We start from the raw sequence: 57,671 nt of genomic DNA, 5'->3' as shown, positions 1-57,671 counted from the left end.
TCACGCGACCGGCGTGGTGGCAGCGGAGATCGCCATCCGCCTGATGGGTCGTCGCTACCCGCCCGGAGTGCATCACATCGACCAGATCGTCGATGCGGGTGAGTTCCTGAGGACGATTCAGCGGCACGATCTGACCGTGCACGAGCAACCCGTCGCCGTTGCCGACCGAGCTGACGACGGGCCGGATCCCGGCCACGTCCAAAGGATGTGAGCAGTGCTGCGAGGAGTGTCAGCCGGCCGGGGCGCCTGCCGGTTGTCCGGGCGGTCGGTCGTCACGCGTCGGCGACCATTGCCTGGCTGAACCACTACTCCGGTGCATGGTGGGTAGGTTCCGATCCCGGTGCCTCGGGCGAGGGACTGAGTCAGGGTGTCGGCCCGGGTACGGTTAGCGGCGGTCGGATGTGCGGGCGTCGACCCGGGCGGCAGCGGTGGCCGGGTGCGGCGGACCGGGGAGGAGTGGGTGTGACGCGGCGCAAAGCCCTTGTGGTCCGAGGGGGGTGGGAGGGACACCGGCCGGTCGAGGCGACGGAGTTGTTCATCCCGTTCCTCGAACGCAGCGGATACGCGGTACGGGTGGAGGGGTCGACGGAGATCTACGCCGACGCCGCCGAACTGGCCGACACCGACCTCATCGTGCAGTGCATGACGATGTCGCAGATCACCGCGGAGCAGGTGGCGGGGCTGGCCGCGGCGGTCGTCGCGGGTACGGGTTTCACCGGCTGGCACGGCGGTGTCGTCGACTCGTTCCGCGCCTGTTCGGACTACCTGCACCTGGTGGGCGGGCAGTTCGCCACCCATCCGGGCGTCGAGCCGTGCGACCGTGGCGGCGGCGAGGCGGACAACTTCCTGCCGCACTCGATCACGGTCACCGAGCTGGGCCGGGAGCATCCGATCACCGCCGGGATCGAGGACTTCGATCTGGTCACCGAGCAGTACTGGGTACTGCACGACGACCTGATCGACGTCCTGGCCACCACCACCCACCCGACCCGGGAGTGGCACCCGTGGCACCGGCCGGTCACCTCACCGGCGATCTGGACCCGACACTGGGGCGCCGGGCGGATCGTGGTGACGACTCCAGGACACAGCCTCGACGTGCTGGAGCACGCGAGCGTCCGTACCGTCATCGAGAGGGGGATGGTGTGGGCGACCCGCACGGCGTCGGCGTCGTAGGTCTCGGGTTCATCTCCCGCGCGTACCTGCACACGCTCGCCAACCATCCCACCGTGCGCGTCGTCGCGGTGGCCGACCTGGACCCGGCCCGAGCCGACGCCGCCGCCGCCACGATTCCCGGCGCCGAGGCGGTCGCTGTCGAGCGCCTGCTCCACCACCCCGACGTGGCGACGGTGCTGAACCTCACCATCCCGGCCGCGCACGCCGAGATCTCCGGCGCGGCGATCGACGCCGGCCGCAACGTCTACGTCGAGAAGCCGCTCACCGTCGCGTTCCCGCAGGCCCGGTCGCTCATCGACCGGGCGACGGCGGCCGGCGTCCGGGTCGGCTGCGCGCCGGACACCGTCCTTGGCACCGGTACGCAGACCGCCCGAGCGGCGATCGACGGTGGCCTGATCGGCCGACCGTTCTCCGCGTCGGCCGTCATGGTCACCCCGGGACACGAGCGCTGGCACCCCAACCCCGACTTCTACTACGTCCCGGGCGGCGGCCCGCTCATGGACATGGGGCCGTACTACATCTCCGCCCTGGTCCACCTGCTCGGGCCGGTCCGTGCGGTGGTCGGGGCGGCCAGTCGGCTGCGGGACTCCCGGGTCATCGGCTCGGGCCCCCGCTCCGGGCAGCGGATCCCGGTCGAGGTGCCGACCCACGTGAGCGGTGTACTGGAACACGCGGGAGGTGCCCTGAGCACCCTCACGACCACCTTCGACGGTGTCGCGACGACGGCCGCGCCGATCGAGGTACAGGGGGAGGAGGGCACCCTCGCCGTACCCGATCCGAACACCTTCGACGGGGAGGTCCGCCACCTGGCGCTCGACGGCCCCGGGTGGCGCACCCTGCAACCGCGGGCCGGCTACGTCGCCGCGTCCCGAGGGGTCGGCCTGATCGACCTGGTCCACGCCGACGAGCTGCGTCCGCCACGGGCCAGCGGTGCGGTCGCGCTGCACGTGCTCGACATCATGACCGCCCTGCTCCGGTCGGCCGAGGAGGGCCGGCGGGTCGAGCTGACCACCACGGTCGACCGCCCCGCACCCGTCCCGCTCACCCCGACCGAGGACTGGCTCTCGCTCCCGCGCCCGAGCACTGACGGCGCCGGCACCCTGGTGGGCGCTGCCGCGGCCCGCTCGGCGCCTGCCCGCCGGTGCCCGGGGCGGCACCGGATGGGCGCCCCGGCGGACCAGGGCGCCCTGACGGCTCGGTGGAGGGTCAGAGTGGGGGAAGGACCTGGGCCACCCGGGTCGCCATCGCCTGGTAGCCCGAGGCATTGGGGTGGAACGAGTCGCTCAGCGGCGAGGTGAGGCCGTTGGCCCATACGCCGTTGGTGCTGCAGAGCCGGTGACCGCGGAACAGGTCCAGTCCGTTGACGTAGACGACGCGGGAGTCGCCGGTGGCCAACACGGCGTCCCGGATCATTCTGTCGGTCTGTACGGTCGCCTCGTAGATCGCTCTCCGCTCGCTCTCGACGAGGTTGCTTCCCAGATCGGGGCAACGGTCCTGGGTCGGCTGCGGGTCCGCGGGGTCGTCCGGGTTGGGTACGACGGCCGGGTAGCTCAGCACCATGAGCTTCCCGCCGGGGTGCATCTCTGCTCGGATCTGCCGGTACAGAGTCGTGAGTTGGGCCTGTACCTGGTACAGCTCCTGCGGGGTGACCAACGGTCCGGACGCGGAGCAGTCGGCGCCCAGGTAGCAGCCGGTGAGTTTGGCCGAGAAGCCGAGGTCGTTGCCGCCGATGGTCAGCGTGACGAGCCGGGTGTGCGGTTGTATCGCGTCCAGTTGGGGCGGTAGGCCGGACTGCTGGCTCGCGTACAGGTCGGGAATCCTCGCGCCGTGACACGCCGCCAGAGTCGGCCGGTCCACCGGAAGTCCTGACAGGACTGTCCCCGTGATGAGGTTGGCGTAGGTCGCGGGCGACCGCCGGCAGGACGCGTCGGAGTACGGTGGCGCGCCGGTGCCCGAGGAGTAGGAGTCACCGAGGGCGACGTGGCGGATCACCGGGGACTGCAGCCCGGTCCCGAACGGCCCGGTGCCCAGCACGATGTGCAGCAGGTTGGTGCCGAGGCCCTCACACAGCAGGTAGCGCAGCCCCGGTATGGGGAAGCAGCCGCCCCAGTAGACCCCGGCCGGAGCCAACAGGTAGAGCTCGAAGGCGATCTCCACGGTGCGACCACCGTCGAAGAGTTCGCCCGGAATGCTGACGCCGCCCGAGGTCGCGCCGTAGTAGGTCTGCCCGTAGGTCAGGGGTGCCGTGGTGTAGAGGAACTGGCCGTCGAAGCGGCCGCGGTCGATCACGCCCGTGGCGATGTAGGCCGCGTTGAGCCAGAAGTTGCAGCCGAACTCCGCCAGGTAGGAGATGTTCGCCGCGTAGTTGGTCTGGTTGGGCGTACCGCTGACGGAGCTGTTCCGTGTGATCGCCTCGGTGCAGTACAGCCCGGTCGGCGGGTCGTCGGGGTCGGCCTGCGGCGACGTCCCCCGGAACGTCGGCATGTCGACCGTACGGATCGCCGCACGGGCCGAGCTGTCCGCCTTGAGTGTGGCGCCGGGACCCTTCGAGGCGCCCGGCAGCGCCTTGGGCTGTTGCGGGGTCAGCGGCGTCGCGAACGGCGTTACCTTCTTGGTGGTGCCGGGAAGGGTCACCGGGTCGGGTGCCTGGATATCGGGCTGCCAACCTGCGCCCCGCGCTGCCGGTAGGGCCGCAGCGCCGTCATCGACAGGTGGCGTCGCGGCCAGCGCGGGTTGTGCGCTGACGAGCAGCCCACCGATGACCGCAACCATGGCGAGTAGTCGCCGCTGCCGTCCCGGTGACACGGCTCCGCGTGATGTCACGGCCTACCTCCCAGCGTCATGTGATCGACTTGTGACGATCAGTTACATGGATGCTAGGCAATGCACAGGGTGGCGCGGATCCGTGAAACTACGCAAAGTAGCGCGTGAGAAGGCATCCTCGCCGCCGTGCGGTGTGGGCCGCGAGACACTTGTCGCGGAGCTGATGGAAGCGGAGGGAGCGTCATGACTGTCGCTGGGGTTCTCGGCGTGCTGCTGGCGCTGTTCGTCGCGGCGGCAGCGTTCGCCCGTCTGGGCCGTCGGCGCGCCACGCCGGACGCGCTGGGTCGGTCGTTGCGACTGCTCGCGCTCGGGGTGACGCTGGGGATCGCCGTCGCCGTACTGCCCGACACGGTGTCGGATAGTGGCGTCGCAGCCAGCTATCTGCTGGGCGTGCCGACGATCGCGGCTCTGCTGCCCCTCGCCGCGGACCTGGTGGGCCGCGCGGTCGGTGTCACGACGACGCTGGCAGCGATTGTCGTCCTGGCCTGGGGGCTGCTCCTCGGCCTCGGCGACGGTGTCTACTTCGTGATTCCGGCACTGGTGCTCGGCGCGGCCGCCGTCGTGTCGGTCACGCCACGGCGCGGGACGTCCGTCCCCGAGCGTCAGGACCGGGCCGCGGACGCGTGAGGCGTTCCCGGTGGGCCTGCGGACCGGCCAGGAAACTGGCGCGACGGATTCGCACCAGCCAGGCAGATCCGGGCCTTCGTGATCGGCGGGATAGGTTTGGAGTCATGCCTCAGCTGACCGTGAGGTTCTGGTTCGACCCGAGTTGCCCGTACACCTGGCTCGTCTCTCGGTGGATGCGCGAGGTCGAGCAGGTCCGTCCGGTACGCGTCGTATGGCAGATCATGAGCCTGTCCATACTCAACGAGGACCGCGACGACGACCCGGAGGACGACCCGGACGGCTTCCTGTGGGGACCTGCTCGTCTGTTCGCCGCTGTCCAGCACCAGTACGGCGCTGAGGCCGTCGGTCGGCTGTACGACCGGTACGGCGCGATGGCCCATGGCGGTGCCTGGGGTCCGGTCGAGACGGTGCTGACTGCGGCCGGACTGCCCACCGACCTCGCGACCGCCTGGCACTCGTCCGAGCACGACGAGGTGCTGCGGGCGTCACACACGGCCGGGGTCAGTTGGATAGGAGATCACGTCGGAACCCCGATCACCCTGGTGGAGCCCGAGGCCGGTCGACCGATCGTCTGGTTCGGGCCGGTGCTGTCCCGAGTGCCACAGGGTGAGGCGGCGGGCCGACTGTGGGACGGCACGCTCCTGGTCGCTGAGGCCGATGGATTTCACGAACTCAAGGGTCGCCACCACGAGCCGCCGGTGTGGTGACTCGCTGACGTCAGCTGCCGAGGCGGTCCAACTCGGCGAGGTACATCGCCTGCATGCGCTCGTTGTGCCGGACCAGCAGCTCGATCTCCTCGACGGTGTAGCCCTCGACGAGTCGTGCCGCCCGCGCGGCGAACCGCTCGTACGGTCGCGCCAACTCGGCGGTCCGCTCCGGCCGCAGGGTGACGACCACCCGCCGCCGGTCGGCCGGATCGCGTTCGGCCGTGACGTAGCCGGCCTGCTGGAGCCGCCGGAGCATGCTGGTCACGGCTCCGGTGGTGAGGTTGGTCCGCTCGGCGACCTGCCCGGCGGTGGCGGATCCGACGTCGGCCAGGTAGTCCAGGCACTCCAGGTCGCTCACGGTGAGGCCGAGCCGCTCCGCGATGGCGTACCGGAACACCATGGACAAACGCGCGGTCTCCCGTCCTGCGCGCATGAGGTCGGCGATCGCGCAGGCGCGGGCCGGCTCGGTGGACATGCCCGCCATCATGCCTCCGGTACGGTGACCGGGTGCAGCCGAGGTAGCAGGCGGGTCAGCACCCAGTGAGGTGCGGCCGCGCCGCCGGTGAGGCGGCGCATCAGCCGGGCGGCGGTGTCGACGGCGCGGAAGGCGTAGGGCACCATCTCGTTCTGGTAGCTGGCGATCGCCTTCTCCACCGGGGTGCCGCTCGTCCGGGCCTCGACCAGCCTGCGGCCGAGCAGGGCGGCGTCGCGCAGCGCGGTGTTGCCGCCGTGGGCGCCGAACGGCGGCATGGCGTGCACGGCGTCGCCCATCATCGTCGCCCGGGGCACCGCCCATCGGCGTGGGCGCTGGCCGGTGGCGAAATGGTTGAGCACCGTGGCGTCGACCTCGGCCGTGTCGACCAGCCGCCGGACGAGCGGGTGGAAGTCCCTGCTCCGCTGGGCGGCCAGTTTCCACTGCGCCAGCAGGTGCCCCCGTACGTCGACGGGCACCTCCTCCTGCGGGAGCAGCAGCGCCCACATGACGTAGTCGTCCCCGGTGGGCGCGTAGCTGCCCGGAGCCAGGCGGGCGAACGCCTCCTGCGGGCGCTCGCCGAAGCGCATCGACGTGAAGAAGAAGGCGCGGCCCGGCCGGTCGGCGATGGCCAGGACGCCGCTGCTACGCAGCGCGTCCGGTAGGACGTTCTCGCCGTGGCGCCACAGGGGCGACCGGCCGTAGATGCCCACCATCCCGGTGTTGGCCGGGTCCGCCTCTGGCATGAGCTGCGTGCGCAGCGCCGAACCGACGCCGTCCGCGCCCACGACGACGGCCGCTGGGACGGATCCGCCCTCGGCGAACCGCAGTCGCGGCCGGGCCGGGTCGCCGCTGTCCACCGCGACGGCGGTCCTTCCGTAGTGGATACGCCCGTCCAGCCCGGACTGCAGGATCGACCGCAGGGTCAGCCGGTCGACCTGACGGGTGGCGTGCGGTTCGTCCTTGAAGGTGATGGTGAACGCGTCGCGCAGCCGGCTGTCGGTGAAGCGCAGGTGGCCGCCGGGCTCGTCACCGGTACTCAGTGCCAGTCGGTACAGCGGTCGGGGCAGGCTCTCGCGCAGCGCCTCCAGTCCGTACCGGTTGAGAATGATCCGGTAGCCCTGACGCCGGACGAAGGGGCCGGGATCCCGCTCGTAGACGTGCGCGTCGATGCCGGCGCGGGTCAGGTACTGGGCGAGGCAGAGGCCGGAGAGACCGGCACCGGCGATCGCCACCGAGAAGTCAGTCGATACGCTCATGGAATTATCTTAATGACTAAGGTAATTTGGGCAAGGCCGCCGGCATGCGGAGCGGTTCGAGCGTCAGGTAGGCCCGAGCCATCGGGTCACCTGTTCGGTGAGGACCACCTCGTACGGGAGACGTCGCAGCCCTGCCGCCGTCACGTTCAGGCCGCGGGCCCGAGCCAGGTCGGCCAGCCACGACCACGGGTGCTCCTCCGTGGCTGTCCCGTCGTCGGTAAGCACGACATTCATCACGTTCCGGGTGATCTCGTCGCGAGTGAGGTGGACCGGGGCGGCGCCCGAAGGCGGGCCAGCGGCTGTCCGGCCGATGGTGAAGCCGCGATCCTCGTGCAGGATCACGCGCCGGCTGTCTTCCAGCCTGACGAACTCGGCCACCGAGAAGCTCTGGGAGCCCGCGTCGTCGGGGCGCCGCGGCCGGAGGTCGCAGATGGCGCCGACCCCCACGACGCGGCCGGGCGCGACAGGCGGCAGACCCGGGCGAGCGTCCACGGCCTCGGGGTGCGCCCGCCAGCCGTCAGCCACACCGCTCACCGTCCCGCTCCCCAATCAGGCTGCGTCACGTCGGTCTGCCTCCCTCCGAGCAGGTGAGATACCCGTACCGGTCTGATACCGTCTGCGGCCCGGCTGACCGCCGTTTCGGTGGGCCCTCCGCGTCGACGATCAAAAGGCTTTATCCGATGAACAACTCGTCGTATCGCGACCAGGTTGCGATGGTCAGGAGGATCAGGTCCTACCGGTTGCTGGTGGTGTCCTGGCGTCTGATGTTCCTCAGCGCGGCTGCGGGCGCGTTGGCAGTGCTCCTGCGCGAGAACGATGTGATCAGCCAGGCGGTACTCGCCGTGCTCATCGCGCCGATCATAGTGGTGTACTGCCTTTCCTTCTTCGTGGTGATCGGCGCCGGCGCGATTCACTCCGTGCAGTCCTCGGCGATTCCGTTGGGCAGGGGCATCCTTGAGCGTCAGATGCGATTCTCCCGCATGTTTCTCGCGGACCTGTTCACCCTGCCGTGGAACCTGTCGAAGAATCCTGAGAAGTGATCCGGGCCCGAGCCGCTAGAACGAGCCGCCGGTGTTTCGGATCAGCTGCCGGAGTACCTTGAGGGCCGTGACGTAGTCCGCGTCATCGATGCCCTTGTGGATCTGGGCTCGGATGGTCGGTGCGTGTCGGGCCACGGTGACGCGAGCCTCTTCACCAGCGTCGGTGATCCGTAGCCGCCCGTCCCCGTCGCTGGTCAGCCACCCGCGTTCCCGCAGCACCCGTGCTTCGGCGTCGAGGTCGTCTTCCGCCCTCAGGTACGAGCTCATCGATGAGTGACTCGTAGGCGACGCCGGTCCAGTAGGCGGCAGGCTGCCCTGCGAGTTCGGCGTCGGACAGATGCGTCATCACGTGATCTACCTCCGGCGGTCAGTGGTTGAGCCCGACGGTAGAACCTCAAGCTCGGTTCAGATCAAGAGCGGGCGGTCGGGTTGACGCGCGACGCGGTCCGTCTCGGCGCGGCTCGTTCGGCGGCCTTTCGCGGAAAGTGCTGCAATGCATCCACAGCACAGCGACGCGCTCGCGGTGACGTTGGTCCCCACGCAGCGCCGTGAGGAGCGGTGATGACAAGTGGACAGCTGCTGACCTTCAGTGGTGTCGTCGTTCTCGGTGCCATGTCACCCGGGCCGGACTTCGCCGTCGTCGTACGCCGCTCGGCTCTTGCCGGCCGGGTGCACGGCATGGCGACGGCGGTCGGAGTCGCCGCCGGGGTCCTCGCCTGGGTGGTCGCCGCCGCCACCGGCGTTGCCGCAGCGGTCGCCGTGACGCCCGTCGCCTTCACCATCATCAAACTCGTGGGCGCTGGCTACCTGGTGTACCTGGGCGTCAACGCGCTGCGCTCGGCGTGGCGCCACGGCTCGTCCGTCCCATCCGATCCCGACAACGGGTCAACCGTCGAGTCAGGATTGTGGGCGGCGTTCCGCGACGGTCTGCTGTGCAACGCGCTCAACCCGAAGGCGGCCGTCTTCTTCGTCGCGCTGCTGCCACAGTTCCTCCCGGCCGACGCCGGCCTCGTGTCCATGCTGGCGCTGTCGGCGATCGCCGTGGCCATCACGGTCGGGTGGTTCCTCACCGTGGCGAACCTGGTCGCCGCGGCTCGCCGGGCCTTCTCCCGGCCGGCCACCCGTCGCCTCGTCGACGGGGTGAGCGGCGCGCTGCTGATCGGCCTCGGTGTCCGCCTCGTGTTCACCAGCGCAAGGTAAGCCCACTCCCGATCGCCGCGGCCGCCGGAGGGCCCGGCGGGGCAGGGTCGCCGCCGGTCAGCCGGCGGCGTCGTGCGCGTCGAGCGAGCCGGCCAGGCGTCGCTTGTCGGGCTTGCCGGCGGCCGTGACCGGCACCTCGGCGATGAAGGTGATCGTCCGGGGAGTGCTGGGCTCGCCGAGCTGCTGTCGGACCAGCTCGCGCAGCACGTCCGGATCCGGTTGCCGGCCCGCGGCGGGGACCACGAAGGCGTGCACCGCCTCGCCGGTGTCCTCGTCGGGTGCGGCCACCACGTACGCCTCGGCGACATCGGCGCAGCTGGCCAGGACACGTTCGATCGGGCCGGCGTACCGGAGGTCGGCGTTGACGATGACGACGTCCCGGGACCGCCCCAGCAGGTGCAGGTAGCCGTCGTCGTCCAGCCGACCACGGTCGCGGGTGCGTACCCAGCCGCCGGTGAAGACCTCGGTGGTCTCCGTCGGGTCGTCCCAGTAACCGCTGGCCTGCGACGGGGTGCGGACGAAGATCTCCCCCTCGACGCCGGGAACGACCTGCCGCCCGTCGGCGTCGCGGACCTGTACGTCGACCACGGCCGGCGGGCGGCCCACCGAGGCGAGCAGAGCCGGGGCGGCGAGCATCTCCGCCGGGGTCAGCATGGCGATCATGCCGGTCTCGGTCTGGCCGTAGCCGTGGTAGACGACCGGCCCGAGCACATCGAGCGCCTCGGCGAGCCGGGCCGGGTGCAGCGGGGAGCCGGAGACCAACAGGGCGCGCAGCGCGCCAAGGTCGGTCGGCGCGGCGCGCTGGGCGGCGACCAGCTTCGCCAGTCGGCCCACGGTGATCACGCTGGCGCTCGCCCGGTGCCGGACCAGCGCGTCGGGAAAGAACGGCACACCGGCGCGGGGTGGCTCGGCGATCACCATGGTGCCGCCGGCGGCCAGGGTGAGAATGCCGTACTCCAGCATCACCTGGCTGGCCAGCGAGCCGAAGACCAGGTAGCGGTCGAGGTGGCCGGCGAGGTCGCGGACCGCCGGCGGCCATCGGTCCGGGTGCGCCGCCCAGGCAGCGTCGAGGGACGCGTACGTCTGGAGGCAGCCCTTCGGGTTGCCGGTGCTGCCGCTGGTGTAGACGACCCGGGCGATGTCGTCCGGACGCCCGGCGGGGACCGGCGGTGTGCCGTCGGCCGGGGTGACGGTCAGGTCGGGTGTCCCGTCGACCGGGCCGACGCCGAGCAGCGGGAGGCCGGCGGTGACCGCCCGCAGCTGCGGGGTCACGGTCGAACGGTCGACGAGCACCGCCGCGATCCGGTGACCGAGCAGGTGCCGCAGGTGGTCGTGGGGGAGTCCGGGGCGTACCCCGGCGACCCGGGCGCCGACCACGTGTGCCGCGACGACGGCGGCGAACGCCTCCGGGGACACACCGAGCAGCACCGCCACCCCCGTACCGCGACCGATTCCCGCCGCTTGCAAACCGGCGGCGATCCGGGCGACCAGTTCGGCCACCTCGTCGGCGTGGACGATGCGCGAGCCGTGCTCGAAGACCGGCCGGTCCCGCCCGCCGGCCAACAGGTCGAGGATCGCCTGCGGGTAGCCCGGCAACGGGTGCGTGGTCACCCGGACGCTCCCGCGGCAGCGGCGACGCCGGCCAGGGACTCCTTGACGAAGACCGTCAGCGGCTGCTGGTGCACGGTGGGCAGGTTCCACTCGTTCTCCAGGTTCTCCGCCAGGTGGTGCACCGCCACCACCTGACCGTCCCGGTACTGCCGCACGACCGGGTGCAGGTACGTGGCCTGGTGCGCGGCGTACGCGTCGTTCTCCGCCACCCGGGGCACCGCGACGTCGAACGGGTCGACGCAGTCGTGGTCCGGCCCGTACTCGAGGGTCACGGTGAGCGCCCAGCCGCCGCCGCCCAGTCCGCCGTCGGCGAGATACGCCATCGGCACCTCCTCGTGGTAGTAGGCGGTGTCGTCGCGTACCGTCACCACGTCGCCGAGCACCCCGAACTGTTGCCAGAGCGCCGAGGAGCGGTTGATCCGGGCGATGATCGCGTCGGTGATCGCCTCGGCGGTCGCCGCCAGTCGGGTGGTCGGCCAGTCCGCGTCGTGGTAGCGGGCGGCGAGGATGCGGTGCAGCGCCCGGACCCCGTACCGGAAGCCGTGGATGAAGCCACTCGTCGACCGTTTGAAGTCCCGCTGCTGGGTGAGGGTGCCGGCGAAGTAGAGGTCGGGGACCGTGGTCGACTCGTACGCCGAGGTCTGCTCCGGGAACCGGTCGTCGATGACCAGCCGGGGCCGGCAGCTGTCGTCGAAGATGCTCGCGTCGAACCGGAATCCGGTGCACACGATGACCCGGTCGTAGCGGATCTCCCGGATCGCCTCGACGGTGCGGGCGTACCGCAAGCGGACCAGGTAGCCGCCCTCGGGCCGGCGGTGGATGCTCTCCACCGTGCCGTCGAGGACGGCGTTCTGCGACTTCAACTGGTAGCTGTCGAGGAAGTTGTTGTTCACCGCCCGCAGGTGCCCGACGTAGTGTGACTGCCAGGCGAAGCGGACCGAGCGGGGACCGGCCAGGTGCACCACGGCGGCGGTCTCCATCAGCGCGTCGGCGGTCTCGAAGCCGGAGTTCCCCTTGCCGATGATCATGACGCGTTGGTCGACGAAGTCGGCCGGGTCGACGCTGACCGTGTCGTACCGCTCGGCGTTGTCGATCCCGTCGATGGCCGGCACGTACAACCGCGAGACGCCGGTCGCGACGACCAGCCGGCGTCCCCGCCAGGTGTGACCGTGGGCGTCGAGGGCGTGGAAGCCGTCGTCGTCGCGGCCGATCCGGACCACCGGGGTCTGGTAGCGCACCCGCACTCCGGTCGCCTCGGCGAAGTCGGCGAGGTAGCGCAGCAGGTCGTCGGCGGCCGGGAAGTAGCGCTTGCTGTACCGGCCGAACAGCAGCTCCGGGTCGTCGCTGAGCAGGGAGTTCCAGTCCATCCGCAGGTTGAACTCCGGATCGTCGGAACCGGTGTGGACCTTGTTGATGGAGATCAGCTTGCGGTGCCGCGGATAGCTGCGGAAGAAGGTGCCGGGCGCGGCGCCGGCCTCCAGGACGACGTAGTCATGACCGTCGCGTTCGAGCAGCGCGCCGAGTTGCAGTCCCGCCGGCCCGGCGCCGATGATCAGATAGGCGTGCGTCATGTGCCGGACGGTAGCCACCGGTCATCAGAGATAACTCAGACCGCTCTGAGAATCCACGGCTACGGTCGGCCCGATGACGACCCACACCGTGTCCGCCGTGGCCGCTCCGATCGACCTGGCCCGCCCGCTGCGGGTGTCGGACCTGCGTCGGGCCGCGACCGAAGTCACCGTCGAACTCACCGCCGAGGTACGCGACCGGGTGCGACGCTCCCGCGAGCACCTGCGCGAGGTGCTCGGCGACGACCGTCAGGTCTACGGCGCCACCACCGGGTTCGGCGCGCTCGTCGGGTTCGCCGGCCGCGACGACGACGCGGACCAGTGCGACAACACCCTCGCCCACCTCGGTGCCGGGCAGGGCCCGGACATCGACCCGGCGGTGGTCCGGGCGGCGCTGCTGGTCCGGGTCTGGTCGCTGGGCCAGGGTGCCTCCGGCGTCTCGCCGCGGGTGGTCGAGGGGCTCGCCGCGATGTTCGGTACGACGTTCGTGCCAGCGATGCCGCGCCTCGGTTCCGTCGGGGCCAGCGGTGACCTCATTCCGCTCGCCTACGCCACCCAGTCGCTGCGCGGTCGGGGCTGGGCCTATCTGGACGGTGACCGGATGTCGGCCGCCGAGGCGCTGGCCGGGGCCGGGCTGACACCGTTGCTGCTCGACGGACGCGACGCGCTGGCGTTGGTGAACGGTACCTCGCTGACCACCGCCGCCACCGCGCTCGCCCTGGACGACGTCCGCCGCGCGCACCGGGCCGCCCAGCTGCTGAGCTGCCTGCTCGTCGACGTGCTCGGCTGCGATCCAGGCCAGTTCCTGCATCCCCGGCTGCTGGCCGCGTACGGGCACCCCGGCGCGGTCGACGTCGGCGCCCGGATGCGGCGGTGCCTGACCGGAGCGGTGCCGTCGAGCGGGCGCCCGCTCCAGGAGGCGTACAGCATCCGCTGCACCCCGCAGTTGCTCGGGGCGGCCGAGGACGCGCTGCGCTACGTCGACGGCGTGGTGGAGTCGGATCTGCGTAGCGTCAGCGACAACCCGGTGTTCGTCCCCGACGAGGACCTGGTGCTGCACGGCGGCAACTTCTTCGGTCAGCCGGCGGCCTTCGCCGCCGACCTGCTGGCGACGGTGGCCGCCCAGCTCGGCAACCTCGTCGAGCGTCAGCTCGACCTCCTGGTCGACCCGGCCCGCAACGGTGGGCTGCCGCCGATGCTCGCGGCCGGTCCGGGACGGCAGCACGGGCTGCAGGGCGCCCAGCTCGCCTCGACCGCGATGGTCGCGGAGATCCGTCGGCAGGCCACCCCGGCCGGGATGCAGAGTCTGCCCACGAATCTGCACAACCAGGACGTCGTGCCGTTCGGCACCCAGGCCGCGCTGCGCGCCGTGGACCAGGCACGGTTGCTGCGGCTGATCTGCGGAACCCTCGCGGTGGGGCTGCGTCAGGCGATCCACGTCGGTGCGCGTACCCCGACCGCGCCGGCCTGCGTCGCGGCGCTGCAGCGGCTCGCGGAGACCGTACCGGCGATCGATCCGGACCGGCCGCTCGACGACGACGTCCGTCGCGCCGCCGACCTGCTCGACCTGCTGACCGGGGCACCGCACTGGCCGGCGCCGACGGCGGCGGCCGGGATCGACGGCTGATTTTTCTCTGAGTTCGCCTTCGTACGGTCGCCTGGTGACCGGAGAGATGCTCGACTATCTGATCATCGGGGCGGGACCGGCCGGGCTTCAGCTCGGTGCGCTGCTCGAACGGGACGGCCGCCGGGACTACCTGGTACTGGAGTCCGCCGACGTCCCCGGCGCCTTCTTCACCCGGTTTCCCCGGCACCGCCAACTCATCTCGATCAACAAGCCGCACACCGGAACCGACGATCCGGAGCTGAACCTGCGGCTGGACTGGAACTCCCTGCTCAGCGACGACCCGGCGCTGCGCTTCACCCGCTACACCGAACGCTACTTTCCCGACGCCGAGGTGATGGTCCGCTACCTGGCGGACTTCGCGACGGCCACCGGAGTCCGGATCCGCTACCGAAGCCGGGTGGTCCGGGTCGCCCGGCCCGACGACGCCGGCTTCCTGGTCACCGACGAGGAGGGTACGACGTACCGGGCTCGCCGGGTCGTCGTGGCGACCGGTGTCTCGCAGCCCTACGTCGCGCCGATCCCCGGCATCGAGCTGGCGGAGCGGTACGACGCGATGTCGGTCGACCCGCGCGACTTCCTCGACCAACGGGTGCTGATCATCGGCAAGGGCAACTCCGCCTTCGAGACCGCCGACGCGCTGATGGAGACGACCACGCTGGTGCATGTGGCGGGGCCGAGTCCGGTTCGGATGGCGTGGCGGACCCACTACGTCGGGCACCTGCGGGCGGTGAACAACAACTTCCTGGACACCTACCAGCTCAAGTCGGCCAACGCGATCCTGGACGGACACGTGCGGGGCATCGAGCGTGACGACGCCGGCTACCGGGTCGCCTTCGGCTTCTCCCGGGCCGACGAGGTCGTCAAGGAGCTGCGGTACGACCGGGTGCTGGCCTGCACCGGTTTCCGCTTCGACGCGTCGATCTTCGCCGACGACTGTCGTCCGGAGCTGGTGATAAACGATCGCTTCCCGGCCCAGACCCCGGCATTCGAGTCGGTGAACGTCCCGGACCTGTTCTTCGCCGGCACGCTGACCCAGGAACGCGACTTCAAGAGGTCCACCAACGGCTTCGTCCACGGTTTCCGGTACGGCGTGCGGGCACTGCACCGCATCCTCGAACACCGCTACCACGACAATCCGTGGCCGGCGGAGAAACTGGACGCGACGGCCGAGGCGGTGGCCGACGCGATCATCGAGCGGGTCAACCGGTCCTCCGGTCTCTGGCAGCAGTTCGCGGTGCTCGCCGACGTGGTCACCGTGGCCGGGTCGGATGCCCGGTACCACGAGGAGGTGCCGGTCGACCACCTCGGGCAGGCCGGGCTGGCGACCGCCGATCATCCGGTCGAGCACGCGTTCGTCGTCACCCTCGAGTACGGTCCCGACCACGACCAGGTCGACCCCTTCGACATCTCGGTGCGCCGGATCGCCCAGGACGTCGCCGGCCAGGCCCACGACGCGGCGTATCTGCATCCGGTGGTGCGCCACCGGCGCGGCGGCCGGGTGGTGGCCGAGCACCATCTGGCGGAGAACCTGGAGAACCAGTGGAACAAGCCGCAGGTGCACCGGGCGCCGCTGGTCGCCTTCCTGCACCGCTGCCTGTCCGGCACCGTGGGCTGACCGTGTCGTCGGTGCCCGCACAGGCGACGCCGGGACGCGCCGCCACCGCCGATCCTCCTCCGCTGCACCGGGTCGACGACCTGGAAGCGGAGGCGCGGCTGCGGCTCGATCCGGTGCACCGGGACTTCTTCGCCGGAGGTGCCGGGGACGAGCGCACGCTACGGGCCAACGAGACGGCCTTCGACGGATATCGGATCCTGCCCCGGGTGCTTCGCGGCGGCGGCGAGCGCGACCTGCGGATCGAGCTGTTCGGTGAGACGCTGCCGATGCCGGTGCTGGTGTCGCCGACGGCCTTCCACCGGCTGGCACATCCACAGGGGGAGGTGGCGACGGCCCGGGCGGTCGGGGCGGCCGGCACCGTGATGGTGGTGAGCATGGCCGCCACCGCGCCGATCGAGGCGGTCGCCGGGGCGGCGGGCCCAGCGGCGCGGCTGTGGTTCCAGCTCTATCCACAGCCGGATCTGGGTTTCACCGCCTCGGTGATCCGGCGGGCGGAGGCGGCCGGTTGCCGCGCCCTGGTGGTCACGGTCGACTCTCCGGTCTTCGGCCGCCGCGACCGCGACCTGCGCAACGGTTTCCTCGACCTGCCGCCCGGCTGCTGCTGCGAGAACATGCGGGATCCGCAGAGCGGCCGGGTCCGGGACATCGTCATGGACGCCACTCTCGACTGGGCCCGGATCGAGTGGCTGCGCGAGACGACCAGGCTGCCCATCGTGCTGAAGGGGATCCTGCACCCCGCCGACGCCCGCCTCGCGGTCACGCACGGCGTGGACGCCGTACTGGTCTCCAACCACGGTGGGCGGCAGCTCGACGGGGTACCGGCGAGCATCGACGCGCTGCCGGCGGTCGTGGCGGCGGTCGGGGGACGCATCCCCGTCCTGCTCGACGGCGGGATCCGCCGGGGGACCGACATCCTCACCGCGCTGGCGCTCGGGGCGGTCGCGGTCGGGATCGGCCGACCGGTGGTCTGGGCGCTGGCGGCCCGCGGCGAGCCCGGAGTGCGGCAGCTGCTCGACCTGCTCCGTGCCGAGCTGACCCGGGCCATGACGCTTGCCGGCGCGGTCCGCCCCGCAGACCTGACCCGCGAGATGGTCCTCGACCGGGTACCGGTATGACCCGGCCGCTGGTGCTGTGGTGCGGGCTGGCCGGTCTGCTGACCGTGGGGTGGCTGCTGCCGCGCCGGTTGCCGCCGGCGGTGGTCCGGCTCCGAGAGTGGATCTTCAGGCGGGTCAACGGTGTCGAGGGGATCCCGGTGCCCGGTCCCCGGATCGGGCCCGAGCACTTCGCACGGATCTACGCCCATCCGGCGGCCAGCGGGCGTAGTCGGGGGGCCGGTCTGTCCGACCTGTTCTGGTACTGGCTGGCACCCGGTCCGCAGATGCACCAGGAACACCTGGAGCCGGGGGAGCGCTACCGCACGGTCGCCCGGACGACCAGACGTGTGGTCGCGGTGTCGCAGCGGCGTTCGACCGAGCTGGCCGGTGCGGCGACCCGACGGATTCTCGACGAGTTGCCGGCCGGCCGGACCCGCCGCGTCCGGCTGCGGGACCTGATGATGCCGATCTGGGCGGAGGTCTACTACGAACTCGTCTTCGAGGCGGCGTGCCCGCCGGAGGTACGGGCGCTGATCGTGGCCAACGCCGACGACGTGGTCACCGCGCTCAAGTGCTGCGGGCTGCGACACCTGGATCGGCGCGACCGGCTCACCCGCTATCTGCGCGCCCGGGTCGAGGCCGGCACGGCACCGGTGACGCTGCCGGAACCGTTCACCGCCGAGGAGACCGCCTGGTACCTGCAGGGCACCTTCTTCAACACCGCCGTGGTGCAGATGTCGGAGGCGATGGCACACCTCCTGCTCGCCGTGGCGCAGCATCCGGCGGTGCGGCGTGACCTGGTCGCCGCCCTCGACGACCCCGACGGTGACGCGGCCCTGGACCGGGTGATCGACGAGACACTGCGGGTACATCCGCTCTTCGGGGTGGCGCACCGGATCACGTCCGGCCCGATCGAGGTCGACCCGGAACTCACCATCCCCGCCGGTTCGGTGCTGCTGTTCAACTACCTCGCCTACCAGCGCAGCGGACCGGCGGCCGACGACACGTTCGAGCCGGCCCGCTGGCTGACCCTGGAGCGCGGTGCCGCACACTTCGTCCCGTTCGGCGTCACCGCCAACCGGGCCTGCCCGGCACGCGGCGTGGCGCCGGTGATGATGCGTGCGGTGACCCGGGAGGTGCTGCGCCGGTACGCCCTGGTCTCCACCGTGCGGCACACCCGGTCGTTGCCGAACCGCGGACCGTGTTTCCTCGTCCCGACCGGGGCCAGCCCGCCCGCCCGGTTCCGGCTGGCGGTGATGCGTTGGGGTGACCGCTGGTCCGACGTGTGGCGCAGCCTCGTCCAACTCGTGCTCGGTACCTGGATGGTGCTCGACGCCCGGCGCCAGCGCCTGTGTGCGAGCTACTTCGAGGAGATCCGGCGATGACCACGGCGGACCGACCGGAATGATCTCCGGCGCAACAACATAGAGACATTGGTCACAATCAATACCACGGACGGGTGTGGGATTCTCGACATGTGCTACAGGTAAGCGAGGTATCACCAGGCGTACACCGGCTGCTTCTGGTCGAGGACGACGCGGAACTCGCGGACATGCTCACCGAGGTACTCGCCGACGAGGGCTACCAGGTCGACGTGGCGCGAGACGGGCAACGGGGCCTGCACCTCGGCCTCACCCGGCCCTACGACGTGATGGTGATCGACCGGCTGCTGCCGGCGCTCGACGGGCTCAACCTGCTGACCCGGTTGCGTTCCCGCGCGATCGGGGCCCGCGCGTTGCTGCTCACCGCGCTCGGCACCGTCGACGACCGGGTCGCCGGCCTGAACGCGGGCGCCGACGACTACCTGATCAAGCCGTTCGACCTGGACGAACTGAGCGCCCGGATCCGGGCGTTGTGCAGACGCACGTCGGACGGTGCCGAGGCGCTGCCGATCGGTACCGGCCGACTCGACCTCGGCCTGCGCGACGTGGTGCTCGCCGACGGCCGCCGGGTGGCGCTCTCCGCCCGGGAGTTCGAACTGCTCCGCGTGCTCGCCGTCCGACCCCGGTCGGTGCACACCCGCGCCGAGCTGCGCCGCCGGGTCTTCGACGCGGCGGAGGCCACCTCCATCGTCGACACCTACGTGTACTACCTGCGCCGCAAACTCGGCCGGACGGCGGTCCGCACGGTGCACGGCCTCGGCTACCGGCTCGGTGAGTTGTGACACCGTGGCGAAGGGCACGGACGGCGCCCGCCGGCCTCTCCTGGCTGGCGGCCGAGCGGATCGTGGTGGCCCGGGCCCGTCGCCGGGTCGGCCTGCTGGTCGGGCTCGCGGTGACCGTCCTGGTCACGGCGGTCGGCGTGCTCTCCTACGGCATGCTGATCCGTGGCCAGGAGCGCCAGATCAAGCGGGAACTCGCCTACACGGCCAGCCGGGGCGACCCGTCCGGTCCACCCGGTTGCACCTGGCTCTTCCTGCTCCACGACGGTGAGATCTCCGGCGGCGCGGTGCCGGCACCGTCCGGGTTCCCGCTCGCGGCGGCGATGAGCACCACGGCCCGCACCGGAATCCCGTCCGAGACGACGATCGAGCGCCACGGCACGGTCTACTTCGTGCTGACCCAGACCCGTGGCGAGGACGTCGTGCAGGCGATCTTCGACGCCCGGTACCAGCTCGCCGACCGGCGTCACCTGCTCGTCGCGCTCGCCGTCGCGGAACTGCTCGGGCTGGTCGTGGCCGTCGCCAGCGGGGCGGTGGTGGGCCGGCTCGCCGTCGCGCCGCTGGCCGACTCCCTCGCCCGGCAGCGCCGGTTCATCGCCGACGTCAGCCACGAACTGCGTACGCCCATCGCGCAGGTGCACACCCGGGCCCAGTTGCTGGCGCGGCGGGCCCGCGCGGCCGGTGTGCCCGTGGAGTACCAGTCGGAGCTGAACCGCCTGACCGGCACCACCAGACGGCTCGGCGAGGTCGTCAACGACCTGCTGCTCTCCGCCCGGCTGGCCGCGGCGCCGGGTGACGGTGCGGTCGCCGATCCGGTGGACCTGGCGGCCGTCGCCGAGGCCGCGGTGCTCGCCGAGAACGACCGGGCCGGCGAGCAGAGTGTGCTGCTCACCTTCAGCCGCCCGGACGTGCCGGTCCCGGTCTCCGGGGTGGAATCGGCGCTGCGGCGGGTGATCAGTGAGCTGCTGACCAACGCCCTGACCCACACGCCGGCCGGCGGGCGGATCGACGTGACCGTGCGGCTGCCCGCCCACGACGTGGCGGAGCTGATCGTCGCCGACACCGGCAACGGCTTCGATCCGGCCGACCGGATCTTCGACCGGTTCCACAGCGGTGCGGGCCCGGACAAACGGCATACCGGGCTCGGGTTGGCGCTGCTGCGGGAGGTGGTCACCGGGCACGGGGGCACCATCGACGCCCGCAGCCACCCCGGTCGGGGTGCCCGGTTCGCCGTTCGGCTGCCGGTCCGGACGAGCCCGCGACCGGCCGCATCGACGCCGACGCCCGCATCGGTCTCCGGCGACGCCTGAGCAGGAAGAAAGGGCGTCTGCTCACCGTCCTCGGCCGGGTGCGGCATCCAGGCCGTGGCGACCTCACCGGGGCTGGTCGGGACCGAGCGGTCCAGGACCGGGACGGTCCACCCGTCGGGGCGGCGGCCGGCTGGTATGCCGCGGGAGGCTACGGGTAACGACCGGGAATGAATCGGCTGCATCTGAGCTACGCCCTGGTGGGGGTCCTGGCGCTGTTGCTGGCCTTCTGGTCCAGTGCCGTGCGACGGGCACCGGTCAGTGAGCCGCTGCTCGCGCTGTCGTTGGGTGTCCTCGCCGGTCCGGTGTTCGGCCTGATCGACCTGCCCGCCGGCGAGACGACGGTGCTGATGTTGGAGGCCAGTCGGATACTGCTGGCCATCTCGCTGATGGCGGTGGCGCTGCGTTTTCCGCTGTCGGACTACCGGTCGGTGATCCGTCCGGTTGGTGTGCTGCTCGCGGTCGCGATGGTCGGCATGGCGGTGGTCAGCGCCGGTCTGGCCTGGGTCGTCCTCGGTCTTCCGCTGGCCCTCGCGGTGCTGCTCGGCGCGTGCGTGACACCGACGGACCCGGTGCTGGCGTCCAGCGTCGTCTCCGGTCGGCCCGCCGTCCGGGAACTCCCGGCGCGGTTGCGGCAGGTCATCAGCGGCGAGTCCGGCGCCAACGACGGCCTCGCCTTCGCCTTCGTCGTGCTCGCCCTGTCCGCCGTCACGTCCGGGTCGTCGCGTGGTGCTCTCGTGGAGGTGATCTGGGCGGTCGCCGGCGCGCTGGTGATCGGCGTGGCCGTCGGCTGGACCGCCGGCCGGGCCATCCTGGCCGCGGAGAAGCGGGAGGACGTGGACCGGGGCTCCCTGCTGGTCTTCACGATCGTGCTCGGCGTCGCCGCGCTGGGAGTCGCCCGGCTGGCGTACACGGACGGGATTCTCGCGGTCTTCGTCGCTGGTCTCGCGTACAACGGGGTCGTCGGTGGCCGCTCCCGCGCGTCGCAGCAGCGACTCGACGACGCACTGACCCGCTACCTGGTGTTGCCGCTGTTCTTCCTGCTCGGCGTCGAGGTGCCGTGGCGCGACTGGGTCGAGCTCGGGTGGCCGGTCGTCGCCTTTGCCGTCGCGGTGCTGCTGCTGCGCCGGCTGCCGGTGGTGCTGGCGCTGCAGCCGCTCCTGGGGATGTCCTGGCGGAGCACGGTGTTTCTCGGCTGGTTCGGCCCGGTCGGGGTGTCGGCGCTGTTCTATCTCACGCACAGTCAGGACAACGGGGTCGCCGACCCCCGGTTGTGGGCTGCCGGGAGCCTGGCGGTGGTGGCGAGCACGGTGGTGCACGGTGTCACCGCCACCCCGGGCCGTCGCTGGTACGCCCGGCGGCCGCCGGCGTCCACCGGGTGAACCTGGGGTTGGTGGTCGCCGTGACCGTAGCGCCGATGGCCCCGGCCGTCGGGCCGGGGCCATCGGGAACCGCCCGACGCTGGGCGGTCGACCAGGTGCTCAGCCCGCGCTGAGGTCACGCCGGCGGAAACCGGCCACCGCCAGGGCCGACAGCGCGGCCGCGACCACGCCGAGACCCACCAGGTGCGCCGGATCCAGGGGCGCGTTCGGGTAGCTGCCGACCCACCAGAACGGCGAGAGGGCCTTGACCGCCGTGGGTAGCTGGAGGACCGATCCGAAGAACCGCTCCACCACGATGATCCCGCAGAACACCCACGCGAGCGCGCTCGCCCGGGGAACCCAGGCGTAGAGCGCCGCGGTGACGGCGATCAGGACCGCGATGCCGAGCGCGAACGCACCGGCACTCTTCAGCAGGATCAGCAGACTGGTGTCGCCGCCGGAGAGAGAGGCGCCGAGCCAGAGCGGCAGGGCACCACCGGCGACGAGCAGCACGAGCGCGCCGATCCCGGCGGCGGCCAGGTGGGCGAGCAGCGCGTTGGTCCTCGACGTGGGCCGGGACAGCCCCAGCCCGAGCCGGCCCTCGTCCTCCTCGGTCTGCACGCGCAGCACCGACGCGGTGGTGAACACGGCCACGGCGAGCGCGTTGTGCAGCATCATGATGGCCAGGAACGCCATGATCGGGTCGTCGCCGAAGATGGTCTCGGTGAGTTCGTTCTGTTCGGCGATCCGCTGGAGGGCGTCACCGGAGTCCGCGCCGAGGAACAGTCCGGCGGGGCCGAACATCGCCACACACCCCACGAGCCACCACAGCAAGGCCCCGCGCTGCTGGCGGACGACGAGCGCGAACGGGCTGGCCAGCGACGGCGCGGCGGCGGCGGGGCCGGGCCTGCCGTGCAGGAGGGCACCCCCGAGGTCACGCCGGGAGGCCAGGACGGCCCCGACAACCAGCACCACGACGATCGCCAGCACGCTCAGGCCGAGCGGCCAGAGCCGGACGTCCGCGTACGGTCTGGCTTGCTGTGTCCAGGCGATCGGGGACAGCCAGGACAGCCAGCTGCCGTGTTCCTGCTGGATGTCGCCGATGCCCCGGATCAGCACGGCGGCGGCGAGTGCCGCGAAGGCGAGGCCGGAGGCGCCGCGGCTGTGCACGGTCAGCTGGCTGGTCACCGTCGTGATGGCGGCGAAGACCAGGGCGGTGAGCGCCACCCCGGTCAGGAGGGTGAAGGTGTCCGCCGCGGCGAGTTGCCCGGCGCTGATCATGAGCGCGCTGCCGAACAGGGCGAAGGCGGCGTCTGCGATCAATACCATGAGGAACGCCGCCACGGTACCCGCGTGTCGCCCGATGGGCAGGGCCCGGACGAGTTCGGTGCGGCCGCTCGCCTCCTCGGCGCGCGTGTTGCGGGCGATCAGCAGGATGTTCATCGTCGCCAGGAGCGCCATCAACCACAGCGCCATCTCGTTGGCGAACATCCTGCCGATGGTGTAGTCCTCCAGCCCGTAACCCGGTCCGGCCAGCAGCGTGCCACCGGCGTTCGCGATCGAGTCGGCCCGGTTCTGCCGGTCGGCGGCGGTGGGGTAGACCGCCGCGATGGCGACCACGTAGTAACCGCAGAACGCCACCAGGGAGCCCGTCCAGACCGCCAGTCGGACCCGGTTGCGTCGCAACATGAACCGCAGGAGGTAGCCGGTGCCCGCCAGCGCGGCGGTGGCTGCCGGAGTCCGCGTCGTCGCGGGGCGGGTGGGCGGCGCCTGCCGAGCGACGTCGGCGGTCGGCGTGCTCATCGGGCCACCGCCTCGACGTTCCGGGGCGCCGCCGCGGTCGGGTCCGCGCCGTAGTGCCGCATGAACAGTTCCTCCAGCGACGGTGGGGTGGCGGTGAGACCGCGTACGTCCAGCCGCGACAGCGCGGCCAGGACCGCGCCGATCTGTGCGTTGTCGACGGAGAGGTCGACCTTGGTGACGTCACCGCTCGCGGCGGTGGTGGTGACGTCGTGGACACCCGCGAGTCCGGTGATGGCCGCCGGGTCGTCGACGACCAGCGCGCTGACCGTGGTACGGGTCAGGTGTCGCAGCTCGGCGAGGGTGCCGGACTCGACCGTGCGACCACTCCTGATGATCGTGACGGTGTCGCAGACCTTCTCCACCTCGCTCAGGATGTGCGAGGAGAGCAGCACCGCCCGTCCCGCGTCCTTGACCCGCTGTACGTGCTCGGTGAAGACCGCCTCCATCAGGGGGTCCAGGCCGGAGGTCGGCTCGTCGAAGATGTAGAGCTCGGGGTCGATGAGGAAGGCGGCCACGAGCGCCACCTTCTGGCGGTTGCCCTTCGAGTACGTGCGTGCCTTCTTGGTCGGGTCGAGCTCGAAGCTGTCCAGCAGGGCGGCTTTGCGCTTTCGGCGCTCCGCCCGATCGGAAGTGTCGTGCAGCCGGGTCAGGTAGTCGATGGCCTCGCCGCCGGTGAGGTTGGGCCACAGGCTCACGTCACCGGGAACGTAGGCGAGCCGGCGGTGCAGGGCCACGGCGTCGCGCCAGGCGTCGCCACCGAAGAGCCGGGCGGTACCGGAGTCGCGGCGCTGCAGGCCGAGCAGCACCCGGATCGTGGTCGACTTCCCGGCGCCGTTGGGGCCGAGGAATCCGGCGATCTCACCGGGACGGACGGTCAGGTGCAGGCCGTCGAGCGCTTTGACGGAGCCGAACGACTTGCGCAGGTCGGCGATTTCGACGGGGTTCGCTGTCATTGTCACTCCCAGGGAGAGAGGCGGGTGCCGCGGTGGTGAGCGTTGGCCGGTCGGTGCGGCAGGTGGACCGTGCGGCACCGGCTCGGCGATCAACGTTCGTCGAGCCGGCGCCACGGGGCCGAGGTACCGGAGGTGTTTCGCCCCGGTGGTGCCCGAGCCCAACTACATTGTCGAGGCTCGGTGTGTCACGCCCGCTTGTTGAAGGTGGAGACCGACCACAGGTATCCGATGAACGCCAGCCCGAGACACCAGGCGACGGCTGCCAACGCGCTACCGGTCGAGGGTTGGCCCATCAACAGTCCGCGCAGCGTCTCGATGATCGGGGTGAACGGCTGGTACTCCGCGAACTGCCGCATGCCGGCTCCCATCGAGTCCGCTGGCACGAACGCGCTGCTCAGGAACGGCAGCATGATCAGCGGTACGGTGGCGATGCCGGCCGACTCCACGGTCTTCGCGGCGAGCCCCAACGCCACGGTGAGCCATCCGGCCGCGAAGCCGAGCAGCACGATCACGCCGATCGCGGCGAGCCAGTCGACGGGACCGGCACTGGGGCGGAAGCCCAACCCGAAGGCAACCCCGATGATGGCGGCGCAGGCCACCAGGCAGCGCAGGGTGGTCATGATCACGTGCCCGGTCAGCACGGAACCCCGAGAGACGTCCATGACCTTGAAACGATTGATGATGCCTTTGGTCATGTCGGAGTTCACCTCCGTCGCGGTGGCCCCCAGCCCGTAGCTGACCGCCATCACGAGCAGGCCCGGGGTCGCGTAGTCGATGTAGCTGGAGCCGACGTCGAACGCGCCGCCGAACACCTTGACGAACATCAGCATGATCACGATCGGGAAGAGGATCGCGTTGAACACGGTGGTCGGGTTGCGCAGGGTGTGCCGGAGGTTGCGGCGCAGCATGACGGTCGAGTCACCGAACGCGGTCGCGACACTGCTCATCGTACGATCGCCTCCTCACGCGGGCGGCTGGTGGCGGAGTGCTCGGTCAGGGACAGGAAGACGTCGTCGAGGTCGGGGGTCCGTACGGCGAACTCCCGGAGATTGATCGACTGCTCGTCGAGGCGGTTGAGCAGGGCCAGCAGCGACCGCGGCTCACCGTCGTGTGGCACCTGCAGGGTCAGCTCGTCGTCGTCCCGGGTGACGGTGCCCAGAATCCGGGCCGCCGCGTCGAGGTCGTGCACCTCGGCGAACCGCAGTTGCAGGTGTGCGCCGGGGACCTGGCGCTTGAGCTGCTCGGGGGTGCCCTGGGCGACCAGCCGGCCCTCGTTGAGGACCGCCACCTGGTCGGCGAGCTGATCGGCTTCCTCCAGGTACTGGGTGGTCAGGAAGATGGTGGTGCCGTCGGCGACCAGCTCGCGGACGATGCTCCACATCGTGCGCCGGCTACGCGGGTCGAGGCCGGTCGTCGGCTCGTCCAGGAAGATGATGTCCGGGTTGCCGACGAGCGTCATCGCCAGGTCGAGCTTGCGTCGCATGCCGCCCGAGTAGGTCGAGGCCAGCTTGTCCGCCGCCGCCACCAGGTCGAAGCGTTCCAGCAACCGCGTGACGACCGTGTCACCGGTGCGCAGGTGCTTGAGGTCGGCGACCAGGCGTAGGTTCTCCCGGCCCGACAGCAGCTCGTCCACCGCGGCGAACTGGCCGGTCACGCCGATGGCCGAGCGCACCTGCCTGGTCGCGGTCGTCACGTCGTGTCCGGCGACGTGCACCGTACCGGCGTCGGCTCGCAGCAGGGTCGTCAGGATGTTCACGGTCGTGGTCTTGCCCGCCCCGTTCGGGCCGAGCAGGGAGAAGACCGATCCCGCGGGGACGTCGAAGTCGATGCCGTCGAGGACCACCTTGTCGCCGTAGCTCTTGCGCAGTCCTGAAACAGAAACCGCTGAACGTCTCACTTCTCCACCGTCCTCGTCGTGTCCGAAACGCAGCGCGTCCGCCGTGATCGGGCACCGGCGTCCCTCTCAGGATGGTTCGGCTCAGCGTCTGCCGAGTAGTAAGCGTATTTGTCGCCAATGCGGTGTCTACGTCCCGAAGCCACCTATAGGGGTTGCCGGCCGAGAATAGGGGCCCGGCCCGGCGGGACCGTTTCTGCGACAGGGGCCCCGTAAATGGTTGGGGGAGAGCCCTCCGGAACAGGGGTATCACCATCCTTGACAGGTATCCGCGGCCGGCGCCTACGATGACCTGGCATTTATTCGGCGGCCGTTGAATGTCGGGCGTCATCTCGATTCGAACCCGAGTCATTTCGCGACGATCTCAAGGACGGTGGCACGTGAGCACGAACCCTTTCGATGACGAGAACGGCAGCTTCTACGTCCTGGTCAACGACGAGGACCAGCACTCCCTGTGGCCGGTCTTCGCCGAGGTGCCGGCCGGCTGGCGGGTCGTTTTCGGCGCGGACGTCAAGGCCGCCTGCCTGGAGTTCGTCGAGCAGAACTGGACCGACCTGCGCCCGCGGAGTCTGCGGGAGGCAATGGCGGCGAACTGACCGTCGTCGTATCTCGCGGAGGAGTGGAGCGTCATGTTTGTGCCCAGCATGTACCGGGAGCCGGACCCACAGTGGATCCGGGAGCTGGTTCGGCGGAATCCGCTGGCGTTGTTGATGACCAACGGTGCCGACGCGGACGGGCCGTTCGGCACTCACCTGCCGGTCATCGCGGATCCGGCCGCGGCCGCCCATGACTCGCCGGACCTGACCGGCACCACGCTGCTCGGTCACATGAACCGGGCGAATCCGCAGTGGAAGGCGCTGCGCACCGGCACGCCCGCGGTGCTCAGCTTCGCCGGCCCGCACGGATACGTCTCGCCGACGCTGTACCCGTTCACGCCCGCGGCGCCGACCTGGAACTACACCGCGGTGCAGTTGCGCGGCGTGATCGAGCCGATCGAGTCCGCGGAGGAGACGCTGTCGGTGGTGCGGGCGACCGCGGGGACTCTGGAGGCCGACTTCGGAAACGGTTGGGACATGACCGATTCGATGGGCCACTTCCGCCGGATTCTGCCCGGGGTTGGCGCCTTTCGTTTCACCGTCACCCGCTCCGAGGCGATTTTCAAGCTCAGTCAGGAACAGAACCGTGAGACACAGGGCCAGGTGTGCCGACACTTCCAGGAAGCAGCCGGGGGGCAGCGCGAGGTGGCGGAATACATGACCAGGATGGCCGAGCGCGGCTGAGACGTCCGGGCGGCGGGAAGTTCGATCGGATGAATTCGCGCCGCCCACCTCTGGTTTCGACAAGGAATGGGGGAAATCAGTGAAGACCGTGGACGAATGCCGAACCAGACCGGTGGGCGCCGGCGGACCCATGCAGCACGATCTCGTGGTCTCGTTCGTCGGCAACCAGGCAACGGTACGGAAGTCGGGAATGGTCTTCCCGCAGGGTCTGTCCGAGCGATCCTGGGAACAGATCGGCAGCAGTCTCCGCGAGCTGGCGAACTCGTCGGCCTGGTGGCTCGCCGACTGGCTGATCTTCGGAGAGGTCACGTACGGGTGGCGGCGGTACCGGGAGGCCATCGAGCGGACCGGCCTGGACTACCAGACTCTGCGCAACTACGCGTGGGTGGCCCGGCGGTTCGAGCAGGGCCGGCGGCGGGACACGCTCAGCTTCGCCCACCATGCCGAGCTGGCCCGCCTGGCACCGGCGGAGCAGGACTACTGGCTGCGCAAGGCCGAGCAGCAGAAGTGGTCGCGCAACGAACTCCGCAAGGCGGTTCGGGCCAGCCTGGCCGAGCGCGGCGCGAACGCCGCACCTCCGGTCGCCGACGGCGACCAGAGTCAGGGCGTCGTGCAGCTGGCAGAGGCGAGCGACGCCGGGAAGCGCAAGGGCTCGACCACCAAGATCACCATTGAGCTGTCCGCGAACCAACTGGACTGCTACTCGAAGTTGGCCGCCGCGCGCGGTCTCTCCGTCGACGAATGGGTCACCCGTGTCCTCGACGCCGTCGATCGGCGCGTCGCCTGACGACGCCGCACCGTCCCCCTCGTGGTGATCCGGCAACCAGGCCGGCCGGCCACCCGTCACATCGGAGTAGGTTGATGATTCTTCCGGGTAAACGAGTACCGCTGCCCTCGGTGCCGGTGGTCCACCATCGATTCGAGGCACACGCCGCGGACACCCCCGACGCCATCGCGGTCCACTGTGCCGGGCAGCGCGTGTCGTACCGGGACCTGAACGCCAGAGCCAACCAGTTCGCGCATCTGCTCGCCGGGCGCGGGCACGGACCTGGCGCCAAGGTCGGTGTCTGCCTCGACTATTCGATCGACATGCTGGTCGCCATCCTGGGCACCCTCAAGGCGGGTGCGGCCTACGTACCGCTGGACCCGGCCTACCCGGCCGCCCGCCTGCGACTGCTGTTGGGGCAGATACCGCAGCTCGCCGCGATCGTCGCCGCGCCCGCCACGATCGAGCTGGTGGAATGCGCGAACGCCCCGGTCATCGACCTGACGCAGGCGTCCGACGAGCTGGCGGCGATGCCGGCGGTCAACCCCGACGTGCCGCTCACCGGCGAGGATCTCTGCTATGCGGTCTTCACCTCGGGCTCGACCGGTACGCCGAAGCTGACCGCCGTCCGGCACGAGAACTGGTTCAACCTCCTGAACTGGCTGACCTTCGAGTTCGACCTGCATCGCGAGTCGCACAACCTCGTGGTCAGCGCGTTCGGATTCGACCTCTCGCAGCGCAGCCTGATGATGCCGTTGTTCTGCGGCGCCACCCAGTACCTCATGGCCAGCCGGAACTTCGACGCCGCGATGGCGTACCGGATGTTGTCCGAGCACGAGATCCGGACGGTGAACTGCGCCTCGTCCACTCTCTACGTCCTGGTGGACTGGGAGGTCGCGAGCGGCGGAGACGCCCTCACCCGGCTGGACTACGTGCTGTTCGGCGGGGAGCCGCTGCACGTCGAGCGCGTCCTGGACTGGGCCAGGGCCGAGGGAAACACCTGCACCCTGCTGCACCAGTACGGCGTCGCCGAGTGCGCGGACGTCGCGACCTCGTACGACCTCGCCGACTATCGCAGCGACGAGCACGACATCGCGCCGGTCGGCCGGCCCGGCTACAACACCGACATCCACATCCTCGACGAGCAACTGCGCGGGATACCCACCGGGAAACCGGGCGAGATCTGCATCGCCGGCCGCAGCGTCGGCGCGGGTTACCTGAACGGCTCGGGTCCCGAGTCGGCGCGATTCACCACGATCCAGGTCCACGGCGCTCCGGTGCGCATCTACCGCACCGGCGACCGCGGATACGTCACCGACACCGGTCAGCTCATCGTCCTGGGCCGGATGGACACGCAGGTGAAGGTGCGCGGCATGCGTATCGATCCGCACGAGATCGAACGGGCGTTGGGCCGGCTGACCGGAGTCCGGCAGGCCGCCGTCGTGGTGAGCCCCGACGGCTCCGGCGAGCTGACCGCATTCCTGGTGCCGACCGGTGCCGAGCTGGCCGACAACGACGTGCGTGCCCGCCTGCTGGAGTCCCTGCCGCGGAACATGGTCCCGGCCCGATTCCGCACCATCGCCCGACTGCCGTTGACGCCGCACGGGAAGGTCGACCGCGCGGCGCTGCTCGACGAGCTGCGGACCGGCTCACCGGCCCGATGACCGACGAAGGGAACGTGATGATTACCGAAAGAGTGCACGCGATCTGGCGCCGCGAACTCGGGCGGGACGACGTGGCTGTCGACGACGACTTCTTCGCCCTCGGTGGCCAGTCGGTGATAATGGCCCGAATTCAGCGGTCCCTCATCGTCGAACTGGGTGTCGAGGTGCCCGTGGACCAGCTGTTCCGCAACCCGACGGTGGCATCCATCTCGGCGTACATCGAATCCGCGCAGGCCACGACCGGATAGCGGCGCACACCGGCCTGCCGACGCTGCACAGCGGCTCTTTCCGCGCTGTGTGAACGCTTACCTCACCCGGCCCCGTCCGGGGCCGTATCAATCGTGAAGCCTGGTTAAGAGAGGCGCCATGTACGACGTCATTGTCATAGGTGCCCGTTGCGCGGGTTCGCCGACGGCCATGCTGTTCGCGCGGCAGGGGTACCGGGTCCTGCTCCTGGAGAAGGCGAAGTTCCCGCAGGACACCCTCTCCTCGCACTACCTGCACTCGCAGGGCGTGGCGCTGCTCGACCGGTGGGGGCTGCTCGACGAGCTGCGCGCCACCGATGTCCAGCCCATCACCCACCAGGTGTACGAGGCACCCGGAGTGCGGGTGGAGGGGTTCTCCCTGCCGATCAACGGCCTGCGGACCACGTACGCGCCCCGGCGGTACGTCCTCGACCCCATCCTCGCGGCGGGTGCCGTGCGGGCCGGGGCGGAGTTCCAGCAGTCGTGCACGGTCAACGACCTGATCTACGAGGACGACCGGGTCGTGGGGGTCAGGTACACCACGCCCGCTGGCGTGCAGACGACCGAACGGGCGCGGCTCGTGGTCGGCGCGGACGGCATGCGTTCGCTCGTCGCCCGCAAGGTCGGCGCGCCGAACGTGATCGAGCACGCCCGGCTGACCTGCGTCTACTACAGCTACTGGGCCGGGGTGCCGGCGAACTTCGAGCTCTACGAGCGGCCCGGTCGCTGGATCGGCGTGGTACCCACGAACAACGACCTGACCCTGCTGATGACCTACTTCCCGCAGGCCGACTTCGGCGATGTCCGCAAGGCGGTGGAGCCCTCCTATCTGGAGGCGTTCCGCACGACGGCACCCGAGCTGTACGAGCGGATGCAGTCCGGCGAGCGGGTGGAGCAGCTGTACGGCACCGGGCACCAGGAGAACTACTTCCGCAAGGCGTACGGGCCCGGCTGGGTGCTGGTGGGCGACGCGGTCAACCACAAGGACTCGATCACCGCGCGGGGCATCACCGAGGCGTGGGTGCAGGCACAGACGCTCACCGATTACGTCGGCACGGACCTGCACGACGAGCGTGCGCTGCGCTCGGCGCTGCGGCGTTACGAGCGCAGCCTGGGCAACGAGGCCCTCAACCACTACCAGGGCGCTCTCAACGTGGCCGAACTCAAGCCCGAGGGGCGCACGGACATGCTGCGCAAGCTGGTCGGTCACCAGGAGCACATCGATCGCTACTTCTCGACCCTGTCGGGGGCGATCTCCATCGACGACTTCTACAACGAGGAACTTCTGGCTCTGCTCGACCAGGACTGACTGACGTTCTGCTCCCCAGGTTCGCCGATTTGGAGAAACAATGATTCCGTTGTCGTTCGCGCAGCGCCGGTTGTGGTTTGTGGACCGGTTCGAGGGGCCGTCGCCGACCTATAACGGCGCTTTCGCCTTGCGGTTGACCGGTGAGCTGAACGTCGGTGCGCTGGAGTCAGCGCTCCGGGACGTCATCGACCGGCACGAGGTTCTCCGTACCGTGATCGTCGAAGGCGACGACGGGATCCCCTATCAGGAGGTGCTGCCGTCCGGGGCCAGGCCGTTCGACCTGCCGGCCGTGCAGGTCGCGGAGGCGGACCTGCCGGCGGCGGTCGACGCGGTGGCCAAGGAGACCTTCGACCTGGCCACCGACACACCGATCCGCGCCCGGCTGCTGCGCACCGGACCTGATGCGCACACCCTCGTCCTGGTGGTGCACCACATCGCCCTGGACGGGGAGTCGCTGGGGCCGCTGCTGCGCGATCTGAGCACCGCGTACGCGGCGCGTCGCCAGGCACGGGCACCACAGTGGGAGCCGCTGCCGCTCCAGTACGCCGACTACACGCTGTGGCAGCAGGAGATGCTCGGTGACGAGTCGGACCCGGAGAGTGTGGCCGCGCGGCAGTTGGCGTACTGGCGTGCGGCGCTCGACGGTCTGGCGCAGCCTCTGGCGCTGCCGACGGACCGGCCCCGTCCGCGAGTGATGCGCTCGCACGGCGACCTGGTGGAGTTCCCGATCGAACCCGAGCTGCTCGCGGCCGTGCAGCGACTCGTGGCCGAGCAGGACGTCACGGTGTCGATGGTCATGCACTCCGCGCTGGCGGTGCTGCTGCGCCACCTGGGGTGCGGCGACGACGTGCCGATCGGCGCGCCCATCGCCGGCCGGGTCGACGAGGAGCTGCGTGACCTGGTCGGGTTCTTCGTCAACACCTGGGTGCTGCGGGTCGACCTCAGCGGCAACCCGAGCTTCCGTCAGCTGCTCGACCGGGTGCGTGATCGCTGCCTGGGCGCCTACGACAACCAGGACCTGCCGTTCGAACGGCTGGTGGAGCTGCTGAACCCGGACCGCTCGACCGCGTACCACCCGTTCTTCCAGGTGATGCTCGCCTGGCAGGAACCCCTGGGCGAGCTCAGCTTCGCCGGTCTGCGGACCGAGTCGGAGACCCTGGAGACGGGAACGGCCAAGTTCGACCTGTTCTTCAACATCATCCCGAACGGTTCCGGTGGCGCCGGCGTCCGCCTGGAGTACGCCACCGACCTGTTCGACCGGCACACGGTCGAGGGCGTCGCCGCCCGCTTCACGCGCGTGCTGCGCCAGCTCGTCGCCGACCCGGACCGCGACGTCGACCGGACCGACGTGCTCGCGCCGGCCGAACGCGACAGGTTGCTCACCCGGTTCAACGACACCGCCACGACCGTCGACGAGCAGACGATCCCGGAGCTGGTGGAGCGTCAGACGGCCCGCACCCCGGACGCGGTGGCGGTGGTCTGCGACGGCCGGACGCTCACCTACCGCGAACTCGACGACCGGGCCGACCGGCTCGCCCGGGAACTCCTGCGGCGCGGGGCCACTCCGGAGGACCTGGTCGTGTTGGCGGTGCCGCGCTCGGCGGACCTGGTGGTCGGCCTGCTCGGGATCCTCAGGTCCGGTGCCGGGTACCTGCCGATGGACACGCGGTATCTGGGCGCCCGGGCCGCGGGCGTACTGGCCGAGGCGCGTCCGCGTTTCGCCGTCACCGACACCGCGACCTTGGCGGAGCTGCCCCACGACGACATGTCGGTCGTCAACCTCGACGACCGCGACCAGTGGGCCGCGCCCGACGGGACCACAGCGGTGCGGCCGCCGGCCGCCGACAACCTCGCGTACGTCATGTACACCTCGGGCTCCAGCGGCAGGCCGAAGGGCGTCGCGATCACCCACCGCAACGTCGTCAACGGGGTGCGGGCGTTGACCCGCCGCCTGGACGCGCCACCCGGATGGCGGATGCTGGCCGGCACCTCGGTCAACTTCGACGTCTCGGTCTTCGAGCTGCTGACCACGTTGTCCACCGGCGGCACGGTCGAGGTGGTGTCCGACGCGCTGACACTCGCCGAGCGTGACGGCTGGGACGGGCACGTGGTCAGCGCGGTGCCGTCGGTGCTCGGCGAACTGGCCGCCCACCTGGACCGGGCACCGAACGTCCGTACCGTCGTCCTCGCCGGTGAGGTGCTGCCCGGCCGCCTGATGCGGCAGATCCGCGAGGTCCGGCCCGACGTGCAGATCGTCAACTCGTACGGGCAGAGCGAGAGCTTCTACGCCACCACCTTCTCCCTGCCGGCGAACCAGGACTGGACGCACAGCGACGTCGCGCCCATCGGCACCCCGCTGGACAACGTGCGCGCCTACGTGCTGGGTCCGGGACTCGTGCCGGTACCGCAGGGGGTGCTCGGCGAGCTGTACGTCGCCGGCGCCTCGCTCGGGCGCGGCTACCACGGTCAACCGGGCCTGACCGCCGAACGCTACGTGGCCAACCCGTTCGGTCCGGCCGGCGAGCGGATGTACCGCACCGGCGACCTGGTCCGCTGGCGGGCCGACGGCCAACTGGAGTGCGTCGGTCGCGACGACAGCCAGGTCAAGGTGCGCGGTTTCCGCATCGAGACGGCCGAGGTGGAAGCGGCCTGCACGCAGCATCCCGGGATCAGCGAGGCCGTCGTGATCACCCGCGAGGTCCCCGGCGGCGGGCGGCGGCTCGTCGCCTACGTGGTCCACACCGGCGACGGTGGGGTCGGCGACGACGGTGCCGGCGGCATCGGCGACGTCGACGTGCAGGCCGGCGCCTCCGCGGCCGAGCTGCGCGAGTTCGTCGCGGCACGGCTGCCCGACTACATGGTGCCGTCGGCCTTCGTCGCCCTGAGCCGACTTCCGGTCGGCCCGACCGGCAAGTTGGACCGCGCTGCCCTGCCCGAACCGGAGTTCTCCGGTGGAACCTACCGGGCGCCGCGCACCGAGGCCGAGTCCATCATCGCCACGGCGTACGCGGACGTGCTCGGGGTCGACCGGGTCGGTATCGACGACGACTTCTTCGGCATCGGCGGGGACAGCCTGCGCTCGATCCAGGTGGTCGCCCGGGCCCGGGCGCGCAACCTGCACCTGACCACCCGGGAGATCTTCGAGGGCCGCACCGTGGCCCGGCTCGCCGAGCTGGCGAGCGCCCGAAGTGACCGCACCCCCGCGCTCGTCGAGGACGCCGGTGGCGGGGTCGGCCCGATGGTGCTGCCCCCGGTGGCCCGGCAGGTGTTCGAACACGGCGGCGCGATCGACCGCTTCGCCATGGCCATGACGCTCGAGCTGCCGGTCGGCATCGACGCGGACGGGCTGACCGCGACGCTGGACGCCGTCCTCGACCGGCACGACCTGCTGCGTGCGCGGCTGGTCCGCGACGGCGACCTCAGCCTCGACGTCCGCCCACCGGGCAGCGTACGGGCGGGCGACCTGCTGCACCCGGTCGCCTGCGACGGCAACTGGGCGGAACCGTCCGCGCTGGCGCGGGCGCAGTCGGAGCTGCAGGTTGCGCTCGGTCGGCTCGACCCGGAAGCCGGGATCATGGCCGACTTCGTCTGGTTCGCCGCCACCGACGGCACCGGTCGACTGCTCGTCGTGCTGCACCACCTGGTCGTGGACGGTGTCTCCTGGCGCATCCTGATGTCGGACCTCGCCGAGGCGTGGCACCGGATCGGCTCCGGCCGCCCGGCCGACCTGCCCGCGGTCGGCACGTCGGCGCGCCGGTGGACCGCCGCCCTGGCCGACGAGGCGCTCTCCCCGCAGCGGGAGACCGAGTTGGCCTACTGGCGTGACCTGCTAGAGCTACCGAACCCGCCGCTGGGCCAGCGGATGTTCGACCCGACGGTGGACCTGATGGGCACCGTCGAGACCGTGCGACTGCGGCTGCCCGCCGAGGTCACCGACGTCGTGCTGACCGAGCTGCCGGCGGCCTTCCGGGCGACCGGGACCGACGTGCTGCTCGCCGCGCTGGCCCTGGCCCTCGACCGGTGGCGCGGTGCGCCGCTACCCACCGTGGTGCGGCTGGAGGGGCACGGCCGCGAGGAGGACGTCGTGCCCGGCGCGGACCTGTCCCGGACCCTGGGGTGGTTCACCAGCATGTACCCGGCCCGGGTGGCGGTACCCGGGGTCGACCTCGCCGACGTGCTGGTCGGCGGCCCGGCCGCCGGTACGGCGATCAAGCTGGTCAAGGAGCAGTTGCGTGAGGTGCCCGACAAGGGGCTGGGCTACGGACTGCTGCGCTACCTCAACCCGGAGACCGGCGAGCAGCTCGCCGACTACCCGCCACCGCAGATCGGCTTCAACTACCTCGGCCGGATCTCCGACACGGACGTGCCCGAACACCTGCGTGCCCATGGGTGGGTGCCGGCGTCCTGGTCCACCGAACTGATCGCGATGCCCGACCCGGACCTGCCCGCCCTGTCCGCACTGGAGGTCAACTCGGTCGCCGTGGACACCGCCGACGGCACCCAGCTACAGACGATCTTCATGTTCCCCTCCGGGGTGTTGTCCCGGGAGCGGGTCACCGAACTGGCCGACCTGTGGGCCGACGTGCTGCGGGGCATGGCCGCGTACGCCGCCCGTACGCCCATCGGTGGCCTCACCCCCTCGGACGCCCCGCTGGTCTCGGTCCGGCAGGACGAGATCGAGAGCTGGGAGCAGCGCTACGGCCGGCTGGCCGAGGTGTGGCCGCAGGCACCGGGCCAGTCCGGCATCCAGTTCCAGGCCGCGCTCGCCGACGACACCTTCGACGTCTACCACATGCAGTTCGTGCTGCACCTGTCCGGACCCGTCGAACCCACGAGGATTCGGTCGGCCGGACAGGCGTTGCTGCGCCGGTACCCGAACCTGCGCTCCGCGTTCCTCACCGCGACCGACGGCGATCCCGTCCAGGTCGTGCCGGAACACGTCGCCCTGCCCTGGCGGCACATGGACCTGACGGGGCAGGGCGACGCGGAACAGCACGCCGCGCTGGACCGCCTGCTGGCCGAGGACCGGGCCGACCGGCTCGACCCCACCCGGCCGCCGCTGCTGCGCCTGGCCCTGCTCACCTGCGGACCGCAGCGGGCCAAGCTGGTCATCACGGCACACCACACCCTGTTCGACGGCTGGTCGTCACCTCTGGTGATCAAGGATCTGGTCCAGCTCTACGCCGACAACCAGGCGCTGCCGCCGGTGCGCGACTACGGCGACTACCTGGCCTGGCTGTCCCGCCAGGACCGCCAGGAGTCGGCCGCCCGGTGGCAGGCCGAACTCGCCGGCTTCGACCAGCCGACCATCGTGGCACCGGACACCCCGATCGCCGAGGAGGCCTCCGCTCTCGGGCGCGTCGAGGTGCCGTTCTCGATCGACCAGGGACGCGAGCTCGCCGGGCGGGCCGCGCAACTCGGAGTCACCCTGAACACCCTGCTGCAGGGCGCGTGGGCGATCCTGCTGTCGAAGCTGACCGGCCGGCCGGACGTGGTGTTCGGCGCCGCGGTCAACGGTCGCCCGGCGGAGCTCACCGGTTCCGACGAGATGGTCGGCCTGTTCATCAACACCCTGCCGACCAGGGCGTACTGCCGGCCGTACGACAGCATCGGCGAGGTCGTCACCGAGCTGCAGAACCGGCAGGTCGCGCTGCTCGACCACCACTACTACGGGCTGGCCGACATCCAGCGGGGCACCGGGCTGCCCGCCCTGTTCGACACGATCGTCGTGTTCGAGAACTATCCGATCGACCGGGTCGGCATCGTCGAGGCGAACACCGCCGCCGGTTTCACCATCGACCGCATCCGGCCGCTCGCCGGCTCGCACTACCCGCTCACGCTCAACTCCTCCGACCCCTACCTGCGGCTCTCCCTCGACTACCAGACCAACCTGTTCGACCGGGACGCGGCCGAGGTGATCGCCGCGCGACTCGTCCGGGTGCTGGAGCAGATGCTCGACGATCCGACGACCGCCGTCGGCGCCGTGGACGTGCTCTCCGACCACGAGCGGGACTGGTTGCTGCGGAAGGTCAACGACACCGCACACCCGGTGCCCGCGGACACGCTACCCGGCGCGTTCGAGGCCCAGGTTGAGCGCGACCCGGACCGGCTGGCGCTGATCCACGAGCGGGAGAACCTGACGTACGGTGAGTTCAACCGGCGCGCCAACCAGTTGGCGCACTGGTTGGTCGACCAGGGTGCCGGACCCGAGCAGCTGGTCGCGGTGCGGATTCCCCGCTCGGTGGACCTCCTGGTGGCGATCTACGCGGTGGTCAAGGCCGGCGCGGCCTATCTGCCGCTGGACACCGAGCTGCCGGCCGACCGGGTCCGCAAGGTGTTGGACAGCGCGCGGCCGCTGCTGGTGCTCGACCAGGACCTGCCCGACGTGTCCGGCCACCCGACGGAGAACCCGCCGCGTACGCTGTCGCCGGAGAACGCCGCGTACGTCATCTACACCTCCGGCTCGACCGGTGTGCCCAAGGGCGTGCAGGTGACGCACCGGGCGATCATGAACCGGCTCAGGTGGGGCCTGGCGCACTTCGACGTCGGCGCCGAGGACCGCGTGCTGCTGAGCACCACCGCGAGCTTCGACGTGTCGGTGCCGGAGCTGTTCGCACCGCTACAGGTCGGCGCCGCCGTGGTGATCGCCCGGCCGGACGGACGCCGCGACCCCGCCTATCTCAGTGACCTGATCCAGCGGGAACGGGTGACGGGCGCGGACTTCGTGCCCAGCCTCCTGGACGCCTTCCTCACCGAGCCCACGGCCAAGGAGTGCGACAGCCTGCGCTGGATCGAGGTCGCGGGGGAGGCGTTCCCCGCCGCCCTGGCCAACGCGGCGGTCGACCTGCTGCCCGACTGCGAGGTGCACAACCTCTACGGTCCGACCGAGGCCGCGGTCGAGGTCACGGCGTGGCGGCACGTGCCGGGCGCGGACCGGGTGCCGATCGGCGCGCCGGTGTGGAACACCCAGGTCTACGTGCTCGACGGGTCGCTGCGCCCGGTCGCGCCCGGAGTGGTCGGCGAGTTGTACCTCGCCGGCGCCGGGCTGGCCCGCGGCTACCTGGGACAGACCGGGCTGACCGCCGGCCGGTTCGTCGCCTGTCCGTTCGGCGCGCCCGGATCCCGGATGTACCGCACCGGCGACCTGGTGCGCTGGAACCAGGAGGGCCAGGTCGAGTACCTCGGTCGGTCCGACTTCCAGGTCAAGGTTCGCGGGTTCCGCATCGAACTGGGCGAGATCGAGCAGGTGCTCACCGCACTCCCGCAGGTCGGCACCGCGGTGGTGGTGCTGCGCGAGGACCGCCCCGGCGACCAACGGCTCGTCGCGTACGTCGTACCGGCCGACGCGGCCGGGGACGCCGCGCGGCTGGACCTGACGGCGCTCACCGAGCAGGCCCGGCAGAGCCTGCCCGAGTACATGGTCCCCTCGGCGATCATCCCGTTGGACGGACTTCCCCTGACGTCGAGCGGGAAGCTCGACCGCAACGCGCTGCCCGCCCCGGAGCAGTCCACCACCGCGACCGGGCGGGGACCGCGTGACCACACCGAGGAGGTCCTCTGCCGGCTCTTCGCCGAGCTGCTCGGGGTGGACGAGGTCGGCATCGACGTCGACTTCTTCGAGCACGGCGGCCACTCCCTGCTGGCCACTCGCCTGATCGGCCGTATCCGCAAGGAACTCAAGGTCGACGTCAAGGTCACCATGGTCTTCCGCAGTCCGACTGTCGCCCAGCTGGCGGCGCAGATCGAGAAGCTCTCCACCTCAAGTCGCCCTCAGCTGCGCCCGATGAACGTGTAGGAGTGCGTCGATGATCCCGTTGTCCTTCGCCCAACGCCGGATGTGGTTCCTCCACCGCCTGGAGGGCGCGTCCGCGACGTACAACATCCCGTTCGTCCTGCGCCTGAGTGGGCCACTGGACACGGCGGCGCTGTGCGCGGCCTTCACCGATGTCATCGCGCGGCACGAGAGCCTGCGCACCCTCATCGTCGAGAACGCGGACGGCACCCCCGAACAGCGGGTGCTGTCACCCGAGGAGGCGGTCTTCCAGAGCCGGTTCCTCACCGTCGCCCGCGACGCCTCGCACGCCGCGGTGCAGGCCGCGGTACGCCAGGGGTTCGACCTGCAGACGCAGATTCCGCTGCGGGTCACGATCTTCCAGGAGGCTCCGCAGGAGCACCTGGTGGCGTTCGTGTTCCACCACATCGCCGCGGACGGGGCGTCGATGGGGCCGTTCCTGCGGGACCTGGTGACGGCGTACTCGGCCCGGCTGCGGGGTGCCGCACCACAGTGGGCCCCGCTGCCGGTGCAGTACAAGGACTACACGATCTGGCAGCAGCAGCTGCTCGGTGACGAGTCCGACCCGGACAGCATCGCCGCGGCGCAGGTCGAGTACTGGCGTACGGAGCTGGCCGACGTGCCGCAACCGGTGAACCTGCCGCTGGATCGGCCGCGTCCGACGGCGGCCAGCCACCAGGGCGGTCACGTCGACTTCGAGTTGGACGAGGAGCTGCTCACCGGCGTCGCCAAGATCGCCGCGCAGCACGGCGCCACGGCTCCGATGGTCGCTCAGGCCGCGCTGGCGGTGCTGCTGCACCATCTCGGCGCCGGCAACGACCTGACGATCGGTAGCCCGATCGAGGGGCGCGCCGACGAGCAACTCGACGACCTGATCGGCTTCTTCGCCAACACCTGGGTGCTGCGCGTCGACCTGTCCGGGAACCCGACGTTCGAGGATCTGCTCAGGCAGGTCCGGGACCGGGCCCTGGCCGCGTACGACAACCAGGACGTGCCGTTCGAGCGTCTGGTGGAGCTGCTGAGCCCGGACCGGACCACCGCCTACCAGCCGCTGTTCCAGGTGATGCTGGCCTGGCAGTTCGAATGGGCGCAGGTCGAACTGCCGGGGCTGCGGGTCACCCCGGTCCCGGCGGGCACCGGGACCGCCAAGTTCGACCTCTTCTTCAACATCGTCCCGGCACCGGCCGGCGGTGCCTACGGGCGGCTGGAGTACGCGACCGAACTGTTCGACCCGGCCACGGCCGAGCACCTGGTCGACCGCTATCTGCGGGTGCTGCGGCAGGTGGTCGCCGATCCCGCGGCGCGACTCGCGGCGGTGGAGCTGCTCACCGACGCCGAGCGGGACCGGCTGGTCCTGCTGAACCGGACGACGGCACCGGTGCCGAACGCCACGGTCGCGGAGCTGGTTGCCGCCCAGGTGGTCCGCACCCCGGACGCGACGGCGGTGGTGTGCGGACCGACCACGTTGTCGTACCGGGAACTCGACGTCCGCGCGAGCCGGCTGGCCGCGCTGCTGCGGCAGCGCGGTGTCGGGCCGGACGTCCTGGTCGCCGTGGCCCTGCCACGATCGGTGGACCTGGTGGTCACGCTGCTGGGCGTGCTCAAGGCCGGCGGGGCCTACCTGCCGGTCGACCCTGCCTACCCGGCCGGGCGGGTCGCCCTCCTGCTCGAGGCCGCCCGACCGGCCCTGGTGGTGACCGACGCCGCGACGGCGGCGGTGGTCGTCGGCGCGCCGTCGGTGCTGCGGCTCGACGACCTGTGCCTGGACGGCCCGGCGGCGCAGCTGCCGCAGACCGGTGTGCGGCCGGAGCATCTCGCGTACGTGATGTTCACGTCCGGGTCGACCGGCGTGCCCAAGGGGGTCGCGGTCACCCACGGCGGTGTGGTCAACGGCGTGTGGGACCTGCGCCGCCGGCTGCGGGTCGAGGCGGACTCCCGGATGCTGGCCGCGACGTCGGTGAACTTCGACGTCTCGGTGTTCGAGACCTTCACCGCGCTGACCACGGGCGCGAGCATCGAGATCGTCCGTGACGTGCTCGAACTCGCCGAACGTGGCGGCTGGTCGGGGACCACCGTCAGCGCCGTGCCCACAGTGTTCGCCGCCCTGCTGGACCAGCTCGGTTCGGACCCTGCGGCGCGCCCCGCACTCGACGTGGAAACCGTCGTGTTCGCGGGTGAGGCCCTCTCGGCGGATCTGGTCCACGAGGTGCGGCGCGCCCTGCCCGGCGTCCGCGTCGTCAACGCGTACGGGCAGACGGAGAGCTTCTACGCCACCACCTACCCGGTCCCGCAGCAGCTGGCCGGCTCCGAAGCGGTACCGATCGGAGCGCCCCTGGCCAACATGCGCGCCTACGTGCTGGGGCCCGAACTCGCTCCGGTCGCGCCCGGCGTGATCGGTGAGCTGTACGTCGGCGGCCGGCTCGCCCGCGGCTACCACCGCGACGGCGGGTCGACCGCCGAGCGGTTCGTCGCCTGCCCCTTCGGCCCGGCCGGTGCGCGCATGTACCGGACCGGCGACCTGGCCCGGTGGGACGACGACGGTCACCTGCGGTACGCGGGACGTGTCGACACGCAGGTGAAGGTGAACGGCATCCGGGTCGAGCCGACCGAGATCGAGACCGTCCTCACCCGACACCCCGAGGTCGGCCGGGCGGCGGTGACCGTGTGCGAGGACCACAGCGGCCGGGCCCGGCTCGTCGGCTACGTGGCGCCGCCGGACAGCGCCACCGGTGGCGGTCCGCAACGGGTGGCCGACGTGTCCCCGGCGCAGCTGCGCGCGTTCGCGGCCGAGCGGCTGCCGGACTACATGGTCCCGACCCAGTTCGTGGTGCTGGACCGGCTGCCGTTGACGGCGAGCGGAAAGCTGGACCGGGGCGCGTTGCCCGTGCCGGAGTTCGCCGGCACCGAGCATCGGGCGCCGCGCAGCGCGGTGGAGCAGCTGCTGGCCGAGGTGTACGCCGACGTCCTGGGCGGCGGGCCGGTGGGGATCGACGACGACTTCTTCACCAGCGGCGGCGACAGTATCCGTTCCATCCAGGTCGCCGCGCGGGCCAAGACGCGTGGGCTGGTCCTCAGCCCCCGGGAGATCTTCGAGCACCGCACCGTCGCCCGGCTCGCCGAACTGGTCGACGGCCGGGCGGACGAGGAGCCGGTGACCCTGGCCGAGCTTCCGGGTGGCGGCGTGGGCTGGGCGCCCCTGCCGCCGACGGCGGCGCACGTGCTCGCGCTGGGCGGGGGTGTCGGCCGGTTCTGCATGTCCGCGATGCTCACCCTGCCCGAGGGCATCGACCGGGCCGGACTCGTCGCGACGTTGCAGGCCGTGCTGGACCGGCACGACGTGCTGCGGTCCCGGCTCGACCGGGCCGGGTCGGGCATCGTCATGGCGGCCGTCGGCACCGTGGACGCCGACGTGTTGCTGCGCGACGTCGTCCTGGGCGACGCCGATGTGCGGGTGGAGTTGGACGCGGCCGCGGACCGGCTGGACCCGGACGCGGGTGTGATGGCGCAGTTCGTGCGATTCACCTCCGACACGGACGTGGACCGGCTGCTGATCGTGCTGCACCACCTGGTCGTCGACGGGGTGTCGTGGCGGATCCTGGTCCCGGACCTGGTGGCCGCCTGGCAGCGGGTCAGTGGCGGCCGGCCCACACCACCGGCGGCGGTGGGCACCTCGCTACGGCGGTGGTTGTCGGGGCTGGCCGATGCCGCGACCAGCCCGCAACGAGTGGCGGAACTGCCCGTCTGGCAGGAGATCCTGCGGGCCGACGAGCCGGTGCTGGGTGCACGTCCGCTCGATCCGGCCCGCGACGTCGCGGCCACCGTGGACACGTTGCGCGTCCAGGTGCCGCCGGAGGTCACGCAGACCCTGCTGACCACCGTGCCCACGGTGTTCCGGGCCGGTGTGGACGCCGGGCTGCTGGCCGGCCTGGCGCTGGCGCTGAGTCGCTGGCGTGCGACGCGGGGCGTATCGGGCGCCTCGACGCTGGTGCGGCTGGAAGGGCATGGCCGGGCCGAACACGTGGTCCCGGGCGCCGACCTGTCGAGCACCGTCGGATGGTTCACCGCGATGTTCCCGGTGCGGCTGGACCTGGCGGGCGTCGACGTGGTGGACGCGTTCGCCGGCGGTCCGGCCGCCGGCCGGGCGATCAAGGCGGTCAAGGAGCAGCTACGGGCCGTGCCGGACAGCGGCACGGGCTACGGCCTGCTGCGCCACCTGAACCCGAACACCGCCGCCGCGCTGGCCGGGACGCGTGAGCCGCAGATCGGTTTCAACTACCTGGGCCGCTCCTCCGGCGCGGACATCCCCGAGGAACTACGCGGCCTGGGCTGGGCGCCGGACACCGCGTACCGGGATCTGATCGCCGCCCCGGACCCGGACATGCCGGCGCTGTCGGCGCTGGAGATCAACGCTGTCGCCGCGAGCACCGCCGACGGTGACGAGCTGACCGCCTACTTCGGTTTCCCCACCGGCGTGCTCGACCGCGACGAGGTGACCGAACTGGCCGGGCTGTGGGTCGACGCGCTGACCGCCCTGGCGCGCCACGCCACCACCCCCGACGCCGGTGGGCTGACCCCGAGCGACGCGCCCCTGGTCGAGGTGAGCCAGGCGGAGATCGACGCGTGGGAGACCCGGTTCGGTGCGCTGGCCACCGTCTGGCCGACCACGCCGGTGCAGTCCGGGATGTTGTTCCACACCATGCTGGCCGGGTCGTCGTTCGACGCGTACCACATGCAGCTGGTCTTCCACCTGTCCGGCGCGGTCGACCCGGAGCGCATGCGCCGCGCCGCGCAGGCGCTGGTGGGGCAGCATGCCAGCCTCCGGGCCGCCTTCGTCGACCGCGCGGACGGCGGGGTGGTGCAGGTGGTGCCGCAGGAGGTGTCCCTACCGTGGCAGTACCACGACCTGACCACGGTCGACGAGGCGGAGCGGACCGACAGGTTCGAGCGCTTCCTCGCCCACGACCGGTCCGCGCACTTCGACGTGGCCAGCCCACCGCTGATCCGGATGGCCCTGGTCGTCACGACGCCCGGCCGCGCGGAACTGGTGCTGACCGCCCACCACGTGCTGATCGACGGTTGGTCCATGCCGCTGCTGATGCGGGACCTGCTGCTGCTCTACGCCTCCGGCGGCGACCCGACCGGGTTGCCCGTCTCCGGTGACTTCGGTGAGTTCCTGCGCTGGCGCGCCCAGCAGGACGACGAGGAGTCCGCGCGGGTGTGGGCGGCCGAGCTGGCCGGGATCGAGGAACCCACTCTGCTCGCTCCCGGCTCGGACCAGGTGGCCGTCGAGGGGGTCGGTCAGCTCGCCGTCGCGCTCGACCCGGACGAGGCGCAGGCCCTCGTCCGGCGGGCGGCCGAGTGGGGCATCACCGTCAACACCCTGGTCCAGGGTGCCTGGGCGCTGCTGCTCGGCCAGCTCACCGGCCGCCAGGACGTGCTGTTCGGCGCGACCGTCTCCGGGCGTCCGCCCGCGGTGTCCGGTGTCGACTCGACGGTCGGCATGTTCATCAACACCCTTCCGGTACGCGTCGAGTACGCGCCCGGCGACACCGTCGCGGCGGTCCTCACCCGGCTGCAGGGTCGGCAGGCCCGCCTGCTGGAGCACCACTACTACGGGTTGACCGAGATCCAGCAGGCGGTCGGCCTGTCGTCGCTGTTCGACACGCTCGTCGTCTTCGAGTCCTACCCGGTCGACCGGGACGCGCTCGACGCCGCCACCGACGCCGCGGAAGGTGTCGCCTTCACCGGCCTGCGTCCGTCGACGGCCACCAACTATCCGCTGACCCTGATGGCGGCGGCGGATCCACAGCTCCAACTGCTCCTGCAGTACGCGCGGGGTGTCTTCGGCCCGGACGCGGTGCAGACGTTGGCAGCGCGTCTCGCCCGTGTCCTGCGGCACATCGTGGCCACCCCGAGCCTGACCGTCGCGCAGCTCGACATCCTGGACCCGGCCGAACGCAACCTGCTGCTCACCGAGGTCAACGACACGGCCACGCCGACTCCGCAGACCACGATCGTCGGGCTCGTCGAGGCCCAGGCGGCGCGGACCCCGGACGAGGTCGCCGTGGTCGCCGAGGGCGAGTCGCTCACGTACCGCGAGTTGACCGCCCGGGCCGCCCGACTGGCGGACGAACTGTCCGGCCGTGGCGTGGGCCCGGAGTCGGTGGTGGCGGTGTCGCTGCCGCGCTCGGCGGATCTGGTCGTCGCCCTGCTGGCGATCCTGCGGGCGGGCGGCGCGTACCTGCCGGTCGACCCCCGGTATCCCAGCGCCCGCACCGCCGCCATCCTCGGGGAGGCCCGGCCGTGCCTCGTCCTGACCGACTCCGCGACGGTCGCGGTGCTGCCGGAGCACGACGCGCCGGACGTCCTGCTGGACACGCTCGACCTGTCCGGCGACCACACCGGCGGTGAACCGCGGGCCCAGGCACAGCAGTTGGCGTACGTGATGTACACCTCCGGCTCCACGGGCCGGCCCAAGGGGGTGGCCATCACGCACGCGAACGTGGTCAACGGCGTGCTGCGGCTCGCGTCCCGGGTGGGCCTGGCGCCCGGCAAGCGGCTGCTCGCCGGCACCTCGGTGAACTTCGACGTCTCGGCGTTCGAGATCTTCACGACACTGGCCACCGGCGGCGTCGTCGAGCTGGTCCGGGACGTGCTGGCCCTGGCCGAGCCGGCGGGCTGGCACGGCAGCGTCATCTCCACCGTGCCGTCCGCCTTCGCCGAACTCGTCGCCGAGATCGCCGGCCGTACCAGTGTGGAGACCGTCGTCTTCGCCGGTGAGGCCCTCCCCGTCTCGCTGGTGGAGAAGACGCGGCAGGCCTTCCCCGGGGTACGTGTGGTGAACGCCTACGGGCAGAGCGAGTCGTTCTACGCCACCACCTGCACGGTTGCCGAGGACGCGTCGAACCCGGCGGGCAGCGTGCCGATCGGCACCCCGCTGGGCAACATGCGCGCCTACGTCCTGGGCCCTGGCCTGGCGCCGGTACCGCCGGGGGTGGTCGGCGAACTGTACGTCGGTGGCAGCGTCGGTCGTGGCTACCACGGCCGGGCCGACCTGACCGCCGAGCGCTTCGTCGCCGACGCCTTCGGTCCGCCCGGCGCCCGGATGTACCGCACCGGCGACCTGGCCCGGTGGAACGACGACGGGCAGCTGGAGTACGCGGGCCGCGGCGACGCACAGGTCAAGGTGCGCGGATTCCGGATCGAGCCGGGCGAGGTGGAGACGATCGTCGGCGCGCACCCGGCGGTCGAACAGGCCGTCGTGGTGTCCCGGCCGGGCGCGGGCACCGGCGCCCGGCTCGCCGCCTACGTCGTGGCCGTGGGCGAGGTCGACGCCGCGGAGCTCAGCCGGTACACCGCCGAGCGGTTGCCGGATTTCATGGTGCCCTCCGCCTTCGTGCTGCTGGACCGGCTGCCGTTGATGGCCAACGGCAAGCTGGACCGGGCCGCGCTGCCCGAGCCGGAGTTCGGCGGGACCGACTACCGGGCGCCGCGCACCCCGCGAGAGGAGTGCCTGACCAGGCTCTTCGCCGAGGTGCTGGGGCTGGAGCGGGTCGGCGTCGACGACGATTTCTTCGAACTGGGCGGGCATTCACTGCTCGCCACCCGGCTGATCAGCCGGGCCCGGGCGGAGACCGGAGCGGAGATCCCCATCCGCACGATCTTCGACCGGCCCACGGTGGCCGCGCTCGCCGACTGGCTGGACCGGGCGGGACTGGAAGCACCGGCAGCTCCGCGTCGCCCTCGCTTGCGCAAGATGACCGTAGAGGAGTAAGCACATGATTCCGTTGTCCTTCGCCCAGCGCCGCTACTGGTACCTGCACCAACTGGAGGGTGGCGAGACCTGGAACATGTCGGCGGCCCTGCGGCTGACCGGGGACCTGGACCTGTCCGCGATGGACGCGGCGATCAGGGACGTGGTCGAGCGGCACGAGATCCTGCGCACCACCTACGTGGTGGACGACCAGGGCGAGCCGTACCAGCGGATCCTGCCGGTGGCCGAGGCGCTGGCCCGGGTGGAGACGCCGGTGCTGGAGGTGCTGCCGGAGGAGGTGTCCGGTGCGGTCGACAGCGCGGTCGCGCACACCTTCGACCTGGCGACCGAGGTTCCGTTCCGGACCACCCTGATCCGCTCCTCGCCCCGCGAGCACGTCCTCGTCCTGGCCATCCACCACATCGCCACCGACGGCAGCTCCAGTTTCCCGCTGGCCCGGGACCTGGCCACGGCCTACGGCGCCCGGCGGGCGGGTCGAGCCCCGGAGTTCGAGCCGCTGCCCGTGCAGTACAAGGACTTCACGCTGTGGCAGCGGGAGGTGCTCGGTGACCTGAAGGATCCGAACAGCCTCGCCGCGGCGCAGCTGGAGTACTGGCGCAAGGAACTCACCGGCGTACCCCAGCCGCTGAACCTGCCGCTGGATCATCCACGCTCGGCGGACCTGAGCACCGACGGCGACGCGGTGGCCTTCGTAGTGCGGCCCGCCGTCACCGCCGGGCTGGAACGCCTCGCCGCCGAGCGCGGCATGACCATGTCGATGATCGTGCAGGCCGCGCTGGCGGTGCTGCTGAGCAAGCTCGGCGGCGGCGAGGACGTGCCGATCGGGTCCCCGATCGCCGGGCGGACCGACGAGGCGCTGGCCGACCTGGTCGGCTGCTTCGTCAACAACCTGGTGCTGCGCGTCGACCTGTCCGGCAACCCGACCTTCCTGGACCTGCTCGCTCAGGTGCGCAACAAGGCACTCACCGCGTACGAGCACCAGGACGTGCCGTTCGACGTGCTGGTCGAGGAGATCAATCCGGACCGCTCGGCCAAGTACCGGCCGATGTTCCAGGTGATGTGCGGCTGGCAGAACTTCGCCAAGCCGGTGCTCGACTTCCCGGGGCTCACGGCCGAGTTCCAGCAGGCCCTCACCACGAAGGCCATGGTCGACCTCTTCTTCAGCATGACCCTGGACGACGTGGCGGGTGTGCTCTACGGCGACATCCAGTACGGGACCAGGCTGTTCGACCGGGACACCGTCGAGGCCATGGCCGCGCGCTTCGTCCGCGTCCTGGAGCAGGTGGTCGCCGACCCGACCCGGTGCGTCGGCGACGTCGACGTGCTCAGCGCGGCGGAGCGCGAGCGACTGCTGGTGGAGGTGAACGACACCGCCGAGCCGACGCTGGAGGGCGGGCTGCTGGCGGCGGTGAGCCGCCGGGTCCAGGAGTCACCCCAGGCACTCGCGGTGCTCACCGAGGACGACTCGCTCACCTACCAGGAGCTGGACATCCGGTCGAACCGGCTGGCGCACTGGCTGGTGGAGCGCGGCGTGCGAGCCGAGTCGCTGGTCGCCGTGTGCCTGCCCCGGACGGTGAACCTGATGGTGGCGCTCCTGGCGGTTCTCAAGGCCGGCGGCGCCTACGTACCGCTGGACCCGGAGCACCCACGCTCCCGCCTCGACCACATCCTGGCGCAGGCGAAGCCGGTGCTGGTGCTCGACGACGACACGCTCGCCGGCGCCGACTGCTCGGGCTGTCCGGACCTGCCGCCGGCGGTGGTGGCGCACCCGGCGAACACCCAGTACGTGATCTACACCTCCGGTTCCACCGGCGCGCCGAAGGGCGTGACGATCCCGCGCGGTGCGGTCGCGAACTTCCTGGCCTCCGTCCAGCGGCGGTTCCCGCTGTCGCCGGGGGAACGGATGCTGTTCAGCACGACGGTCTCCTTCGACATGGCGAACACCGAGCTGTACCTGCCGTTCGTCACCGGCGCGACGATGGTGATGGCGGCCAAGGAGACCGTCACCGATCCGGCGGCGGTGCTGGCGTACATCCGCCGCAACGAGGTCAGCGTGGTGCAGGCCACGCCGGGTTTCTGGCAGATGCTGCTCGCCCACGACCCGGACGCCGCGCGGGGGCTGCGCATCATGACCGGGGCGGAGGCGGTGCCCGCCCGCCTCGCCGAGACGCTGGCCACGCAGGCCACCGAGGTGGGCAACTGGTACGGCCCGTCGGAGACGACGACCTGGTCGACCATGGCGCCGCTGACTCCGGGAGCGCCGGTGGCGATCGGCACCCCGATCGGCAACACCCAGGTGTACCTGCTCGACTCGCGCTTCTGCCCGGTGCCGCGCGGCGTCGCCGGGGAGGTGTACCTCGCCGGCGACGGCCTTGCCCGTGGCTACCAGGGCCGACCGGACCTGACCGCCGAGCGGTTCGTGCCCAACCCGTTCGGGCCGGCCGGATCGCGCATGTACCGGACCGGAGACCTGGCGCGGTGGAACCGGGCCGGGCAGTTGGAGTACATCGCGCGCACCGATTTCCAGGTGAAGGTCCGGGGCTTCCGGATCGAGCTGGGAGAGATCGAGCACGTGCTGGCCGGGCACCCCGGCGTGGCGCAGGCCGCCGTCGTGGTGCGCGAGAACCAGCAGGGCGACAAGAGCATCGTCAGCTACGTGGTGCCGGCGCCCACCGCCGGTGTCGCGGCGGACCAGCTCCGCACCGAACTCACCACGTACCTGCGCGGACGCCTGCCGGACTACATGGTGCCGGCCACGGTGATCGCCCTCGCCAAGCTGCCGCTCACGCCGAACGGGAAGCTCGACCGTCGGGCGCTGCCCGAGGAGGACACCAGCAAGGCGACCGGTCGACAGGCACGTACCTCCCAGGAACAGCGGCTGTGCGCGATCTTCGGCGAGCTGCTCGGCCGGGAGACCGTCGGGGTCGACGAGGACTTCTTCGCCCTCGGTGGACACTCGCTGCTGGCCACCCGGCTCAGCGTGCGCATCCGCAAGGAGTTCGGCATCGAGTTCCCACTCCGTACGATCATCAAGTTCCCCACCGTGGCCGAGCTGGCGTCGCTGCTGCTGATCGGTCAGCCCGCCGGGGAGATCGCCGACCCGCTCGGCGTGGTGCTGCCGCTCAACATCGACCCCGGCACGGGCAAGCCGCCGCTGTGGTTCTTCCACGGGGGAGGCGGGCTGGGCTGGGCGTACTTCAGCTTCGTGGTGCACGTGCCGGACCGGCCGGCGTACGCCCTGCAGTCGCGCGGCTACAACGGCGTCGGTGAGCTGGTGTCGTCGGTCGAGGAGATGGTCGACGGCTACATCGAGGAGATGCTGAAGATCCAGCCGGACGGTCCCTTCCACCTGATCGGCTGGTCCTACGGTGGCACCGTGGCCCAGGCCGTCGCGGCCGGCCTCGCCCGGCGCGGGCACGAGATCGCCCTGACCGCCATCCTCGACTCGCAGCCCGGCGGGCACGGCTGGACCGAGATCCATGCCAACAAGACCGTCGAGGACTACCGGGACGAGCTGGAGGACTTCTTCGGCCAGTACATCGGCACCGACAACCAGCAGGACTCCATCGACGTCATGGCCCGGGTACTGGCCAACAACTCCCAGCTCATGATGACGTTCGAGTCGCCGGTCTACGACGGTGACGTGCTGTTCTTCAACGCGGTGCTCAAGGACGACCTGTACGCGAACCTGTGGCGGCCGTACGTCCTCGGCGCCATCGAGGAGTACGACGTGCACGCCACGCACCACGAGATGAACCTGCCCGGCCCGGTGGCCGAGATCTTCGAGGTCATCAACCGCAAGCTCGCGGCGCAGTGAACCGACAACCGGCGAAGGACAGGAGCTGATCTGAGATGACAGGGCAGGGCGCGACCGATGAGGCGCGGGAGCGCGGCACGCTGTTGTGCGTGCCGTTCGCGGGAGCGGGTGCTTCCTTCTTCCACCCGTGGCGCGAGCTGGCGGCCGGCCGGTGGCGCGTCACCTCCGTGGAGCTGCCGGGCCGGGAACGGCGATTCCTGGAGGAGCCGTACCGCAACGTGGTGGAAGCGGCCCGGACCGAGGTCGACACCATCGCCGCCGACCTCGGCGCCGGTACCCGGACCGTGCTGTTCGGACACAGCTTGGGCGCGGTGCTCGCGTACGAGCTGGTGCCCCTGCTGAGCAGCCGGGGCATCGTGGTGGAGCGGCTGATCGTCAGCGGTTCACCGGGGCCGTGGACGCAGCGGGAGAGGCGGGCGGCCGGGCTACCGGACGACGAGTTCCTCGCCCGGGTCGAGGAGTTCGCCGGCTTCCGGCACGAGGCGCTCGACCATCCGGAGATGCGGGAGCTGATCCTTCCCGCGTTGCAGGCCGACTGCGAGATGCACGAGGCCTACCTGCCGAGCTTCGACGGGCCGGTACCGGTGCCGATCTGCTCGCTGCGAGGTGACTCCGACGGCCTGGTGACCGCCGCGGAGGCTCGGCAGTGGCAGACGGCGACCACCGGCGAGTTCAGCTACGTGGAGTTTCCCGGCGACCACATGTACCTGGTGGATCAGGGCCGGGAGGTGCTCGACGTCATCGAGCAGGTGAGCACCGGCAGGAGCCCGGCACCGGTCTGAGGCGGACCGCGACCGACGAACGACAGGGCCCCGAGCGACGCTCGGGGCCCTGTACCGATGTCGGGTGCCTCGTCATCGACCAGGTCGGACCGGACCGAACCAGGTGGCGAGGGCGGCCCGTAGCGCCGCGGTGTCCAGCGGCTCGTCGGCGGAGGCCGCCCAGGCGACGTGACCGTCCGGGCGGACGAGCAGCGCGGCCGGGGCGGGCAGCTCGTCGAGGTCCGGGACGATCCAGTGGTCGTCCAGGCTGGTCGCCTCGACCAGGTCGACACGATCTGCCCAGCCGTCGGCCACCGCGGCCACCTCGGTGCTGCCCTGCAGATCGACGAGCACCGGTCGGGCGGCGTGCAGCAACTCGTACATCCGGATGGCGCCACCGGCTGACTTGAGGTCGACGTCGGGAACCCGACGGCCGGCCAGCGGGTGATCGCCGTCGACCGGGTAGCGGAGGTTGAGCGCGGTCAGCTTGCCGCACAGCTGCCGGTTGACGTCGTCGAACTGCAGCAGTTCGCCGAAGACGTCGCGCAGCGCGTCCGTGTGCGGGCCGGGGCGGGCCAGCGCCGACTGCGCCCGGGTGTTGTGCAGCACGCGCTCGCCGACCGGGTGGCGCTCGTGGTGATAGGTGTCCAGCAGGCTCTCCGGGGCCTGGCCGTTGACCACCGCGGCGAGCTTCCACCCGAGGTTGACCGCGTCCTGCACGCCCAGGTTCAGCCCCTGTCCGCCGGCCGGGAAATGGATGTGTGCGGCGTCGCCCGCCAGCAGCACCCGACCGGCCCGGTACCGGTCGGCCTGTCGCGCGGCGTCGCTGAACCGGGAGACCCACCGCGGGCTGCGCATTCCGAAGTCGGTTCCGGCGAGCCTGACCAGCGACTCGCGGAGCCGCTCGAACGTCACCGGCTCGTCGCGGTCGACGACGCGGTCGTACTCGGAGGCGATGACCCGGTACCAGCCCGGCTCGAAGGCGATCACCGAGTAGTCGCCGGTGGGGCAGCGCCGCACCCAGATGTAGTCCTCGGTCAGCTCCGGGAGCTCGACGTCGCCGATCAGCGCCGTCATCGTCGCCGACGTGCCCACGAAGTCGATGCCCGACAGTTTGCGTACGGCGCTGCGTCCGCCGTCGCAGCCCACCAGATAGCGGGCGAGCAGCGTACGCGTCGGTCCCGGCGCGGTGCCCAGCTCGACGGTCACCCCGGCACCGTCCTGGCTGATCCCGGTCACCTCGGACGACCGTTGGATACGCACACCCAGCGCGACGGCCCATTCCTCGAGCAGCCGTTCGATGTCGGTCTGCAGAATCATCAACGGATAGGGGTGCCGCGATTCCGCCTCGTCGAACTCCAGATAAAGACCGGAGAAATGGCCTACGGGTTGCGGAACGCCGATGTCCGTGAAGCGATCCAGGATCCCACGCTGGTCCAGCACCTCCAGGGTGCGCGAGTGCATTCCGCCGGCCCGCGACTCGCCCGTCGGCTGCGCGAGCCGCTCCACCACCAGCACATCGACACCCGCCAGGCGGAGTTCGCAGGCCAGCATCAGACCGGTGGGTCCGGCACCGGCGATCACCACGTCCGCATCCACGCCGCTGTCTTCCACGTCGTTCCCCTCACGTCCCTGCGCCATGTGTCGTCGAATTACCGTCACGGTCACCCGCCGACAGCCGTGAGGCAACCGGCGGCGGCAGCGACGCGGCCCGCGGTCGGTCCACCTTGTACTGTCCCGCCAGCGGGACGGCTACGCGTTGGTCACCTCGACCGCACCCCCGGTGAACCCCTGTATTCGCCTTTACCGGTGTTCCCGTACGAAGAATCGCGCCACACTCGAACCGGCCATCAAGGAATTGCCTCGTCGTATGAGGTGACGTCCGGAGTGGCACTTTCCGCACACCGCATGGTGGTGTCGGCGGTGCCGGCCCGAATCGGGCCGAAAAGGATCGGAAAGGCAATCCCGACCGGCGGACCAAAGGGAGCTGAAGAATGGAATCGTCACCACGGACGGACCACCAGAATGGTGGCGGCGGCGCAGCCGTGGCGCGACCCGTCCCGCAGGCGCAGGCCATCGCGGACCTGTGGTCGGAGTATCTCGGCGCCGAGGCCAAGGAGAACGACGACTTCTTCGCGCTCGGTGGCACCTCGCTGGCCGGTATCAAGATCATTGACCGGATGGCCGACGACTACGGCGTACGGCTGTCCGTTCGGGCCTTCTACCTGGCGCAGACACCGGCCCGGGTCGCCGAGCTGATCGCACAGGGCAGGGCCGGGACGTGAGGCTCACCCCGGGTCCCGCCCGCGACATCGACCTGGACACCGTCGATCTGTTCGACCTGGACCTCTACTCGCACGGCGACCCGCATCCCGTCTGGGACGTGATGCGGGCCAAGGCGCCGCTGCACCACCAGGTCCTGCCCGACGGTCGGGAGTTCTGGTCGGTGACCCGTTACGAAGACGTCTGCCGGGTGCTCGGCGACCACCGTGAGTTCACCTCCGAGCGAGGTACGGTCCCCACCCACCTGGGCACGGACGACCCGGCCGCGGGCAAGCTGCTCACCTCGACCGACCCGCCGCGCCACACCCGGGTACGCCGCGCCATCGGCGCCAAGCTCACCGCGCGGGCGGTGGCGCCCTGGGCCGAGAGCATCCGTACCACCGTCGTGGACTTCCTCGAGCCGGCGCTCGACGGGGAGGTCTTCGACCTGGCCGACCGGGCGCTGCTGTTGCCGGCGTTGGTCACCGGCCCCCTGCTCGGCATCCCCGAGCGGGACTGGCAGGAGCTGGTGGAGCTGACCGCGATGGTGACGGCCCCCGCCGACCCGCACTTCCAGCACGGCAGCGAGGCGGCGACCCTGGCGATCGCCCACCACGAGCTCATCACCTACGTCACCGAGTGGGTACGGCGGCGGCGGGCGGGCGGGGGCGACGACGGGAGTCTGCTCGACCACCTGATGAACCTCAGCGTGGAGGGCGCGCCGCTGACCGACGAGGAGATCGCCCTCGACGGGTACAGCATCCTGCTCGGCGCCAACGTGACCACACCGCACACCGTGTCCGGCACGGTCGAGGCGCTCATCGAGCGGCCGGAGCAGTTCGCCCGGGCACAGGCCGACCCGTCGCTGATCCCGAACCTGGTGGAGGAGGGACTGCGCTGGACGTCCGCGGCGTGCAACTTCATGCGGTACGCGGTGGACGACGTCCAGATCGGCGGCGGCACCATCCCGGCGCGCGCTGCGGTCGTCGCCTGGATCGGTTCGGCCAACCGCGACGAGTTGCAGTTCCCCGATCCGCACGTGTTCGACATCAACCGCGTTGGCGCGAAGCGTCAGGTGGCGTTCGGCTTCGGCCCGCACTTCTGCATCGGCGCGCCGCTGGCCCGGATGACGCTGCGCATCTTCTTCGAGGAGTTGCTCGACCGGTTCGGTGCCATCGAACTCGCCGGTGAGCCGCAGCACCTGCGGTCGTACTTCATCGCGGGGATGACCCACCTGCCCATCGTTGCCCAGAAACGGCCGACATCATGACCGTCAGCACCGTCTCGCCGTGGTTCATCCGGCAACCGTCCACCGCGCATCCGTCCCGGATCTTCTGCCTGCCCTTCTCCGGGGCCGGGGCCTCGGCCTTCAACGGTTGGCCCGCCGCACTCGGCGACGCCGAGATCTGCCCGGTGCAGTTCCCCGGGCGGGAGAACCGGCTGGCCCATCCGCACTACGGCACCTACGAGAACCTCGCCGACGGCCTGGTCGAGGCGCTGTCACCGACGCTCGACCGCCCGTTCGCGCTGTTCGGCCACTGTGCCGGCGCCCTGCCGGCCTTCGAGGCCGTGGTTCGGCTGGCCGCACGTGGCCTGCCCGGCCCGGAGTGCCTCTTCGTGTCGGGTCAGCCGGCCCCGCACGACGCGTCGCGCGACCGGATGCTCGCGATGAGCGAGCCGGAGCTGCGCCAGGAGGTGGAGACGTTCCTGCGTGGGCGGGGCATCGATCCCCGGCCGGACATGATCGACATGGGTCTGTCGGTGCTGCTCGACGACCACGCCGCCGCCGCGCGGTACCGGCGGTCGGAGCCGGTCAGGCTGGCCTGCCCGATCGTCGTCGTCCACTGGCGGGACGACCCCGAGGTGAGCCTCGACGAGCTGGCCGGATGGCGCCACTACTCCGACTCGGTGCAGTTCCGGGTCGTCGCCGGCGGCCACTACGACTTCATGGACGCGCCCGACGAACTTCGAGATCTGTTGACCACCTGGCGGTGACGGCGGCACGGCGGGACGAGAGTCGTCCGCCACCCGGAGCGGAAGGAAATCGCATGGTTAGGGCAGGAGCGGACATCGCGGTGATCGGGATGTCGTGCCGCTTTCCCGGCGTGCCCGGCTTGACGGAGTTCTGGCGTCTGCTGGTCAACGGCGAGTCGACCGTCGCGACGTTCCCGGAACACCGGCTGACCGGTTCGACGGTCTCGTCCCACCCGGACGCCGCGACCCTGACGACCGGGTCGTTCCTCGACGCCATCGACGGATTCGACGCGGCGTTCTTCGGCACCGGCGGCGCGGAGGCCGCGGCCATGGACCCCACCCAGCGGCTGGGGCTGGAGCTGGCCTGGGAGGCGGTCGAGGACGCCCGCATTCCGGCGACCGCGCTCGCCGGTCGCGAGGTCGACGTCGTGGTGAGCACTGCGCCCTCCGGGTACGACCTGCTCCGTAAGCTGTCCGGCAGCGACCGCGACGACCACTACGCCGCGCTCGGGTCGAGTGGTGCGTTGATCGCCAACCGGATCTCCAGCCTCCTCGACGTCCGGGGCATGAGCTTCTGCGCGGACTCCGGCCAGTCCTCCTCCCTGGTGGCGCTGGCGTTGGCCTGCGACCGGATCCGCAGCGGCGCGGTCGAGTTGGCCATCGCCGGCGGCGTACACCTGATCACCGACCCTGAGGCGGGTATCAGCCTGGCCAATCTGGGCGCGTTGTCGCCCGACGGCCGCTGCTTCACCTTCGACGACCGGGCCAACGGTTTCGTCCGCGGCGAAGGCGGGGCGATCGTCGTGCTCAAGCGGTTGGATCTCGCCGTCGCCGACGGCGACCACATCTACGCGGTGGTCCGGGGCTGGGGCGTCGCCAGCGGCGGGGCCTCCAGCCGGATGCCGGACCCCAGCCCCGGCGGGCAGGCCGCGGCCACCCTCACCGCGCTGGAGCGTGCCGCCGTCGACTTCGGCGACGTCGACTACGTCGAGGCGCACGGTACCGGCACCCGGCTCGGTGACCCGGCGGAACTGGCCGGCCTGCGCGAGGTCTTCCGGCGGACCGGCCGCACCCGCCCGCTGGCCGTCGGGTCGGTGAAGACCAACGTGGGTCACCTGGAACCGGCCGCGGGGATCGTCGGCTTCGTCAAGACGGCGCTCTGCGTGGACCGGGGGCAACTGGTCCCGAGCCTGAACTTCCGGTCGCCGAACCCCGCCGTCGCCGACTTCGCGCGGGACTTCGAGGTCGCCCGCGTCGCCCAGCCCTGGCCGGGGCAGCCCGGCCGGCCGCGCCGGGCCGGGGTGTCGGCGTTCGGCATGGGTGGCACCACCGCACACGTGATCCTCGAACAGGCACCCGAGCAACCGCCCACGCCCACCGCCGCGCAGACCGCCGGGGTGCTGCCGTGGTGCTCTCGGCCCGGTCGCCGGAGGCGCTCCGGGCGCAGGCGGGCCGGCTGCGGGAGTTCGTCGCCGCGGACCCGTCGCTGTCGGCGGCCGACGTGGCGTACTCGCTCGTGGCGACGCGGACCATGTTCGCGCACCGGGCGGTGGTGCTCGGTGACGGACGCGAGGCCGCGCTGGCCGGTCTCGACCTGGTGGCCGGCGGACAGAGCGCCGCCCAGGCCGTCCGCGGGGTGGTCGACGGCCCGGTCGGCCCGACCGTCTTCGTCTTCCCCGGCCAGGGATCCCAGTGGCAGGGCATGGGACGGCAGCTGTACGCGGAGTCCGAG

Annotated in this window: 40 protein-coding genes and 2 pseudogenes (2 of these 42 running past the window's edge); 30 read left to right on the top strand and 12 right to left on the bottom strand. The window is 71.1% G+C overall.

Annotated elements, in window-relative coordinates; all coding sequences use genetic code 11:
• The 3 genes from ENC19_RS22720 to ENC19_RS22710 all read left to right on the top strand — a co-directional run.
• Positions 1–211, top strand: partial view of a saccharopine dehydrogenase family protein gene (locus ENC19_RS22720; RefSeq protein WP_164449100.1) — the 3' portion only. It extends 884 nt beyond the left edge of the window; the window shows 211 of its 1,095 coding nt (coding positions 885–1,095); its start codon lies beyond the left edge, outside the window; it ends in the stop codon at positions 209–211.
• 251 nt (positions 212–462) lie between these two features.
• Entirely contained in the window at positions 463–1,173 is a 711-nt protein-coding gene (locus ENC19_RS22715) for a ThuA domain-containing protein (protein WP_164449099.1), read from the top strand.
• Positions 1,143–2,471 (top strand): Gfo/Idh/MocA family protein, encoded by a 1,329-nt coding sequence (locus ENC19_RS22710; RefSeq protein ID WP_328824347.1) that lies wholly within the window; start codon positions 1,143–1,145, stop codon positions 2,469–2,471. The genes ENC19_RS22715 and ENC19_RS22710 overlap by 31 nt, the downstream gene beginning before the upstream one ends.
• Here the strand turns inward: ENC19_RS22710 and ENC19_RS22705 are convergent.
• Positions 2,380–3,996, bottom strand: coding sequence for an SGNH/GDSL hydrolase family protein (locus tag ENC19_RS22705; RefSeq protein ID WP_164449098.1), 1,617 nt, complete (start codon positions 3,994–3,996; stop codon positions 2,380–2,382). The two genes, ENC19_RS22710 and ENC19_RS22705, sit on opposite strands and share 92 nt — an antisense overlap.
• A gap of 207 nt (positions 3,997–4,203) precedes the next feature.
• Between ENC19_RS22705 and ENC19_RS22700 the strand changes: the two genes are divergently transcribed.
• Both ENC19_RS22700 and ENC19_RS22695 read left to right on the top strand, forming a co-directional pair.
• The gene (locus ENC19_RS22700; RefSeq protein WP_309245978.1) at positions 4,204–4,623 is read left to right on the top strand and encodes a hypothetical protein; all 420 of its coding nucleotides are present in this window, start codon (positions 4,204–4,206) and stop codon (positions 4,621–4,623) included.
• A gap of 104 nt (positions 4,624–4,727) precedes the next feature.
• The gene (locus ENC19_RS22695) at positions 4,728–5,330 is read left to right on the top strand and encodes a DsbA family protein (protein WP_164449097.1); all 603 of its coding nucleotides are present in this window, start codon (positions 4,728–4,730) and stop codon (positions 5,328–5,330) included.
• Positions 5,331–5,340: 10 nt separating this feature from the next.
• On the opposite strand, the gene ENC19_RS22690 is transcribed toward ENC19_RS22695, so the two are convergent.
• The 3 genes from ENC19_RS22690 to ENC19_RS22680 all read right to left on the bottom strand — a co-directional run bounded on the left by ENC19_RS22690 (position 5,341) and on the right by ENC19_RS22680 (position 7,595).
• Entirely contained in the window at positions 5,341–5,805 is a 465-nt protein-coding gene (locus ENC19_RS22690; RefSeq protein WP_235945006.1) for a MarR family winged helix-turn-helix transcriptional regulator, read from the bottom strand.
• A gap of 8 nt (positions 5,806–5,813) precedes the next feature.
• Positions 5,814–7,061, bottom strand: a complete 1,248-nt coding sequence (locus ENC19_RS22685) for an FAD-dependent oxidoreductase (protein ID WP_164449095.1) — start codon at positions 7,059–7,061, stop codon at positions 5,814–5,816.
• A gap of 63 nt (positions 7,062–7,124) precedes the next feature.
• Positions 7,125–7,595, bottom strand: a complete 471-nt coding sequence (locus ENC19_RS22680) for a hypothetical protein (protein WP_164449094.1) — start codon at positions 7,593–7,595, stop codon at positions 7,125–7,127.
• A 146-nt stretch (positions 7,596–7,741) separates the two neighbouring features.
• Here ENC19_RS22680 and ENC19_RS22675 point away from each other — a divergent pair, with 146 nt between their 5' ends.
• Positions 7,742–8,101 carry a hypothetical protein gene (locus tag ENC19_RS22675; RefSeq protein ID WP_164449093.1) on the top strand — a complete coding sequence of 120 codons (360 nt, stop codon included), beginning with the start codon at positions 7,742–7,744 and terminating at the stop codon, positions 8,099–8,101.
• Positions 8,102–8,116: 15 nt separating this feature from the next.
• Here the strand turns inward: ENC19_RS22675 and ENC19_RS22670 are convergent, their stop codons facing one another.
• On the bottom strand, positions 8,117–8,368 hold the full coding sequence (locus ENC19_RS22670; RefSeq protein WP_208020988.1) for a hypothetical protein: 252 nt from the start codon (positions 8,366–8,368) through the stop codon (positions 8,117–8,119).
• 294 nt (positions 8,369–8,662) lie between these two features.
• Here ENC19_RS22670 and ENC19_RS22665 point away from each other — a divergent pair, with 294 nt between their 5' ends.
• Positions 8,663–9,301, top strand: coding sequence for a LysE family translocator (locus ENC19_RS22665; RefSeq protein WP_164449092.1), 639 nt, complete (start codon positions 8,663–8,665; stop codon positions 9,299–9,301).
• A gap of 57 nt (positions 9,302–9,358) precedes the next feature.
• On the opposite strand, the gene ENC19_RS22660 is transcribed toward ENC19_RS22665, so the two are convergent.
• Positions 9,359–10,912 carry a class I adenylate-forming enzyme family protein gene (locus ENC19_RS22660; protein ID WP_328824346.1) on the bottom strand — a complete coding sequence of 518 codons (1,554 nt, stop codon included), beginning with the start codon at positions 10,910–10,912 and terminating at the stop codon, positions 9,359–9,361.
• Positions 10,909–12,483: an NAD(P)-binding domain-containing protein gene (locus ENC19_RS22655; protein WP_164449091.1), complete on the bottom strand. Its 1,575-nt coding sequence runs from the start codon at positions 12,481–12,483 to the stop codon at positions 10,909–10,911. Before ENC19_RS22655 ends, ENC19_RS22660 begins: the two co-directional genes overlap by 4 nt.
• A gap of 73 nt (positions 12,484–12,556) precedes the next feature.
• Between ENC19_RS22655 and ENC19_RS22650 the strand changes: the two genes are divergently transcribed.
• The 7 genes from ENC19_RS22650 (at position 12,557) to ENC19_RS22620 (ending at position 21,666) form a co-directional block, all read left to right on the top strand.
• Positions 12,557–14,107, top strand: coding sequence for an aromatic amino acid ammonia-lyase (locus ENC19_RS22650; RefSeq protein ID WP_164449090.1), 1,551 nt, complete (start codon positions 12,557–12,559; stop codon positions 14,105–14,107).
• Between the two features lie 34 nt (positions 14,108–14,141).
• On the top strand, positions 14,142–15,722 hold the full coding sequence (locus tag ENC19_RS22645; RefSeq protein WP_309245980.1) for an FAD-dependent oxidoreductase: 1,581 nt from the start codon (positions 14,142–14,144) through the stop codon (positions 15,720–15,722).
• An 11-nt stretch (positions 15,723–15,733) separates the two neighbouring features.
• Positions 15,734–16,837, top strand: coding sequence for an alpha-hydroxy acid oxidase (locus tag ENC19_RS22640; RefSeq protein WP_281603672.1), 1,104 nt, complete (start codon positions 15,734–15,736; stop codon positions 16,835–16,837).
• Positions 16,834–18,201: a cytochrome P450 gene (locus ENC19_RS22635; protein ID WP_164449089.1), complete on the top strand. Its 1,368-nt coding sequence runs from the start codon at positions 16,834–16,836 to the stop codon at positions 18,199–18,201. Before ENC19_RS22640 ends, ENC19_RS22635 begins: the two co-directional genes overlap by 4 nt.
• A 92-nt stretch (positions 18,202–18,293) precedes the next feature.
• Positions 18,294–18,980 carry a response regulator transcription factor gene (locus ENC19_RS22630; RefSeq protein WP_281603673.1) on the top strand — a complete coding sequence of 229 codons (687 nt, stop codon included), beginning with the start codon at positions 18,294–18,296 and terminating at the stop codon, positions 18,978–18,980.
• Complete coding sequence (locus tag ENC19_RS22625) at positions 18,977–20,287, top strand: sensor histidine kinase (RefSeq protein ID WP_208020987.1); 1,311 nt, start codon at positions 18,977–18,979, stop codon at positions 20,285–20,287. The genes ENC19_RS22630 and ENC19_RS22625 overlap by 4 nt, the downstream gene beginning before the upstream one ends.
• A 167-nt stretch (positions 20,288–20,454) precedes the next feature.
• Positions 20,455–21,666: a cation:proton antiporter gene (locus ENC19_RS22620; protein ID WP_164449088.1), complete on the top strand. Its 1,212-nt coding sequence runs from the start codon at positions 20,455–20,457 to the stop codon at positions 21,664–21,666.
• A gap of 99 nt (positions 21,667–21,765) precedes the next feature.
• Here ENC19_RS22620 and ENC19_RS22615 read toward each other — a convergent pair whose 3' ends face one another.
• The 4 genes from ENC19_RS22615 to ENC19_RS22600 form a co-directional block, all read right to left on the bottom strand.
• Positions 21,766–23,448: an ABC transporter permease gene (locus ENC19_RS22615; RefSeq protein ID WP_235945005.1), complete on the bottom strand. Its 1,683-nt coding sequence runs from the start codon at positions 23,446–23,448 to the stop codon at positions 21,766–21,768.
• On the bottom strand, positions 23,445–24,401 hold the full coding sequence (locus ENC19_RS22610; RefSeq protein WP_164449087.1) for an ABC transporter ATP-binding protein: 957 nt from the start codon (positions 24,399–24,401) through the stop codon (positions 23,445–23,447). The genes ENC19_RS22615 and ENC19_RS22610 overlap by 4 nt, the downstream gene beginning before the upstream one ends.
• A 185-nt stretch (positions 24,402–24,586) precedes the next feature.
• Complete coding sequence (locus tag ENC19_RS22605) at positions 24,587–25,348, bottom strand: ABC transporter permease (RefSeq protein ID WP_164449086.1); 762 nt, start codon at positions 25,346–25,348, stop codon at positions 24,587–24,589.
• The gene (locus tag ENC19_RS22600; protein WP_164449085.1) at positions 25,345–26,298 is read right to left on the bottom strand and encodes an ATP-binding cassette domain-containing protein; all 954 of its coding nucleotides are present in this window, start codon (positions 26,296–26,298) and stop codon (positions 25,345–25,347) included. The genes ENC19_RS22605 and ENC19_RS22600 overlap by 4 nt, the downstream gene beginning before the upstream one ends.
• 377 nt (positions 26,299–26,675) lie before the next feature.
• Between ENC19_RS22600 and ENC19_RS30570 the strand changes: the two genes are divergently transcribed.
• From ENC19_RS30570 to ENC19_RS22550, 10 genes are all read left to right on the top strand, one after another.
• Positions 26,676–26,891: an MbtH family protein gene (locus tag ENC19_RS30570; RefSeq protein ID WP_164449084.1), complete on the top strand. Its 216-nt coding sequence runs from the start codon at positions 26,676–26,678 to the stop codon at positions 26,889–26,891.
• 33 nt (positions 26,892–26,924) lie between these two features.
• On the top strand, positions 26,925–27,575 hold the full coding sequence (locus ENC19_RS22590; RefSeq protein WP_164449083.1) for an FMN-binding negative transcriptional regulator: 651 nt from the start codon (positions 26,925–26,927) through the stop codon (positions 27,573–27,575).
• A gap of 130 nt (positions 27,576–27,705) precedes the next feature.
• A complete protein-coding gene (locus ENC19_RS22585) occupies positions 27,706–28,362 on the top strand; it encodes an LmbU family transcriptional regulator (protein ID WP_164449082.1) in 657 nt (218 codons plus the stop codon).
• A 116-nt stretch (positions 28,363–28,478) separates the two neighbouring features.
• Complete coding sequence (locus tag ENC19_RS22580; RefSeq protein WP_328824345.1) at positions 28,479–30,005, top strand: amino acid adenylation domain-containing protein; 1,527 nt, start codon at positions 28,479–28,481, stop codon at positions 30,003–30,005.
• Between the two features lie 17 nt (positions 30,006–30,022).
• Positions 30,023–30,253 carry an acyl carrier protein gene (locus ENC19_RS22575; RefSeq protein ID WP_166458962.1) on the top strand — a complete coding sequence of 77 codons (231 nt, stop codon included), beginning with the start codon at positions 30,023–30,025 and terminating at the stop codon, positions 30,251–30,253.
• Between the two features lie 118 nt (positions 30,254–30,371).
• On the top strand, positions 30,372–31,559 hold the full coding sequence (locus tag ENC19_RS22570) for an NAD(P)/FAD-dependent oxidoreductase (RefSeq protein ID WP_164449080.1): 1,188 nt from the start codon (positions 30,372–30,374) through the stop codon (positions 31,557–31,559).
• A 40-nt stretch (positions 31,560–31,599) separates the two neighbouring features.
• On the top strand, positions 31,600–39,354 hold the full coding sequence (locus tag ENC19_RS22565; protein WP_164449079.1) for a non-ribosomal peptide synthetase: 7,755 nt from the start codon (positions 31,600–31,602) through the stop codon (positions 39,352–39,354).
• A gap of 10 nt (positions 39,355–39,364) precedes the next feature.
• Positions 39,365–47,125 (top strand): non-ribosomal peptide synthetase, encoded by a 7,761-nt coding sequence (locus ENC19_RS22560; RefSeq protein ID WP_164449078.1) that lies wholly within the window; start codon positions 39,365–39,367, stop codon positions 47,123–47,125.
• 4 nt (positions 47,126–47,129) lie between these two features.
• On the top strand, positions 47,130–50,942 hold the full coding sequence (locus ENC19_RS22555) for a non-ribosomal peptide synthetase (protein WP_164449077.1): 3,813 nt from the start codon (positions 47,130–47,132) through the stop codon (positions 50,940–50,942).
• Positions 50,943–50,977: 35 nt separating this feature from the next.
• Positions 50,978–51,724: a thioesterase II family protein gene (locus tag ENC19_RS22550; RefSeq protein ID WP_164449076.1), complete on the top strand. Its 747-nt coding sequence runs from the start codon at positions 50,978–50,980 to the stop codon at positions 51,722–51,724.
• Between the two features lie 72 nt (positions 51,725–51,796).
• Here ENC19_RS22550 and ENC19_RS22545 read toward each other — a convergent pair whose 3' ends face one another.
• Positions 51,797–53,317, bottom strand: coding sequence for an FAD-dependent monooxygenase (locus ENC19_RS22545; RefSeq protein ID WP_328824344.1), 1,521 nt, complete (start codon positions 53,315–53,317; stop codon positions 51,797–51,799).
• Between the two features lie 380 nt (positions 53,318–53,697).
• Here ENC19_RS22545 and ENC19_RS22540 point away from each other — a divergent pair, with 380 nt between their 5' ends.
• The 6 genes and pseudogenes from ENC19_RS22540 to ENC19_RS30560 form a co-directional block, all read left to right on the top strand.
• Positions 53,698–53,988 (top strand): acyl carrier protein, encoded by a 291-nt coding sequence (locus tag ENC19_RS22540; protein ID WP_164449074.1) that lies wholly within the window; start codon positions 53,698–53,700, stop codon positions 53,986–53,988.
• A complete protein-coding gene (locus ENC19_RS22535; RefSeq protein WP_164449073.1) occupies positions 53,985–55,235 on the top strand; it encodes a cytochrome P450 in 1,251 nt (416 codons plus the stop codon). Before ENC19_RS22540 ends, ENC19_RS22535 begins: the two co-directional genes overlap by 4 nt.
• Positions 55,232–55,960: a thioesterase II family protein gene (locus tag ENC19_RS22530; RefSeq protein WP_164449072.1), complete on the top strand. Its 729-nt coding sequence runs from the start codon at positions 55,232–55,234 to the stop codon at positions 55,958–55,960. Before ENC19_RS22535 ends, ENC19_RS22530 begins: the two co-directional genes overlap by 4 nt.
• Positions 55,852–57,297 (top strand): annotated as a pseudogene (locus ENC19_RS30565) (beta-ketoacyl [acyl carrier protein] synthase domain-containing protein); the annotation flags it as partial. The gene ENC19_RS22530 and the pseudogene ENC19_RS30565, both read left to right, overlap by 109 nt.
• Positions 57,298–57,344: 47 nt before the next feature.
• Positions 57,345–57,488, top strand: a pseudogene (locus ENC19_RS31925) (CurL C-terminal domain-containing protein); the annotation flags it as partial.
• A 153-nt stretch (positions 57,489–57,641) separates the two neighbouring features.
• A protein-coding gene (locus tag ENC19_RS30560) for an acyltransferase domain-containing protein (protein WP_235945004.1) crosses the window boundary here: on the top strand, positions 57,642–57,671 show its beginning. Its footprint extends 1,386 nt past the window's final position; the window shows 30 of its 1,416 coding nt (coding positions 1–30); the start codon lies at positions 57,642–57,644; its stop codon lies off the right edge, out of view.

The organism is Verrucosispora sioxanthis (genome assembly GCF_010560025.1).
Lineage (GTDB): Bacteria > Actinomycetota > Actinomycetes > Mycobacteriales > Micromonosporaceae > Micromonospora > Micromonospora palythoicola.
Note: the sequence above shows the minus strand (reverse complement) of the source record. Positions and strands in the feature narration are given on the sequence as shown.

What these genes read in the sequence shown, in the direction of transcription:
- ENC19_RS22565 (WP_164449079.1), top strand. Translation starts at nt 31,600, where the DNA reads ATGATTCCGTTGTCGTTCGCGCAGCGCCGGTTGTGGTTTGTGGACCGG.
- ENC19_RS22650 (WP_164449090.1), top strand. Translation starts at nt 12,557, where the DNA reads ATGACGACCCACACCGTGTCCGCCGTGGCCGCTCCGATCGACCTGGCC.
- ENC19_RS22615 (WP_235945005.1), bottom strand. Translation starts at nt 23,448, where the DNA reads ATGAGCACGCCGACCGCCGACGTCGCTCGGCAGGCGCCGCCCACCCGC.
- ENC19_RS22610 (WP_164449087.1), bottom strand. Translation starts at nt 24,401, where the DNA reads ATGACAGCGAACCCCGTCGAAATCGCCGACCTGCGCAAGTCGTTCGGC.
- ENC19_RS22540 (WP_164449074.1), top strand. Translation starts at nt 53,698, where the DNA reads ATGGAATCGTCACCACGGACGGACCACCAGAATGGTGGCGGCGGCGCA.
- ENC19_RS22690 (WP_235945006.1), bottom strand. Translation starts at nt 5,805, where the DNA reads ATGTCCACCGAGCCGGCCCGCGCCTGCGCGATCGCCGACCTCATGCGC.
- ENC19_RS22685 (WP_164449095.1), bottom strand. Translation starts at nt 7,061, where the DNA reads ATGAGCGTATCGACTGACTTCTCGGTGGCGATCGCCGGTGCCGGTCTC.
- ENC19_RS22635 (WP_164449089.1), top strand. Translation starts at nt 16,834, where the DNA reads ATGACCCGGCCGCTGGTGCTGTGGTGCGGGCTGGCCGGTCTGCTGACC.
- ENC19_RS22655 (WP_164449091.1), bottom strand. Translation starts at nt 12,483, where the DNA reads ATGACGCACGCCTATCTGATCATCGGCGCCGGGCCGGCGGGACTGCAA.
- ENC19_RS22585 (WP_164449082.1), top strand. Translation starts at nt 27,706, where the DNA reads ATGCAGCACGATCTCGTGGTCTCGTTCGTCGGCAACCAGGCAACGGTA.
- ENC19_RS22665 (WP_164449092.1), top strand. Translation starts at nt 8,663, where the DNA reads ATGACAAGTGGACAGCTGCTGACCTTCAGTGGTGTCGTCGTTCTCGGT.
- ENC19_RS22550 (WP_164449076.1), top strand. Translation starts at nt 50,978, where the DNA reads ATGACAGGGCAGGGCGCGACCGATGAGGCGCGGGAGCGCGGCACGCTG.
- ENC19_RS22570 (WP_164449080.1), top strand. Translation starts at nt 30,372, where the DNA reads ATGTACGACGTCATTGTCATAGGTGCCCGTTGCGCGGGTTCGCCGACG.
- ENC19_RS22530 (WP_164449072.1), top strand. Translation starts at nt 55,232, where the DNA reads ATGACCGTCAGCACCGTCTCGCCGTGGTTCATCCGGCAACCGTCCACC.
- ENC19_RS22620 (WP_164449088.1), top strand. Translation starts at nt 20,455, where the DNA reads ATGAATCGGCTGCATCTGAGCTACGCCCTGGTGGGGGTCCTGGCGCTG.
- ENC19_RS22555 (WP_164449077.1), top strand. Translation starts at nt 47,130, where the DNA reads ATGATTCCGTTGTCCTTCGCCCAGCGCCGCTACTGGTACCTGCACCAA.
- ENC19_RS22670 (WP_208020988.1), bottom strand. Translation starts at nt 8,368, where the DNA reads ATGAGCTCGTACCTGAGGGCGGAAGACGACCTCGACGCCGAAGCACGG.
- ENC19_RS22575 (WP_166458962.1), top strand. Translation starts at nt 30,023, where the DNA reads ATGATTACCGAAAGAGTGCACGCGATCTGGCGCCGCGAACTCGGGCGG.
- ENC19_RS22590 (WP_164449083.1), top strand. Translation starts at nt 26,925, where the DNA reads ATGTTTGTGCCCAGCATGTACCGGGAGCCGGACCCACAGTGGATCCGG.
- ENC19_RS22695 (WP_164449097.1), top strand. Translation starts at nt 4,728, where the DNA reads ATGCCTCAGCTGACCGTGAGGTTCTGGTTCGACCCGAGTTGCCCGTAC.
- ENC19_RS22605 (WP_164449086.1), bottom strand. Translation starts at nt 25,348, where the DNA reads ATGAGCAGTGTCGCGACCGCGTTCGGTGACTCGACCGTCATGCTGCGC.
- ENC19_RS22675 (WP_164449093.1), top strand. Translation starts at nt 7,742, where the DNA reads ATGAACAACTCGTCGTATCGCGACCAGGTTGCGATGGTCAGGAGGATC.
- ENC19_RS22560 (WP_164449078.1), top strand. Translation starts at nt 39,365, where the DNA reads ATGATCCCGTTGTCCTTCGCCCAACGCCGGATGTGGTTCCTCCACCGC.